Origin of the sequence: Nocardioides sp. NPDC057767 (assembly GCF_042798275.1) — a bacterium.
Classification (GTDB): Bacteria; Actinomycetota; Actinomycetes; order Propionibacteriales; family Nocardioidaceae; genus Nocardioides.
The window spans coordinates 1-40,607 of the sequence record NZ_JBHVKJ010000055.1; the positions used below are offsets into that span (position 1 = coordinate 1).

Genomic DNA, 40,607 nt, shown 5'->3' on the forward strand with positions numbered 1-40,607 from the left:
CAGGGGAGTGACGCCTCGGCCTGCGCGGCTGACGCCTCGGCCTGCGCGGCTGACGCCTCGGCCTGCGCGGCTGACGCCTCGGCTCTCGAGGCTGACGCCTCGGCCGACGGCGCTGATGCCTCGGTCAGAAGCGGCGTGAGGAGTAGCTCGGGGTCAGGGCGTCCTTGATCTCACGGAGCCAGGCGTCGAGACGGTCGCCGGTGAAGTCGCCCTTACGCACGATGACGATCGTCCAGCCGTGATCGATGAGCCAGCCTCGGCGTTCTTCGTCGTAGATTCGCTGGTCGGGGTCGTCGTGGTCCTCGCCGTCGTACTCGATCGCGACCTTGGCTAGTCGATAGGCGAAGTCGAGTCGGTAGGTCGGGATGCCCTCGACGTCGACCCAGACCTGCGCTTCGGGAAGAGGGAGACCGGCGTCGCTGATCGCGAGCAACGTCCAAGACTCACGCTGGGACTCGAGGCGACGGTTCAGAAGCGGAACGAGTTCGCGGAGCTGGACGACACCGCGACGTCCCCGGAAGCGTGGCAACTCCTTGTCGAGAGCGGTCCGGGTGATTCCATGGTGTCGGGCGAACTCGTTGAGCGCCGCCATCGCTTCGCGCCGGTTCAGGTTGCAGCCCAGGTCGAGCGCGGTCCGCAGCGGTGTCGTCACACGTACGCCGCCGATGACCGTGATGTCCTCGGGACGAAGGTCGCGCGAGCGGCCGTCTGTGCCCGGGCGTCGCGTGCGCGTGTGACCCCGGACGGCACACGTTTCCACCGCCGGAAGCTGCGCCATCTCCGCCTGGGAGAACGTATTGATCCCGTGCACCCAGGCGGCGGTGCGGTCACTGATCACCTGATGCTCGGACACCACATGCACCAGCGCCTCGGCGCGCCTCACCGGATCGTCCTCTGCCTGAGCGGTGAGATAGACGCCTCGAAACGGGCGGCGTACGTCGCCATGGCTGATCGCCTGGGCGAGCGCGTAGCGATTGGTCGCGACCGACTCGATGTCGGACGTGGTGAAGGGACGGTCGGGCAGGGCGCTGTCGGCCTTGACGAGTGAGAGATTCATGGCCGCAGCGTGCGCCAGGCGGCGTACGAAGTCATCCGTCTTTTCCGCAGCTGTGGATAACTCTGGGATCAACCTGCCCTGTGGAGGGAAACTGGCCCGTCACCGTGACGCTTCGGCCGACCGGGGCGACGCCTCGGCCGACGGGGCTGACGCCTCGGCAGGGGGTTAGCGCTGGCCCCTGAGCGACCGAGGGATCTCCTTGCCCTGGGCGATGGCCTTCTCGGGGGCCTTGACCTTCTTGACCTTGAGTACGCCGATGAACCCGAGCAACGCGGCCAGCAAGACGTAGAAGCCGAAGACGATGAGGAAGGACCAGTGCAGGCCCAGGCCGGCCCAGTGGATGAAGTAGGCCACCGAGACGGACAGCATGATCACGGCCAGGACGAGCAGGAACGCAGCGGCGGCGAAGAGACCGATGCCGACGCCAGCGTTGGTGACGGAGACCTTGAGCTCCTGCTTGGCGAGCGTGATCTCCTTGTTGACGAGCTCGGAGATGTCGCGAGTGGCGTCGACGACGAGCTTCCCGATCGTCGGGTCCTCGCCGCCCGGGGACTTCACGATGTCGACTGCCATGGGAACCCTTCGCTGAACGTGTGTTGGGGAGCGCTCACGACCTTACCGGTCCCGACCCTGATCGTCCTCGAACACGTCCGGCACGCCGTCCTTGTTGGCGTCCACCGCCTCCAGTTGCTCGATGCGGCAGTAGACCCGGTTGCGGGCCCGCAGCACCACCGTAGCCAAGGCGGCGGCCAGGACGGACCCGAACAGCACGCCCACCTTCATGTGGTCATGGGCGCCGGGATCGGAGTGGAAGGCCAGCTCGCCGATCAGCAACGACACCGTGAACCCGATGCCGGCCAGCATCGCCAACCCGATCACGTCCCACCAGGCGAGGTCATCGTCGAGTGACGCCTTGGTGAACCGGGCGAGAAGCCATGTGGATCCGGCGATGCCGACGGTCTTGCCGACCACCAGGCCCAGGATGATGCCGAGCGTGATCGGGTCGCGCATCGCGCTGGTCACGCCGTCCCAGCCACCGAGCGCGACGCCAGCGGCGAAGAACGCGAAGATGGGCACCGCGACGCCGGCGGAGATCGGCCGGACCAGGTGCTCGAAGTGCTCGGCGAGGCCGCGCTTGGCCTCCGGGTTGCGGGCGATGACCGGCACGGTGAAACCGAGCAGCACCCCGGCGACGGTGGCGTGGACGCCACTGGCGTGGACGAGCGCCCAGGCGATCGCGGCCAGCGGGAGCAGCAGCCACGGGCTACGGATGCGACGCTGCACGAGGAGTGCGAAGAGCCCGATCGGGACGAGCGCCAGCAGCAGGAAGCCGATGTGCAGCTCCGAGGTGAAGAAGACCGCGATGATGATGATCCCGAGCAGGTCGTCGACGACGGCGAGCGTCAGCAGGAACGTACGCAGGCCTGCAGGCAGATGGGTGGAGATGACCGCCAGGATCGCGACCGCGAAGGCGATGTCGGTGGCAACCGGGGTTGCCCAGCCGGCGAGCGATCCGTCGCCGATCACGTTGACGACCACATAGACCAGCGCCGGCGCGATCATCCCGCCGACCGCGGCCGCGATCGGCAGCGCGGCCCGGCGCGGGTCGCGCAGGTCGCCGGAGACGAACTCCCGCTTGAGCTCGAGGCCGGCGACGAAGAAGAAGATCGCCAGCAGACCGTCGGCCGCCCAGGTGCCGATGGTCAGATCGAGATGGAGGGCATGCGGTCCGATGCGGTAGTCGCGGACCGCCTCGTACGCGTCCTGCAACGGGCTGTTCGCGAGGACGACCGCGATGACCGCGGCGATGATGAGGAGGATGCCGCCGGTCGTCTCGGCGCGCAGGATCTCGGCGGTACGTGACGTCTCCAGCCAGGATCCGCGGGTGAACAGTCGGTTGCGGGTGTCGGTCACGGGCGGCCCTCCAAAGGCTCAGGGGTCGACTAAGTCACGCCGACCAGACTTCCCGGCACACCTGACGACGACCCTAGCAAGCGGCCCGGCCACCCACGAAGGATGACCGGGCCGCGATACCGGGAACGCTCACTCGGTCGAGGTCGCCTGCCCCGCTGCGATGAGATCCATGATCGTCTGGTCCGCAAGCGTCGTGGTGTCGCCGACGCCACGACCCTCGGCGAGGTCGCGCAGCAGTCGCCGCATGATCTTCCCCGAGCGGGTCTTCGGCAGCTCGGGCACGATCATGATCTGGCGCGGCTTGGCGATCGGGCCGATCTCCTTGCGGACGTGGTCGGAGAGCTCCTTCTCGCAGTCCTGCGGCGACCCGTCCCGCAGGATGACGTACGCCACCACCGCCTGCCCCGTGTCAGGGTCGGTCGCACCGACGACCGCCGCCTCCGCGACGTAGGCGTGCGAGACCAGCGCCGACTCGATCTCGGTGGTGGAGAGCCGGTGCCCGGACACGTTCATCACGTCGTCGACGCGGCCCAGCACCCAGACGTCGCCGTCCTCGTCCTTCTTCGCGCCGTCACCGGCGAAATAGAACCCCTGGTCCTTGAAGCGCGACCAGTAGGTGTCGACGTAGCGCTGGTCGTCCCCCCAGATCGTACGCAGCATCGACGGCCACGGCTGGGTGAGCACGAGGTAGCCCCCGGCACCGTCCGGCACGGAGACGCCGTTGTCGTCGACCACGTCGGCGCCGACACCCGGCAGCGCCTTCATCGCCGAGCCCGGCTTTCCAGCCGTCACCCCGGGGAGCGGCGAGATCATGATCGCGCCGGTCTCGGTCTGCCACCAGGTGTCCACCACCGGCACCTTCGAGCCGCCGATGACGTCGCGGTACCAGATGTAGGCCTCGGGGTTGATCGGCTCGCCGACGGACCCGAGCAGACGCACCGAGGACAGGTCACGGGCGTCGGGGATGGCGCGCCCCTGCTTCATGAACGTCCGGATCGCGGTCGGCGCCGTGTAGAAGATGGTGACGCCGTACTCCTCGATGATCTGCCACCAGCGGCCCTTCTCCGGGAAGTCCGGGGTGCCCTCGTAGAGCACCTGGGTCGCGCCGTTGGCCAGCGGTCCGTAGACGATGTAGGAGTGGCCGGTGATCCAGCCGATGTCGGCGGTGCACCAGTAGACGTCGGTCTCGGGCTTGAGGTCGAAGACCTCCCAGTGGGTGAACGCCGCCTGGGTGAGGTAGCCACCGGTGGTGTGCAGGATGCCCTTCGGCTTGCCCGTCGTGCCGGAGGTGTACATCACGAAGAGCGGGTGCTCCGCGTCGTGCGCCACCGGGGTGTGCTCGGTCGACGCGCCGTCGACGATGTCGGACCACCACTTGTCGACGGAGTCGTTCCACTCGACGTCCTGGCCGGTGCGGCGGACGACGACGACGTTCTCCACGATGCCGGCGTCGACCTTGCCCAGCGCCTCGTCGACGGCCGGCTTGAGCGCTGACGGCGCACCGCGGCGGTAGCCGCCGTCGGAGGTGACCACGAGCTTCGCGTTGCAGTCGGTGATCCGGGCGGCCAGGGCCTCGGCCGAGAAGCCACCGAAGATGACGGTGTGGATCGCGCCGATCCGAGCGCAGGCCAGCATCGCGAAGACGGCCTCGGGGATCATCGGCATGTAGATCGCGACCCGGTCGCCCTTCGACACCCCGAGCGCCTCGAAGGCGTTCGCAGCCCGCGAGACCTCGTCCTTGAGCTCGGCATAGGTGATGGTGCGCTTGTCGTCGGCCGGCTCGCCGACCCAGTGGATCGCGACCCGGTCGCCGAGGCCGGCCTCGACGTGGCGGTCGACGGCGTTGTACGCCACGTTGATCTCGCCGCCCTCGAACCACTTCGCGAACGGCGGGTTGTCCCAGTTGAGGACGCGATCGAACGGCTTGGCCCAGGTGAGCCGCTCCGCGGCAGCGGCCCAGAACGCGTCCCGGTCCTCCTCGGCGGCGGAGTAGGCGTCGGCCTTGACGTTGGCTGCGGCGGCGAGCTCGGCAGGGGGCTCGAACCGGCGCTTCTCGTGCAGCAGGTTGGACAGGGTCTCGTCGGTCACAGTGACTCCTACGTACGAAAAATGTGTGGCTCAAGCCACAGGGTAGTGCGGGGGAAAGAATGATGGCGGGCCGTCGTACGACTGCAGATGTACGACGGCCCGCCGTGGGAGATCAGTGCGTGATCGCCTTCTCGGAACCGGCGCCGGTGAGGGCGCGGACCTCGAGCTCGACGTACCGCTCGGCGGTCTCCGGCTCCTTCGAGGTCACCGTGCCCAGCCAGCCCAGGAAGAAGCCGAGCGGGATGGAGATGATGCCCGGGTTCTCCAGCGGGAACCAGGAGAAGTCCACGCCGAGCGGGAACAGCGAGGCGGAGATCGTCTCGCCGGTCACCGCGTCCACGGCCGTCTTGCCGGAGACGACCGGTGAGAAGAACACCAGGCCGACGCAGGAGATCAGGCCGCCGTAGATCGACCAGGTCGCGCCGCGGGTGTTGAACCGCGCCCAGAACATGTTGTAGATGATCGCCGGCAGGTTCGCCGAGGCGGCGACCGCGAAGGCCAGCGCCACCAGGAACGCGATGTTCAGGGACTGCGCCGGGATGGCCAGCAGGATCGCGACCAGACCGATGCCCGCCGCGGCCCAGCGCGAGACCTTCAGCTCCTGCTTCTCGGTGGCCTTGCCACGCTTGATCACCGAGTTGTAGATGTCGTGGGCGACGGAGACCGAGGAGGTCAGCGTCAGACCCGCGACCACGGCGAGGATCGTGGCGAAGGCGACCGCTGCGATGAGCGCCAGCAGCACGGCACCTCCGACGGAGCCCTCACCGCCACCAACCTCCTGCGCGAGCAGTGGCGCCGCCAGGTTGCCGGCCTTGTCCAGGGTGGTCGGGTCGACCAGCGCGGCCGCACCGAAGCCCAGGACCAGGGTGAACAGGTAGAAGACGCCGATCAGGCCGATCGCCCACAGCACCGACTTGCGGGCATCCGCCGAGGTCGGGACGGTGTAGAAGCGGATCAGGATGTGCGGCAGGCCGGCGGTGCCGAGCACCAGGGCGAGCCCGAGCGAGACGAAGTCCAGCTCGCTGGTGAAGCTGAGGCCGTACTTCAGGCCCGGCTGCAGGAAGGCGTCGCCCTTGCCCGAGGCGTCGGCGGCGGAGCCGAGCAGCTCGGAGAGGTTGAAGCCGAACTGGGCGAGCACCAGGATGACGATCAGTGCCGAGCCGGTCATCAGCAGGACGGCCTTGACGATCTGGACCCAGGTGGTGCCCTTCATCCCGCCGACGGTGACGTAGAAGATCATCAGCGCGCCGACGAACAGGATCACAATGTTCTTGATCGCCTGGTCCTCGACGCCGAGCAGCAGGGCCACCAGGGCGCCCGCACCGACCATCTGGGCCAGCAGGTAGAAGATCGACACGACGACCGTCGAGGTCGCGGCCGCCAGTCGGACCGGGCGCTGCTTCATCCGGTACGCCAGCTGGTCGGCCATCGTGTAGCGACCGGAGTTGCGCAGCACCTCCGCGACCAGCAGCAGCGCCACCAGCCAGGCGACGAGGAAGCCGATCGAGTAGAGGAACCCGTCGTAGCCCGACAGCGCGATGGCGCCGGAGATACCGAGGAACGAGGCGGCCGACATGTAGTCGCCACCGATCGCGAGACCGTTCTGGAAGCCGGAGAAGCCGCGGCCGCCGGCGTAGTAGTCGGCCGCGGTCTTCGTCTGCCGGCTCGCCCAGAAAGTGATGCCGATGGTGATCGCGACAACGGCCAGGAAGAGGACCGTGGTGAGGATCTGGCTACCGTCCATGTCAGGCCTCCCTCTTCTGGCTCTCGTATTCCTCGTCGAGCTTCCGAGCCAGCGGATCGAGGTGCTTGTTGGAGTAGTTGGCGTAGAGGTAGGCGATGCCGAACGTGGTCGCGAACTGCAGGAGTCCGAAGACCAGAGCGACGTTGATGTTGCCGACCAGCTTGGTGTTCATGAAGCCCTCCGCCCAGTTCGAGCAGACGACGTAGAGGAGGTACCAAGCCAGGAATGCCACCGTGGCCGGGAAGACGAACTTCCGGTACGCCGACCGCAGAGCGCGAAACTCCGCCGTGGCGTGCAGGCTGTCGTAGACCGGGTCGTGCCGGTGGGCTTGGTCGTGTGCTTCAGCGCTCACGGTTAACCCTTTCGTTGACGAGGCCGTCCATCGTGGGGGTGAAGGACGGGCGACGTGTGATCACGGTCACACTAGGGCCCGCTCGCCTCGCTCGTCGCGGGCTGAGGCACCGTCCCTCGGTGGGCGGCGCCGTCGCGCGACGAGCGGTCGAAATCGTGCGTCGAGTGGCGGTGCCGGAGGCCGGTCAGCGCCGCTGCAGGGCCGGTGTCGCGGCGGGCCCGGCGGGCTCGGTCACGGGCTCGGGCGTGTGCAGCCGCACCAGCAGGCGAGTGGTGTGGGCCGGGACGTGCGCGGCGGTGGCGAGGCTGACCGCGATCATCACCACGAACGACAGTGGCACCGCCCACAGGGCGGGCTGGCTCAGGGCGACATCCGCCCAGGTGTCCGTACGCGACCCACTGATCGTGAACACCACGGCCGTCCCGGTCGTGACCAGCCCGGTGACCAGCCCGGCGGCGGCTCCGTAGGCGGTCAGCCGGCGCCACCAGATGCCGAGCAGGAGCAGCGGGCAGAAGGTGGCGGCAGCGAGCGCGAAGGCGAGCGCGACACCGCGGGCGACTCCGACGCTCGGGGTCAGGAGGGCGCCGGCGACGGGGACCAGGACGGCGACCAAGGAGGCGATCCGGAAGGCGGCGACGCCGCCGTAGCGGCTGCCCCGGCGGCGCAGCAGCGGCACGACCACGTCCTGGGAGAGCACACCGGAGACGGCGATGGCCAGGCCCGAGGACGTCGACAGGAAGGCGGCGAAGGCGCCCGCGCAGACCAGCCCGGTCAGGGCGTCACCTGCCCAGCCGGGGACCATCAGGCGAGGCAGCTCGAGCACCAGGGTGTCGGCGGAGGAGGGGGAGGCGGCGTACACCCTTCCCAACAGGCCGAGGATCGGCGGCAGCAGGTAGAAGACGCCGAGCAGGGCCAGCACGACCAGGGTGGTCCGGCGGGCGGCTCGGCCGTCGGGGTTGGTGTAGAAGCGGACGCCGACGTGCGGCAGGCCCATCGTGCCGAGGAACGTCGCCGCGATCAGCGAGTAGGTGGCGTAGAGGCCGGTCGAGCCGTCGGTGCCCATCGGCACCGACCACGTCTGGCTGAGGTCGGTGGCCCGGGGCGCGCCGTCGCTGCCCCAGACCGCGACCAGCACCCCGACCGGCACCAGCAGGGCGGTCAGCTTGAGCCAGTACTGGAAGGCTTGGACAAACGTGATCGAGCGCATCCCGCCGGAGAAGACGCTGACCAGCACCACGGTCCCGACGAGCACCGGTCCCACCCAGCGCGGGGCTCCGGCGACCAGCTCCAGGGTCAGCCCGGCACCCTGCAGCTGCGGCAGCAGGTAGAGCCAGCCGATGGACACGACCAGCAGCGAGCAGAGCCTCCGAACGCCGCGAGAGGCGAGTCGCTCCTCAGCGAAGTCGGGCAGCGTATACGCCCCTGACCTGCGCAGAGGTGCCGCGACCAGGGTCAGCAGCACCAGATAGCCGGCGGTCCAGCCGATCGGATACCAGAGCATCTCGGCACCGGAGGTGAAGACCAGTCCGGCGACGCCGAGGAAGGAGGCGGCGGAGAGATACTCCCCGCCGATGGCGCTCGCGTTGAGGCCGGGCCGCACCGACCGCGAGGCGACGTAGAAGTCGCTCGTGGTGCGGCTGAACCGCAGGCCCCAGGTGCCGATGGTCAGCGTCGCCAGGGTGACCAGGGTGACCGCGACGATCGCCGGGGCGGAGTCGAAGGTCATGGCGTCTCGTCGTCGGAGCCCGAAGAATCGGTGCTGAGCAGATCGGCGTAGCTGGCCTCGTTGCGCTCCGCGCCGTGCAGATACCAGCGGCCGAGGAGGAAGAGGAACGGGTAGACCAGCACCCCGAGCAGCAGCCAGGGCAGCGGGATGCCGAACGGTGAGATGTGGACCAGCCCCGGAGCCAGCCAGAACAGCAGCGGGAGCGAGCCGACGCCGAGGAGGAGCACCGCCAGGGTGCGTACGGCGATCGAGAGCTGGGCCCGCATGAGGGAGCCGAGATAGACCTCGCCGAGGCGGGTGTCCTCGTCGACGTCGACCCGGCGGACGGCCGGGCGTCGGCGCGGCGGTCCGGTGACGCGTACGCGTTGGGGTTCTGTCATCTGGATCAGCCGCGCCGGGCGAGCAGGTCCTTGAGCTGGCGCGTGTGGCGGCGGCTGACCTGCAGCTCGGTGCCGCGGGACGCGCCGCCGACGACGACCGAGCAGCGCCCGGCCTCCGACCGCACCTCCGTCACGTGGGCGAGGTTGACGAGGAGGGACCGGTGGATGCGTACGAACCGGGCGGATGCCCACTCCTGCTCCAGCTGGGTCAGCGGGACCCGCACGAGGTGGGAGGCGTCGGCGGTGTGCAGCCGGGCGTAGTCGCCCTGCGCCTCGACGTGGGTGATCTGGGAGCGCCACACGAAGCGGGTGACGCCGCCGAGCTCGACCGGGATCTGGATGTCGCCGCTCGGCTCCTCCTCCGGCATGCTGCCCATCAGCCGGGTGACGGTCTCGGCCAGGCGCTCCGCGCGCACCGGCTTGAGCACGTAGTCGACCGCGCGCAGGTCGAACGCCTCCAGGGCGTGCTCCTCATGAGCGGTCACGAACACGACCGCCGGCGGCGTCTTGAAGCGCGCCAGCAGCCGGGCCAGCTCGAGCCCGTTCAGGCCCGGCATCTGGATGTCGAGGAACACCGCGTCCACGCCCGCGCCCTGCAGCTGCTGCAGCCCGTCGGTCGCGTTGAGGCACGTGCGGACCTCCGCGACCCGGGAGTCCTGGGTCAGCAGGTAGGAGAGCTCGTCGGCGGCCGGTGGCTCGTCGTCGACGACCAGGATCCTCAAGCGCCCACCCGGCGCCCCCTGCCGTGCGGCGAATGCCTGGGTCGTACGGCCGTTCATGTGTGCACTCCTGGGGCGAACTTCGGGATTCTGAGGATGACCTTCGTGCCGGCGCCCCGGGCGGTCTCGACGACCAGGCCGTAGTCGTCGCCGTAGGCGTTGCGGAGCCGGGCGTCGACGTTGCCGAGCCCGACGGAGTCGGCGCCGCCGGCCAGCGCGTTGCGCACCTTCTCCGGGTCCTCGCCGGCGCCGTCGTCCTCGACCTCGATCACGCACTCGGTGCCGCTGTCGGTGGCCCGAATGGAGATGTGGCCGGTCTGCGCGTCGGCCAGGCCGTGGCGTACGGCGTTCTCGACCAGCGGCTGCAGGCATAGGAACGGCACCGCGATCGGCAGCACCTCGGGTGCGACCGAGAGCCGGACCGAGAGCCGCTCACCGAACCGGGCCTGCTCCAGGAGCAGGTAGCGCTCCACGGAGCGGAGCTCCTCGGACAGCGTCGTGTATTCGCCGTGGGTGCGGAAGGAGTAGCGGGTGAAGTCCGCGAACTCCAGGAGCAGCTCGCGTGCACGCTCCGGATCCGTGCGTACGAAGCTGGCGATCGCCCCCAGCGAGTTGTAGATGAAGTGGGGGCTGATCTGAGCGCGCAGCGCGCGCACCTCCGCCTCCATCAGGCGCCGACGCGACGCGTCGAGCTCGGCGAGCTCGAGCTGCCCGGAGACCCAGGTCGCGACCTCGTCGGTGGCGCGGACCATCATCGCGGAGGTGTCCGGGGCGTAGGCCTGCAGCGTGCCGACCAGATGGTCGTCGACGACCAGCGGGCTGACCACGGCGGAGTGGAGTGGACAGCCGGCCTGGCCGCACTCGAGGTCGACCCGGTCGTAGAACCGGGTCGCACCGCGCTCCAGCGTGCCCTCGGCCAGCTTGGTCACGTGCTCCTGGTGGTGGGTGCCGATGCCCTCCCAGGCGAGCAGGCCGTCGGTGTCGGTGATCGCCAGCGCCGGAGCGGCCAGCAGCGCCTGGAGATGAGGGGCCGCGCGCTCGGCGCTGTCGACGGTCAGGCCGCCCCGCAACGCCGGGCTCGCCAGCGATGCGTTGTGGAGGGTGCGGAAGGTCGCCCGATCGGCCTCTGTGCCCAGGTGGGTGCCCATGGGAGAGCGCAGCCAGCGCCGCATCCGCACTCCTCTCGTCCGATCCCACAATTGTGACCGCGCCCACGTTATCTGTCACCCGGGCCGCTGCAGGGGTGCGAGGTAGGTTTGGCGCATGCGACTGAGTCGAGTGATCCCGGGTCTGCTGGCTGCCGGTGTGGTGGGCGCGGGCGCCACCTTCGTGATCGGCATGCGCAACAAGTCGCCCTGGCTGCAGGACCGCATCCGCGCCTTCTCGAAGCGGTTCGCCTCCGAGGCGCTGAAGACCGCCGGCGGGGAAGGTGCCACCAACGGCGTCGTCCTCCACGTGGGCCGCGCGAGCGGCCGGCAGTACGCCACCCCGATCACGCCCTTCCCGACCCCCGACGGCTTCGTCATCAACCTGCCCTACACCTCGAAGGTCGACTGGGCCCAGAACGTCCTGGCCGCCAACTCGGCCACGATCGTCCACGACGGCGTCGAGCACCGCGTCACCGACCCGCGGGTCGTCCCCTACGCCGAGGTCGCGCCCCTGCTCCCCAAGGCCGCCGGCGTTTTCCGCGCCGTCTTCGACGTCCAGGAGTTCCTCCGCGTCACCAAGGTCGACTGACCCTCACCGGGTCGGCGGTGACTCGAGCACGCGATCGAGTCGGTGCGCGGATCATTCCGCGCTCTCCCGTTCCTCCAGACCCACCGCTTGGCGCAGCTCGTCGCGATCGTCACGCAGCTCGGGATGGTCGCGGGCCAGGCGTTCCATCATGCCGGAGAGTCCTTCGGCGATGGCGTTGAGCTTCTGCTGGACGGCGTCGTCGGCTCGCTTCTGGGTGTTCTGCAGGAGCGCCACCAGCAGGAACGTGACGATCGTGGTGACGGTGTTGATGATCAGCTGCCAGGTGTCGATGTCGGGCAGCACCACGACGGATGGTGCCCAGATCACCACCAGCAGCACACACAGGACGAAGAACCACGCCCGCGACACGAAGGTGCTCGCATGGGTTGCGAATCGGTCGAACACACCGAGATGGTTCCCGACCTGGGACGGCATCGTCTTCCCGCCGTTCGTAAGCCCGGAATGGTGCTCGCGATCGCTCGTCGACATCACTACCTCCTACACCGCTGTTTCCGGTACCCGATTCACGACTCGTCATGCTCCGCTCGCCGCCGCCGGGTGTCGGAGGTGAGCGGTAGGTTGCGGAGCGTGGGATACGAGCTGAGCGGGCGGTTGGTCGTCGGGATCGCGTCGAGCGCGCTCTTCGACCTGACCGAGTCGGACGCCTACTTCCGCGAGCACGGCGAGGAGGCCTACCGCCGATATCAGGACGAGCGCATCGACGAGCAGCTCCGGCCCGGCGTCGCGTTCCCGTTCATCAAGCGGCTGCTGAGCCTCAACGACCTGGCCGAGGACGCCGACGACGGTCTGGTCGAGGTGATCGTGGTCTCGCGCAACGACCCCAGCACCGGGCTGCGGGTGATGCGCTCGATCGAGCACCATGGCCTGCCGATGACCCGCGCCGTCTTCACCCAGGGCCGCTCGCCGCATCCCTACATCGGCGCGCTCGGGATGTCGCTGTTCCTCAGTGGCAACCGCGACGACGTCATCGCGGCCAACCGCGAGGGTTTCCCGGCCGGTCACGTCCTGCCGTCGGCGGCGACGTACGACGAGACCGACCGCTCCGTGGTCGTCGCCTTCGACTTCGATGGCGTCCTCGCCGACGACGGCTCCGAGCGGATCTTCCGGGAGGAGGGGATCGAGAGGTATCGGGACTACGAGGCGAGCCGAAAGACCGAGCCGCTCGAGCCCGGGCCGCTGCAGCCGTTGCTGCGCGACCTCAACCTGATCCAGCAGATCGAGGAGCAGCGCCGCCTGGAGGATCCGAGCTACGAGCCACGGCTGCGGATCGCGCTGGTCACTGCCCGCGGCGCCCCCGCCCACGAACGCGCGATCCGGTCGCTGCAGTCCTGGGACGTGTACGTCAACGAGGCGTTCTTCCTCGGTGGCGTGGAGAAGCGACGCGTGCTGGAGGTTCTGCGTCCGTTGATCTTCTTCGACGATCAGACGACCCACCTGGACGAGGCGGTCGGGTCGATCGCCGGGGTCCACATCCCCTACGGAGTGGCCAACGCCGACGATGTTCCCGCTGGTCAATAGCGCTTTACAGTTCACCCACAAGAAGTGCTCATCTGGTGGTTGGGCCCGTGCATATGTCACCCTGGGCCGAGTTGTACAGATTCTGTTCACTTGAGAAGTGCGAGGAGTTCACTCGATGACTTCGGCTATGTGTGCCAAGTGCACCGAGGACGAGGAGATCCGGGTTCTCTCGCGTTCGGCGGGGGGCCGCCGGCGGCTGATGTGCTGCAGGTGTGGACACGCGTGGGAGAGCGGCCGTTCCGGCCCCGTCCGGAATGCTGGGCTGTCGGGCTTGTTCGGGGCTGCCTGAGGCGCCGCCGGCGTACGTTTCACGGTGCCGTCGCCTGAGGTTCACCTCGGGCGGGCGCGCAGGTGTTGCGGAGTGGCTTGGGTAGAGGGTCGAGACCTGTCACGGGTTCCCCACCAAGCTCCGAGGAGTACCAACCCATGTCCGCAACTCGTCGCTCCCTGCTCACCGGAGGAGCCGCGGCCGGGGTCGGCCTGGCCGTCGCCGGCGCCGTCCCCGCCCTTGCCGAGGCGAAGCCCGCGCGGCCCGGCACCCCGGGACGCAGGCGCGCTCGCGAGCCGTTCCCGCCGCTCGTGGACGACCCCGAGGGGATCCTCGCCCTGGCCGAGGGGTTCTCGTACGCCATCGTCACCTCCGCCGGTGAGACGACCCTGAAGTCGGGGGAGAAGACGCCGTCCAACCACGACGGGATGATGGTCCTCGGTGGCAAGCGGGGGCGCTACACGCTGATCCAGAACCACGAGATCGAGCCGGGCGAGGGCATTCCGGTCCCGCTGGTGCCCGGGACGGTCTACGACGCCGGCGCCCCCTCGGGCGGCTGCACCGTGATCACCACCGACGCGGGCGGCGCCAACCTCGGCGAGTACGTGGCCATCTCCGGCACCTCGACCAACTGCGCCGGCGGCCCGACACCGTGGGGGACCTGGCTGACCTGCGAGGAGACCGTCAACGACGCCGGCGAGGAGTGGGAGGGCGAGGACGGCAGCAAGGGCGTCTACGAGAAGGACCACGGCTACGTCTTCGAGGTCTGGGCCGACGGCTCGGCCGACCCGCGCCCGATCAAGGCGTTCGGTCGCTACGACCACGAGGCCCTCGCGATCGACAGCACCCGCACGAAGGTGTTCCTCTCCGAGGACGCCGACGAGCCCAACGGGCTCTTCTACCGCTGGACCGCTCCGGCCGGGGTGAGGCTCGGTCCGGGCGTGCTCACCGAGCTGGCCGACGACGCCGGCACCCTCGCCGCGATGCAGATCATCCTTCCCGACGGCTCGGTGCTGCCCGACGTGGCCTACCTGACCTCCGCGCAGATGGGTCAGCCCTTCCCGGTGACGTGGAAGACCGTCCCCGAGCGCGATGCCCAGGAGACGCCGTGCCGCGAGCAGTTCGCCGACGGCGAGGTCACCCGCGGTCGCAAGTTCGAGGGCGTGTGGGGCACCGACGAGGGCGTCTACGTGGTCAACTCCTACGCGTGGGAGGAGGGTGACATGCCCGCCGACGCGTCGCCGCACGACGGCATGGTCTGGTTCTACGACTACGCGGCCGAGACGATCCAGCTGGTGACGTACTTCCCGCACCAGACGCAGTCGGAGGACGATGCTCCGGCCCCGAAGTACGGCGACCTCACCTTCGACGGTCCCGACAACGTCACCGTCACGCCCTGGGGCTCGCTGGTGCTCGCCGAGGACGGCAGCGGCGCCTCGCACGTGCTCGGTGCGTTCCCTGGCGGCCCGGCGTACGCCATCGCCCGTAACGACCTGAACGACTCCGAGTTCTGCGGCCCGTGCTTCTCGCCCGACGGCCGGGTCCTCTTCGTCAACATGCAGGATCCCGGCTACACCCTGGCCATCACCGGCCCGTGGGAGCGCTACCTCGGCTGAGGCTCCGCGGCTCAGCAGACCACGACGTACGCGGCGGGCGGCTCGGGCCTCCCGCCGCGTACTTTCCCCGACGGAAGTCGAAGTGAGGTTGTGAGGCCTGTGAGGTCGTGAGCGGAAGTTGACGGTCTCGCATGCGAGGGTTGGCGGCTGCTGAAACGTGGGCTCGTGATCGTGGGCGGTATCTCGCCGACTGCCGTTACCTGAGGAGCCCACCATGAGCCGTCGCTACTGGATCGACGACTGGCGTCCGGAGGACGCCACCTTCTGGGAGGAGACCGGGGCGAAGACCGCCCGCCGCAACCTGATCTGGTCGATCTTCGCCGAGCACCTCGGCTTCTCGGTCTGGCTGATCTGGTCGGTGTCCTCTGCCTTCCTGGTCGCCCAGGGCTTCGACTTCACCCCGAGCCAGCTGTTCTTCCTGATCGCGATCCCCAACCTGGTGGGATCGCTCCTACGGGTGCCCTACACCCTCGCGGTGCCGAAGTTCGGTGGCCGCAACTGGACGATGATGTCGGCCGCGCTGCTGCTCGTGCCGACCCTCGGCTTCGCGTACGCCGTCACCCAGCCGTCCACTCCCTACTGGGCCTTCTGCCTCATCGCCGCCACCGCGGGTCTCGGCGGTGGCAACTTCGCCTCGTCGATGGCGAACATCAACTTCTTCTACCCGTCGGACAAGAAGGGCGCCGCGCTCGGCCTCAACGCCGCCGGCGGCAACCTCGGTGTCGCGCTCATCCAGTTCCTGCTGCCGGTCATCGTCGGCGGTGCGGGCATCTTCGGCCTGGTCAAGGCGTCCGAGGGCGGGATCCACCTCGAGCGGGCCGCGTTCGTGTATGCCGGTCTGGCCGTCATCGCGATCCTCGCCGCCTTCTTCTTCATGGACAACATCAGCTCCGCGAAGTCGTCCGCGCGTGCGCAGCTCTCCGTGGTGAAGTCGAAGCAGACCTGGATCATGTCCTTCCTCTACATCGGGACCTTCGGCTCCTTCATCGGCTACTCGGCCGCGATGCCGCTGCTGATCAAGCTCAACTTCTGGGTACCCGAGCCCGCTCCGCTCGGCACCGGCATCTACTTCGCCTACTTCGCGTTCCTCGGCGCACTGGTCGGCTCCGCGACCCGGCCGTTCGGCGGCTGGCTGGCCGACCGCTTGGGCGGCGCGAAGGTGACGCTCGGTGCCTTCGTCGGGATGGTGGTCTTCACCCTCGCGGTCCTGTGGACCCTGATGCAGCTCACCCCCAACCCGGAGGCCTCGCCCGCGATCGCGCAGGCGAACCAGTCGTGGTTCCCGGTCTTCCTGGGCTTCTTCATGCTGGTCTTCGCCTCCACCGGCATCGGCAACGGATCGACCTACAAGATGATCCCGGCTATCTTCCGCCGTGAGGCCGAGATGGCCACCACGCCGGGCACCGCCGAGCGCGAGGCCGCTCTGGTCGGCGCGACCAAGAAGTCCTCCGCCGCGGTCGGGATCATCGGCGCCGTCGGCGCGGTCGGCGGCTTCCTCATCCCGATCGCCTTCAACAGCCCCTGGGTCGACAACCCCCTCGACGCCACCAAGTCGGCGTTCGTCGCCTTCACGGTCTTCTACGCCATCTGCGCGCTGGTCACCTTCATGGTCTACCTGCGGCCGCAGCGTGCGCGGGTCGGTGAGCTGGCGGACGTGCGGATCTGAGCGGCCCGGCTCGTGTAACACGTCGTTCGTAGGACTCATCGCCCCTTCAGATAGGGCGAGCAGTCCTACGAACAGCGTGTTACACGAGCCGGCCGCCTTCAGCGCAGCCCGATCGCCGCCTCCGCGGCGGCCAGGACCGGAGCGGTCACCTCGCGGCACCGTGCGGCGCCTGCGGCATAGACCTCCGTGACGTACGCCCGGTCCGCGGCGAGCTCGCGGTAGCGCTTCTGGATCGGCTCGAGCTCGGCGACGACAGCGTCGGTGACCGCAGCCTTGAGCGCGCCGTAGCCGGACAGCCCGACGGCCGATCCGCCGCACCCCTCGAGGATGTCGATCAGGTTGGTCACCCCCGGCCGCTCCGGGTCGCGGGAGACGTCCCCGGCCGAGTCGGTGACCGCGCGGGCCACCTTGCGACGTACGGCATCGGCGTCGTCCAGCAGGAAGATCGATCCCGGGTGCGTGTCGCCGGCCGACTTCGACATCTTGCGCGTCGGGTCGGCCAGATCCATGATCCGGGCTCCGGCCGCAGGATGCACCGCCTGGGGGACCGTGAAGACCTTGCCGTACGTCGTGTTGAACCGGATCGCGATGTCGCGGGCCAGCTCGACGTGCTGCCGCTGGTCGTCGCCCACCGGCACTTCGGACGCGCCGTAGAGCAGGATGTCGGCCGCCATGAGCACCGGATAGGTGAACAGCGAGGCGCGCACCGACGCCCCGACGCGGCGGGACTTCTCCTTGAACTGGATCATCCGCCCCAGCTCACCGGTGTGCGCGACGCACTCCAGCAGATAGCCGAGCGACCGGTGGGCGGGGACGTGCGACTGGATGAACAACGTGGCCGGTTCGAGCCCGGAGGCGACCAGGAGGAGGGCCATCTCCTCCGTCCGCGTACGCAGCACCGACGGTTCGTGCGGCAGCGTCAGTGCGTGCAGGTCGGAGAGCCCGTAGAAGGCCGAGGAGTCGGCGGAGGCAGCCATCTCGACAGGCTCGATACATCGCATTGGCCGTAGCGCGCCGAGCAGGTTGCCGAGGGTCAGTCGGCCGGAGGGAGTGATGAGGGAGAGTCGCTTGGTCATGGTGGACCTTTCGGGTGGTGAGGCCCACGGGTCAGCGACGATCGAGATCAGAAAGGCCGCCCGTGGGCGGCCTGATGTGAGTGCTCAACAATCGGGTGGACCGCCTAGGAGGCGGACCACCACTGGATGGAACGAATGCTGAACACGTCTCCAGTGTCGCACACGTCACGGATACCGTGTGGCCCATGACGACTCCGCCGACCACAGGGCCGAACACCTGCCAGGGGCACTCGACGGTCGTCTACGACGAGAGCCTGGCCGACTACGACTTCGGCCCGACGCACCCGATGGCGCCGATCCGGGTGGACCTGACGATGCGTCTGGCCGGCGAGCTCGGGGTGCTCGACCACCTGAAGGTCGTCGAGGCCCCGATGGGCACCCCCGAGCAGCTGCTCACCATCCACGACGAGAGCTACATCGAAGCGGTCATCAGGGCCGGCAGGAGCGGTGAGTCGGACCTCGCCCACGGCCTGGGCACCGAGGACGACCCGGTCTTCCCGCACATCCACGACGCCAGCGCCCACATCGTCGGCGCGAGCATCGAGGCCTGCCGCCAGGTCTACTCCGGCGAGAGCCTGCACAGCGCCAACATCATGGGCGGCCTCCACCACGCGATGCGTGGACGCGCGGCCGGGTTCTGCATCTACAACGACGTCGCCGCCGGCATCCAGTGGCTCCTCGACCAGGGCGTGAAGAAGGTCGCCTACGTCGACGTGGACGTGCACCACGGGGACGGGGTCGAGCGAGCGTTCTGGAACGACCCGCGGGTCCTGACGATCTCCCTTCACGAGACCGGGCAGCTGCTCTTCCCCGGCACAGGCTTCGCCGAGGAGGTCGGCGGACCCGAGGCCGAGGGGAGTGCGGTCAACGTCGCGCTGCCCCCGGGGACGGCCGACCACGGCTGGCTGCGTGCGTTCCACGCCGTCGTACCCGACCTGATCCGGGAGTTCCAGCCGGAGATCCTGGTGACCCAGCAGGGCTGCGACTCCCACACCGACGACCCCCTCGCCGACCTCGCCCTCAGCGTGGACGGCCAGCGGGCTGCGTACGTCGCGCTGCACGAGCTCGCCCACGAGGTGTGTGCGGGCAAGTGGGTGGCCTTCGGCGGCGGTGGTTATGCCGTGGTCGACGTCGTGCCACGCGCGTGGACCCACCTTCTTGCGCTAGTCTCGGGTAATACCTTGGAGCCGACGCTCGACGTGCCAGGTGGCTGGCGCGAGCACGTGCAGACGCGCCTCGGGAGGGTCGCACCGTTGCGCATGACGGACGGGCGTGAGCCGGCCTACCGCGACTGGGGAAGCGGATACGACCCCGGCACGTGGCTGGACCGGCAGGTCCACGCGACTCGCACAGCGGTGTTCCCGCTGCACGGGCTCGACCCGATGCCGTAGCCCGGTCGCCACGTTTCGACACGGTCGAGAAAGCGCACTTCGTCGCGCCCGAATGCAACTCGACACGCCGGTGGTATGTGAGATTCTCAAGGGTGTCCCCTTCCCCATCAGTCACATCAGGCCCTATTCTCACTTTGGGATCGCGTTTTGGGACCAGCGGTGGGGAAGCCGCTGGCGTCGCGATCACTCGAGAGAGAACGGTGGAAGCAGATGGTTACTCCTTCTGGAGACATCTCTGACAGCAAGTTCCTGACCGTGGCCGAGGTTGCGTCGATGATGCGCGTCTCCAAGATGACGGTCTACCGGTTGGTTCACTCGGGCGAGCTGCCTGCGGTACGTGTCGGTCGTTCCTTCCGGGTTCGGGAGGACGACGCGAACGAATACCTCAAGAGCTCGTTCTACAACGCGGGCTAGTTGTCGGACCCCGCGCCCGGGCACGACGGGCGCGGGGGCAACACCCGTCTCGCCGGGTCACCGATTCTCTCTGGGTGCCCTGCCTTCGTTAGTCTTACCCCCTAGGTCTGTTTGCCGCGCGCCGCGGTGAGTGGCCGCGTCGGCACCGGGCCGGCATTCTCTGCAACGATCGTGAAGGGTTCCCCGTGGGTTCTGTCATCAAGAAGCGTCGCAAGCGCATGGCCAAGAAGAAGCACCGCAAGCTGCTCAAGAAGACTCGCGTCCAGCGCCGCAAGCTCGGCAAGTGACGTACGTGGCGTAGGTGGCGGAACGCACCGGATCAGGCCGAAGCGAAGCCCGAGGCGGGCAGCAGGGTCGGGTCCTCCTGGTCACCGGGGTCTCGCGTGACCTCGGGCGCCGTTTTGCGCGCGCTGCCGCCCGCCACCCCAACGTCGAGCGGGTGATCGGCGTCGATGTCGCCCCGCCCCGCGGGGACATCGGCAAGGTCGGATTCGTCCGAGCCGACATCCGCAACCCGGTGATCGCCAAGGTGATCGCCAAGGAGGAGGTCGACACCGTCGTCCACCTCAGCGTCATCGCGACCCCCGGCACCACCGGGGGTCGTTCGACGATGAAGGAGCTCAACGTCATCGGGACGATGCAGCTCCTCGCGGCGTGTCAGAGCGCGCCGTCCCTGCGCCAGGTCGTGGTGAAGTCGACGACCCAGGTCTACGGGGCGAGCAGCCGCGACCCGGCGATGTTCACCGAGTCGATGGAGCCACGCCGCACCCCGTCCTCCGGCTACGCCCGCGACGTGGCGGACATCGAGTCCTACGTCCGCGGCTTCGCCCGCCGCCGCCCGGACATCGCGGTCACCGTGCTGCGCTGTGCCAACGTCCTCGGGCCGAGCGTGGTCAGCCCGATCGCCGCCCACTTCCGGCGCACGGTCGTGCCCAACGTGCTCGGCTTCGACCCGCGCCTGCAGTTCCTCCACGAGCAGGACCTCTACGGCGTCCTCGAGCATGCCGTACGCACCGGGGTCCCCGGGACGTTCAACGTCGCTGGCGACGGTGTGCTGACCCATTCCCAGGTCGTCCGGCGACTGCAGCGGATGACTGTGCCGATCCCCGAGCCGCTCTTCGGCCTGGCGAGGTTCGGCGGTGGCGAGTATCCCGCCGAGCTGCGCGCGCTGCTGACCTACGGCCGAGGGGTCGACACCTCGCGGATGCGCTCCCTGCTGGGCTTCGAACCTCGATACACCACCGAGGAGACGGTCGTAGACTTTGCGAACAGTGTGATGCCGTCGGCGAATCGTGCCGACCGCGCGCTGGCCGCCTTGGAGAGCCGACTGACAGGAGCGTCCGGTGACTGAGTCCGCCGCCCAGGGTTTCGTCGGCGCCACGACACGTGAGCGGCACCCGCTGCGTGCGATCCCGGCGGCCGACTGGGCCGCGGCCCTGGAGAGCGCCGCGAAGGAGGTCTTCGGGGCCGAGTGGGAGCAGCAGCTGGCTCGATTCATCGTGTTCCTCCGCCGCCGGATCTCGGGCGAATACTCGGTCGACGAGTACGGTTTCGACCGCGAGCTCACCCAGCGCTTCCTGTTGGCCGTGCTGCGGCCCATCAAGGAGAAGTGGTTCCGCGTCGAGGTGCGCGGCATCGAGAACATCCCCGCCGACGGCGGCGCCCTGATCGTCTCCAACCACTCCGGCACGATCCCGATGGACGGCCTGATGACCATGGTCTCGATCCACGACGAGATCGGACGTGACCTGCGCCCTCTCGGGGCCGACCTGGTCTTCCGGATGCCGATCGTCGGCAACATCGCCCGCAAGGCGGGCGCGACGCTGGCCTGCAGCGAGGACGCCGAGCGGATGCTGCGCAACGGCGAGCTCGTCGGCGTCTGGCCGGAAGGCTTCAAGGGCATCGGCAAGCCCTACAGCGAGCGCTACAAGCTGCAGCGCTTCGGCCGCGGCGGTTTCGTTTCCTCGGCGCTGCGCACCGGCGTCCCGATCGTCCCGCTCTCCGTCGTCGGTGCCGAGGAGATCTACCCGCTCGTCGGCAACATCCCGGCCCTCGCCAAGGTGATCGGCGTCCCCTACCTGCCGATCACGCCGTTCTTCCCGCTCCTCGGGCCGCTGGGCCTCATCCCGCTCCCGTCGAAGTGGCTCATCGAGTTCGGCGAGCCGATCCGCACCGATGCGTACGACGCCTCGGAGGCCGACGACCCGATGCTGGTCTTCAACGTCACCGACCAGGTGCGCGAGACGATCCAGCAGACTCTCTACCGCCTGCTGGGCGAGCGCGCCTCCGTCTTCGGCTGACCCCCACGCCGAGGCGTCAGCGCCGTCGGCCGAGCGGTCAGTGGCGCCGGTCGAGGCGGCAGCGGCCTGCCCACTCGACCAGCGCCCGTGACGCCTCGGGGATTACGGGGTCAGGAGGCCGGTGGCGCCGGCGAGAACGTCGCCGACCAGGCCGGTGACACCGGTGACCAGACCGGTGACAGGGTCCGTCACGGTTCCGGTGTCGGTGTCGGGCTCCTCGGTCGGGCCGCCGTCGGAGGGCGTCGGAGTGGGCAGGATGCTGCCGTCGTCCTCCGGCGCCTCGGAGGGCTGGTCCTTGTCGTCGCCCTGCTCGTCCTTGGGGTCGGTCACCGAGCCGGGGCCGATCTTGTCGGGATCGATGGAAGGCAGGTCGAGGGCGTTGTCGTCCGGGCTGAGCGGCGGCAGCGCCTCGGCCTCGACGACGGTGTCAGCCGGAAGCAGCCCGTCGATCTCAGAGGTGAGGCTGGAGACCAGGGTCGCCGGGAGCTCGGTGATGCCACCCTCGCAGGTGGGGCAGAGCTGGGCGGCGGCCTGGTCGATCAGCACCAGCGTCTGGGCGGCGTCGGAGATCGCCGGCTCGGCACGCTCGGGGACCTGCGGGCTCAGCTCGGCCAGCTCCTCGACGCCATCGGCCGCGAACGTACGCAGCAGGGCGAGCGAGTCGTTGTCCTGGGACTTCTCGAAGTCGCTGATCAGCAGGTCGGAGCCGTGAGCGGCCTGTCGCGAGAAGGTCTCGAGCGTCGTGGTGACCCGCTCGGAGTCAGTCATCGGCGCGTCGGCGACCAGCGACTTGGCCTCGCGCAGGCGGGTGCCGGCGTCCTCGAGGATCCGGATGCCGCGAGCCTGGGTGCTGACCGTGAAACCGGCGGAGACGTTCTCGACGGCGCGCTTGACGGGGTAGAGCGAGTCGCCTGGAAGCGCGGTCTGCGAGGCGGCGGCGGCGCCTGCGGTGCCACCGACGATGGCCATCGCGGCGAGGGCGACGGCCAGCTTGCGCTGCCGGCGCGGTCTGCGTACGGACCCGACGGTGAGCTTGCGCTCGACGGTCTTCTCGACGCGCGGAGCCGGGACGAGCTCGGTGTCAGCGGCCTCCATGAGGCGCTCGCGGAGCGAGACGGAGAAGTCGCGGCGGGGCACGGCGGAGTCGCTGAGAGTGGAGAGCGACGAAGCGAAGGCTGCCAGATCGCGAAGCTCGTCGGCAGAATGCGAGGAACGCCGATCGGTCGCGGAGTACGCCGCGACCATTCGGTCGAACTCGTCGGCACGCTTTCGCGCCGGAAACGCCGGGCTCATCGGATGGTTCCTACTCGGTATCGGCAGTGAGGGATTCGTCGAAACAGCTGCGCACAAGGGCCAGCCATGTCGGACAACGAGTCGCCCCGGCCGCGGGTTACGGCAACCGGTCGAGCATTCAAGGTGAAGCGGAACACAGTCATCAGCGGATCCCGTCAGGCATCTGCTTGGCGAGATTGCGGATCCCGCGCAGCTGGAGCTGTTTCACGGCTCCGTCGCTGCGTCCGAGGATAGCCGCTGTCTCGGCGATGGACAGCCCTTGGAGAAAACGCATGATGATGCAGTCGCGCTGCTCGTCGGGAAGCTTGGAGAGTGCGCCGAGCAGCATCTCGTTGGTGATCCCGGCCATCACGATCTTCTCGGGGCCGTCGGCCGCCGAGTCGTGCAGACCCATGTCCTCGGTCGTCATCTCCAGGCGCGTACGTCCCGCCTTGAAGTGATCGGTGGCCAGGTTGCGCGCGATGGTCATCAGCCAGGCACCGAAGTCCTTGCCCTGCCAGCGGAAGCCGGTCATCGAGCGCAGCGCCCGGAAGAAGGTCTCCGAGGTGAGGTCCTCGGCGACCTGGGTGGAGCGGGTCCGGTAGAAGAGGAACCGGTAGACCGCGCCGTGGTAGTGGTCGTAGAGAAGGCCGAACGCCTCCTTGTCGCCCTTGCGGGCGAGCTCGACGAGCGCGATCAGCCGGGTGCGGTCGGCCTCGGTCTCCTCCGAGGAGGCGGCGAGCTCGGTGTCGTCGTCGGGCTCGTTGTCGGAGTGCGGCTTCGTCTCATGGGTGCCGCCCGAGCCGCGACGCTCGGGCTCGGCGAACGGGCCGGTGGCGCCGGCCACACCGGCGTAGGCGGGTTCGTAGCCCTCGTTCATCAGGAGCGCGACCGCAGCGCGCAGCGCATCCAAGCGACGTTGGACGTCATTGGCGCGGCGCGACATGTGGGTCCCTCCCGAAGACTCCCCCTGAGCGAGCCCAACCTTACGGGTTAGGGCATCCCGATGTCAGGTCCCGAGCCGAAGTCGTGTCGGCGTGTGTTGGCAATTTCCCGACACGGGGGTGAATACCCGCCCGTGCATACATGTCGCCAACGGCCGATCACTCCCGTCGTCCGCGCAGTGCGATCGCCACCGCGATCGCACCCGTGGCCGCCCCGCCGAGGGCCGCGGTCATCACGCCGGCCCGGGCGGCCTTGCGCCCGGTGCGGTAGTCCCGGATCGGCCAGCCCTTCTCGCGCGCGTGGGCGCGCAGGCGCGCGTCCGGGTTGATCACGCACGGATGACCGACCAGCGAGAGCATCGGCAGATCGTTGTAGGAGTCGGAGTAGGCCGCACAGCGAGACAGATCGAGATCCTCGCGTGCGGCGATCGCCTTGACGGCCTCCGCCTTGGCCGGCCCGTGCAGCATCTCGCCGACCAGCTCGCCGGTGTAGACACCGTCCTCCGTGGCCGCCACCGTGCCGAGGGCGCCGGTGAGCCCGAGCCGTCGGGCGATGACCCGGGCGGCCTCGACGGGTGCGGCGGTCACCAGCCACACCCGCTGCCCCTGGTCGATGTGGGTCTGCGCGAGAGCCCGGGTGCCGGGCCAGATCCGGTGGGCCATGCCCTCGTCGAAGATCTCCTCCATCAGGCTCTCGACCTCCTCGGCGCGATGGCCGCGGATGAACGAGAGCGCGGAGGAGCGCGCCGACTCCATGTGGGCCGGGTCCTCGACGCCGGCCACGCGGAAGTAGGCCTGCTTGTACGCAGCCGAGGCGATGTCTCGCGTACGGAAGAACTTGCGCCGGTACAGGCCGCGGGCCAGATGGAAGATCGTCGCGCCCTGCATGATCGTGTTGTCCACGTCGAAGAAGGCCGCCGCCGTCGGGTCTCCGCCCGCGGGGTAGAGCCAGGCTTCGATCTCCGCGGCCGCGGCCGATGCCTCACCGGCGAGGGCCGAACGGCGTTTGAGGTCTTTTCGCCGCAGCTCGGCACGGCGGCGGTCGCTGGCGCTGCTCATTTCGCCAACAGTAGTGGTCGGTGGGCCCCCGTGGGACCCAGGTGTCAAGATGGTCGGATGGAACCGCGTGTGACCTTCTACTCCCGTCAGGGCTGCCATCTGTGCGACGAGGCGAGGCTGGTCGTACGGACGGTGGTCGGGGACGACTACACCGAGGTCGACATCGACGCCGACGACGAGCTGCGCGAGCGCTTCACGAACGAGGTGCCGGTCACGTACGTCGACGGGAAGCCGCACGACTTCTGGCGCGTGTCCGAGGAGCGGCTGAGGGCAGCGCTGGCGCGCTCCCCAGAATAACTGTCGATCGGCCTATTACCCTGAACAACCCCCCTCTGACAACTCCGCAAACACGTGTGCTAGCCGACGCTCTGCGAGTTTGTTCTCGTGGTCACAAAGTCCGTATGGTGGCTGAGCCGCAGGGCGATCCCGGGCTAAAAAGCCCCCGTCTGTGGCGCCGGCATTGAAAGAGCAGAGCGTGACGGCACGGAGCACGAATACGGGCGAGGGCAGCGGTGCCCAGGACGCCCACCGGGACATCCCCGAGGCGACAGTCGCCCGGCTCCCGGTCTACCTCCGAGCACTGACCTCGCTCGCCGAGCGAAACATCGCCTCCTGCTCCTCCGAGGAGCTCGCCACGGCCGCCGGCGTCAACTCGGCCAAGCTGCGCAAGGACCTGTCCTACCTGGGCTCCTACGGCACCCGTGGGGTCGGCTACGACGTCGACTACCTGAGCTATCAGATCGCCCGTGAGATCGGCGTCACCCATGACTGGCCGGTCATCATCGTCGGTATCGGAAACCTCGGGCAGGCACTCGCCAACTTCTCCGGCTTCAGCAGCCGCGGCTTCCGCACCGTCGCGCTCCTGGACGCGGCCGAGCAGATGCAGGGCCGCACCGTCGCCGGGCTCGAGGTCCGGCCGTTCGCCGACCTGGCCGAGATCGTCGCGGCCGAGCAGGTCTCGATCGGCGTCATCTCAGTGCCTGCGACCGCGGCCCAGGACGTGGCCGACGCGATGGTCACGGCCGGCATCAGCAGCATCCTCAACTTCGCGCCCGCGGTGCTCAACGTGCCGCCGGGTGTCGACGTACGCAAGGTCGATCTCTCGATCGAGCTGCAGATCCTCGCGTATCACGAGTCGCGCAAGGCTGCAGAGGCTATGGAGACGGTGGACAATGGTTCCGAGGAAGGGATCACCGCATGAGCGTATTGGTCGTCGGAATCTCCCATAACTCTGCGCCGGTCTCGCTGCTCGAGGCGGCGGCGGTGGACGCGGACGGTCTGCAGAAGCTCCTCACTGACGTGGCTGGTTGTGAACACGTCAGCGAGGCAGCGGTCATCGCGACCTGCAACCGCCTCGAGATCTACACCGAGGTCGAGCGCTTCCACGGCTCCGTCGAGGAGCTCTCCCGCCGCATCATCGAGGGCGCCGGCCAGACGCTCGAGACGATGTTGCCGCACCTCTACGTCCACTACGACGACGGCGCCGTCTCCCACCTGTTCAAGGTGGCTGCGGGGCTCGACTCGATGGCCGTGGGCGAGGGACAGATCCTCGGGCAGGCCCGTGCGGCCCTGCAGCTCGGTCAGGAGATGGGCACGGTCGGACCGGCGCTCAACAGCCTGTTCCAGCAGGCGCTCCGGGTCGGCAAGCGCTCGCGTGCGGAGACCGACATCGACCGGGCCGCGCCCTCACTGGTGACGGCGTCGCTGGGCCGAGCGGCTCGAGCCGTGGGTGACGTACGCGGCAAGCGGGTCGCCGTCGTCGGAGCCGGTGCGATGGCCGGGCTGGCCACCGCCACCGTCTCCCGGATGGGGGCCGCCGACGTCGTCGTGATCAACCGCACCACGGCCAACGCCGAGCGCCTCGCCAAGGAGTACGCCGCACGCGCGACGTCCCTGGACGATCTGGCCGAGGAGATCGCGGCCGCCGACATCGTCATCACCTGCGCGGGCGCCAGCGGGCTGCTCGTCCCGGCCGACATGGTCGGCGACCGCAGCAGCCACCCGGTCGCGCTGATCGACCTCGCGCTGCCCCACGACATCGACCCCGACGCGGCCTCGCTCCCGGGCGTGACCCTGATCGACCTGGCCGCCCTCGCCGACGAGCTGCACTCCTCGCCCGCCGGCAAGGAGGTGCTCGCGGTCCGCGACATCGTGACCCAGGAGGTCGCGGCCTTCCTGAGCGCCCGTCGCCAGTCCGCGGTCACGCCGACCGTCGTCGCGCTGCGGAGCATGGCCACCGGCGTCGTCGACGCCGAGATGGCTCGACTCGACGGTCGTCTCCCCGAGCTCGACTCGGCGACCCGCGCCGAGGTCCTCAGGACCGTACGCCGCGTGGCCGACAAGCTCCTCCACGAGCCGACCGTCCGGGTCAAGGAGCTCGCCAACGAGGCTGGGGCGGTGTCCTACGCCGCGGCTCTCGCCGAGCTCTTCGCACTCGACCAGGACGCGGTCTCGGCCGTCACCCGGGCCGACGTCCCAGGAGATCACTCATGAGAACTCTTCGCCTCGGCACCCGCCGATCCCAGCTCGCCGTCACCCAGTCGACACTCGTCGCGGAGATGCTCCGCGCCGAGGGCCACATCGTCGAGCTGGTCGAGATCGTCTCCGACGGCGATCGCACGCAGGCGTCGAACACCCCGCTGACCAGCGCGAACTCGACCGGCGTCTTCGTCAGTGCGCTGCGTGACGCGCTCCACGCCAAGGAGATCGACCTCGCGGTCCACTCGCTCAAGGACCTGCCGACCTACCCCGAGGAGGGCATCGAGCTGGTCGCGATCCTGCCGCGGGAGGACCCGCGCGACGTGATCGTCGCCCGCGACGGCCTGACCCTCGGTGAGCTCCCGCCGGGCTCGCGGGTCGGCACCGGCTCGCCGCGACGCGTGGCCCAGATCAAGGCCCTCGGCCTCGGCCTGGAGCTCGCCGGCATCCGCGGCAACGTGGACACCCGCATCGGCAAGGTCCGCTCCGGGGAGTTCGACGCCGTCGTCCTGGCTCGTGCCGGCCTCGCCCGCATCGACCGGCTCGACGAGGTCACCGAGGTCCTCGACCCGATCCAGGTGCTGCCCGCCCCCGGTCAGGGGGCCCTGGCGGTCGAGTGCCGCGAGGGTGACGCCGATGCCGACGTACGCAAGATTCTGACCTCTCTCGACGACGCGCCCACCCGAGCAGCTGTCGAGGCGGAACGCGCGGTGCTCGCCACCCTCGAAGGTGGCTGTGCCGCGCCCATCGGGACCCTCGCCGACGTGGTTGAGGGTGAGGAAGGACCAGAGCTGTGGGTGCGGGCAGTGGCGCTCTCACTCGACGGCTCGCTCTCGGTTCGTCTCTCCGCATCGGGGCCGCTCGACGACGCCGCAGGCGTCGGCCGCCGGCTCGCGGAGGAGATGCTCGCCGAGGGTGCAGCAGACCTGACCGACGATCACGCGGACCCAGGCCAGGCTGTCATGGACACGGGCGGTTCCCCCCAGACCGCTCCCGAGCAGGACAAGGTGCACAACGCATGACCCGAGCAAAGACCACCGAGCAGACGGTCGAGCACAGCTCGACCACCCCACTGGGCTGGGTGTCCTTCGTCGGCAGCGGTCCCGGTGACCCTGAGCTGCTGACGGTACGGGCGATCGACCTGTTGAAGCAGGCCGATGTCGTCGTGACCGAGGCCCCCGAGCACGCATCACTGGTGCGCGGCGTACTCGGCATCCCCGAGCCGGTCGAGCCGGCCGAGGGTGAAACTCTGCCCAAGGAGGGCCCGGAAAGGGTCGGACCCGAGTTCATCGACGGCGGGTTCGGCGTGGACGGCCAGCCGCTGGCCAACGCCGCCCGTGCCAAGGCAGTCGTCAAGCAGGCGAAGCTGGGCAAGCGCGTCGTGCGCCTGATGACCGGTGACCCCTTCCTCTACGCCTCCGGCCCCGAGGAGGCGCAGTCCTGCGCCAAGGCGGGCATCGGGTTCGAGATCGTCCCCGGCGTCTCGTCGGTGTCGGCTGTCCCCGCCTACGCCGGCATCCCGCTGACGACCAAGGACCACCAAGAAATCGCGGTCGTCACCTGCAACGAGAAGATCGACTGGAGCCAGTACGCGGACAACCGCACGCTCGTCCTCCTCTCCGGTGTCGGCATGATCGGCGACATCGCCAAGGAGCTCGTCGCCGCGGGCCGCCCCGCCAAGACCCCCGTCGCGATCACCCGCGTCGGCACCACGACCGAGCAGGCGACGGTAGAGTCGACACTGGAGAACATCGCCGTCGACGCTCGTGCCGCACGGATGGCGCCGCCGGCGATCGTGGTGATCGGCAAGGTGGTCAACTTGCGTGAGACGCTCTCGTGGTTCGAGACGAAGCCGCTCTTCGGCTGGCGCGTCCTGGTGCCGCGCACCAAGGAGCAGGCGCCGGCGCTGTCGCTGAAGCTGAAGGGCTTCGGCGCCGTGCCCGAGGAGGTCCCGACGATCTCCGTCGAGCCGCCGCGCAACCCCCAGCAGATGGACAAGGCCGTACGCGGCCTGGTCGAGGGCCGTTACAACTGGATCGCCTTCACCTCGATCAACGCGGTGCGCGCCGTGCGCGAGAAGTTCGACGAGTACGGCCTGGACTGCCGCGCCTTCTCCGGTCTGAAGATCGCCGCCGTCGGCGAGAAGACCGCGCAGGCGCTGGAGGCCTGGGGCCTGCGTCCGGACCTGGTGCCGCACACCGACAACCAGTCGGCTGCCGGGCTCCTGGAGGTCTGGCCGGAGTACGACGAGGACCTCGACCCGATCAACCGGGTCTTCCTCCCGCGTGCCGACATCGCCACCGAGAACCTCATCGCCGGCCTGGTCGACCTCGGCTGGGAGTGCGACGACGTGACCGCCTACCGCACCGTCCGGGCGGCCCCGCCGCCCGCGCCGACCCGCGACGCGATCAAGACGGGCAAGTTCGACGCGGTGGTCTTCACCTCCTCGTCCACGGTCCGCAACCTGGTCGGCATCGCGGGCAAGCCGCACACCTCCACGGTGATCGCGGCGATCGGTCCGGCCACCGCCAAGACCGCCGAGGAGCACGGCCTGCGGGTCGACGTGATGTCGCCGGAGCCGTCGATCGAGGCGCTCACCGAGGCGCTCGCCGCCTTCGGGGCCGCACGTCGTGCGTCGCTGGTCGAGCAGGGTCTGCCGGTCACCAAGCCGTCCGACCGGCGTCCCGCCTCGCGCCGCCGTTCGCGTACGAGCTGAGGTTGCGTATGTTCGTCAAGGTATGCAGGCCAACCGTCACATCCCGTGCGGAACTCCGCCAGGGGAGTGACTGTTCGGCTGCATACCTTGACGAACATCCACCCCACAACCAGGAGCACCGATGAGCATCGAGAAGCCCGTGATCCGTCCCCGCAGGCTGCGCCGCACGCCGATCATGCGCCGGATGGTCGCGGAGACGGCCGTACGTCCCGCCAACCTGGTCCTGCCCGCATTCGTGCGCGAGGGCATCAGCGAGCCCGTTCCGGTCTCGACCATGCCGGGCGTGGTCCAGCACACTCGCGAGTCGCTGCGCAAGGCGGCGGCCGAGGCGGCGGCGGCCGGTATCGGCGGGATCATGCTCTTCGGTGTCCCGGAGACCAAGGACGCGGTCGGCTCGGGCGCGCTGGACCCCGACGGCATCCTCAACGTGGCCATCGCTGATGTCGTCTCCGAGGTCGGCGACGCGCTCACGGTGATGAGCGACCTGTGCCTCGACGAGTTCACCGACCACGGTCACTGCGGTGTGCTGGCCGAGGACGGCTCCGTCGACAACGATGCCACCCTCGAGATCTACGCCCAGATGGCGATCGCCCACGCCGAGGCAGGCGTCCACATGGTCGGCCCGTCCGGGATGATGGACGGCCAGGTCGCGGTGACCCGCGACGCTCTCGACGGCGCGGGTCACACCGACGTCTCGATCCTCGCCTACTCCGCGAAGTACGCCTCCGCTTTCTACGGCCCCTTCCGCGAGGCGGTCGACTCCGCGCTCAAGGGCGACCGACGCACTTATCAGCAGGATCCGGCCAATGCGCTGGAAGGTGTCCGCGAGGCGCTCCTTGACGTGGCCGAAGGCGCCGATATCGTGATGGTCAAGCCCGGGCTCCCGTATCTCGACGTTCTCCAGCGAGTGCGTGAGTCTGTCGATGTTCCGGTGGCTGCCTACAACATCTCAGGTGAGTTCGCGATGTTGGAAGCCGCCGCCGCGAACGGCTGGATCGACCGCGAACCGGCGATCCTGGAGACACTCACCGCCTTCAAGAGGGCGGGCGCGGACGTCATTCTGACCTACTGGGCCACCGAAGCGGCTGGCTGGCTGCGAGGCTGACGTTCTCGCCTGACAGCCCGCGCAGCTCTGTGACGTGGAACATATCTGGAGAGTAGACTCGAGACCGTGACCAATCGAGAGTTGGGCAGCCCCAAGCGCACCGGTCGGCCGCGCAACAGTGGACGTGATTCGGCGAATCCGCGCGAAGAGATCCTCAAAGAGGCATCCAGGCTCTTCACCGCTCAAGGGGTCGCCGCGACCACGATCAGTCAGATCGCCGAGTGCGTCGGACTGCGCCAGTCCTCGATGTACTACTACTACAAGTCCAAGGAGGAGATCCTCTCCGCCTTGATGGAGAAGAACCGCGAGTCGCTGACGCTCGCGGAGAAGCTTCTCGAGGACGACGGCCCGGTCGGCCCGCGGCTCTACGCCTTCCTCTACACCGACGTCCGCCAGCTGTGCACCGCCCCGCTCGACTTCTACGAGCTGGAGGTGGCTGCGCTGGCTCAGCCGCAGGTCTTCGCGGGCTTCGAGGAGGACGGCGACAAGCTCCGCGCCGCGGCCGCCCAGCTTCTCGAGCTGGGCGTCGACAGCGGTGAGCTGCGCCGGACCGACTCCGCAGCTACCGCACTGATGCTGCTCTCGCTCAACGAAGGCGCCCAGCACCGGCTGTGGCACGGCCGCCGCGAAGAGGAAAGGGCCCCCGGCGGCTCGGACGCCTTGGCCCAGTCGGTCGCCGACTACCACCTCAGCTCCCTGCTCGCCGACGCGTCCTCCCTGCCCGCGGTCCGCGAGGCCGGCCTGGACTTCGTCACCGAGTACGAGGACGACGAGCCCGCCGCCTGATCAGTCGTCGAGAAAACGAATGGCCCCGCCGTGACGGCGGGGCCATTCGGCTGTCGGATCAGTTGCCGGTGAGCGCACCGAACAGGCTGCCGAGAATGCCCTTGAGGATCAGCGTGAGGACGTTGCTCACGGTTGCGTTGACCTGCTCCAGCGTCTTGCCGGCCATCGCGTTCACGCACTGGGTCAACGCCTGGCCCGACTGGTTCGCGCTCAGGAGCGGGTACTTCGCCAGCTCCCGCTGGCATGCGCCGAGAATCTGGCTGGGCGTCGCGACGACCGTCTCGACGGTGTCCGTCAGCGGCTCGGTCACCGCCTCCGCCGACCCGCCGGTGCTGCCGCCATCGCCGCCGGTGCCACCACCGGTGCCACCACCCGTGCTCCCACCAGGAGTCTCGCCGCCGGACGGAGCCTCGCTGGACGGGCCGGACGGAGACTGCGAGGAGCCGCCGCGCGGGCCGGCCTGCTGGCCGCCTGCCCGGAGCTCTCGGCCCTTCTGCTTCGACGACTTGGGAGCCTCCATCCGCGGGATGGCGTAGTCGACCGGGACCGTGCTGTTCGGGATCGAGGTGAACTCACCGGAACGGTAGGCCTCGGCGATACCGAGCACCGTCGTGACGTACGTCTGGCTGTGGTTGTAGCGGAAGACCGCGGCTCGCGCACCCTGGTCGGTGGAGAGGTCGTCGTTGCCGGAGCAGAGGTAGACGGCGCTGGCGAGGGCGGCGTCGTTGATGTCCTGGGGGTTGCGCTTGCCGTCACCGTCCGCGTCGACCCCGACCATCGCCCAGGTGGAGGGGATGAACTGCATCGGGCCGACCGCGCGGTCGTAGCTGGTGTCACCGTCGTACTGCCCACCGTCGGTGTCGGTGATCTGGGAGACGTTGCCCTTGCCGTTGAGCGGCACTCCGTAGATGCCCGGGGTGGAGACGCCCTCGGCGGTGAGCCGGTTGTTGTTGGCGCGGCCGTGGTTGGACTCGACCCGGCCGATCGCGGCGATCAGCGGCCAGTCGATCCGGCAGGAGGCGTCCGCGGCGTTGATGACCGTGGCGGCTCGCTGATAGGCGGCGAGCGCGGCGGACGGGATGCCGGCGGCGCTGGCCGTGCCAGGGAGGGACTTGTCACCCTGGTTGGTCGAGGCGGACACGCTCGCCGGCGCCTCGATCGCCTCGGCCGGCACCGAGGTGCCGTCCGGCAGGCTGAAGGCGTCGTCGTATCTGGTCCCTGATGCGGTGGCACTCGACTGCGTCAGCCCGGTGACGTTGACCGTCCAGGCCGCGCTCAGCAGCGCGAGCGGGACGAGCGCGGTCGCCTTCTGAAGGCGGTTGTAGCGCGTAGTGGACATCGAATCTCCCTCTCAATCCCCAGGGCACAAAGTCCTGGGTCTTGCTCCCCAAATCCCAACGTTCCCAACGAACCGTCTCACGTCAAAGTTACGCAAGTCACGTTTTACTGGAACATTGCGTTCCAGTAACCGAGACGCCGATGAGCTGCACCGATGAGACGCAGGCTATGGCGGGTCATGACGCCGAACATGGGTTTTCGTACGCATCGGTAACTCGATTCCGTGGAAGCGCGCGTGTCGAACGTGGCCGGGAATGGGGATTGTGGAGGGGTTGATGAAGAATGACCCGGTGCCTCACGACATCTCACCCCTGTCCGCAGCGGCATCCGAAGCGCTCTTCGCCCGCGCGAAGGCCGTGACCCCGGGCGGCGTGAACTCACCCGTGCGCGCCTTCAACGCGGTGGGTGGCACGCCGCGCTTCATCCGGGAGGCGAAGGGGGCGTGGCTGACCGACGTCGACGGGAACGAGTACGTCGACCTGATCTGCTCCTGGGGCCCCATGCTGCTGGGCCACGCCCATCCCGAGGTCCAGGCGGCGGTCCTGGAGGCCGTCACGCGGGGGACGTCCTACGGGACCCCGACGACCCCTGAGGTCGAGCTCGCGGAGGAGATCGTGAGCAGGACGCCGGTCGAGAAGGTGCGGTTCGTCAGCAGCGGCACCGAGGCGACGATGTCGGCCATCCGGCTGGCACGAGGGTTCACCGGACGCGACGTGATCCTGAAGTTCGCCGGCAACTACCACGGCCACGTGGACTCGCTCCTCGCCAGCGCGGGCTCCGGGCTGGTCACCCACGCCATCCCCGGCACCCCAGGCGTGCCCGAGAGCAGCACCGAGCTCACCGTCGTGCTGCCCTACAACGACCGCGCCGCGGTGACGGCGGCGTTCGAGGAGTACGCCGGCCGGGTGGCCTGCCTGATCACCGAGGCCTCGCCGGGCAACATGGGCGTGGTTCCGCCGGAACCGGGGTTCAACGAGTTCCTCGCGACCACCTGCCAGGCCAACGGCGCTCTGTTCATCTCCGACGAGGTGATGACCGGGTTCCGGGCCAGCAAGCAGGGCCAGTGGGGCCTGGACGGCAAGAACGAGGGCTGGACCCCCGATCTGGTCACCTTCGGCAAGGTGATGGGCGGCGGCTTCCCGGCGGCGGCCTTCGGCGGTCGTGCCGACGTGATGGGCTCGCTGAGCCCCGACGGGCCGGTCTACCAGGCCGGGACGCTCTCGGGTAACCCGGTCGCGACCACGGCCGGCCTCACGACGCTGCGGCTGGCGACCGACGAGGTCTACGACCACATCGGGAAGGCCGCGGAGACCGTCAAGGCGGCGATCGAGGAGAGCTTCACCAAGGCCGGTCTCCCGCACGTCATCCAGTCCACCGGCACGATGTTCTCGGTCTTCTTCACCGACAAGCCGGTGCGCAACTTCGACGAGGCCAAGACCACCGACGAGGCGGCGTACAAGGCCTTCTTCCATGCCATGCTCGACCAGGGCGTCTACCTGCCGCCGAGCGCCTATGAGGCGTGGTTCCTTTCCTCCGCCCACGACGAGCGGGCGATCTCCCAGATCATCGAGGCGCTTCCGTACGCTGCTGATGTCGCTGCACGGGTGGTCTCGACAAGCTCGACCACCGGAGAGGAATGAGTATGGAGACCACGGTTCACCTGCTGCGTCATGGTGAGGTTCACAACCCGGAGGGCATCCTCTACGGGCGCCGGCCCGGGTTCAACCTCTCCGAGCTCGGCCTGGAGATGGCCGAGCGTGTCGCCGATCGGATCGGTGGGCAGGACATCACTCACGTGATCTCCAGCCCGCTCGAGCGCGCCCGGCAGACCGCCGGGCCGCTGGCGAAGGCGCTCGGTCTCGACATCTCGCTCGACGAGCGGGTGCTCGAGTCGGAGAACCTCTTCGTCGGCAAGAGCTTCAAGGACGGCAAGGGCCCGCTCAAGGACCCCAAGGTCTGGCCGAAGCTGATCAACCCGTTCAAGCCGTCGTGGGGCGAGCCCTACCTGGAGATCGTGGCCCGGATGATGGCCGCGATCCACGACGCCCGCGACCTGGCCCGGGGGCACGAGGCGGTCATCGTCTCCCACCAGCTGCCGATCTGGACCACCCGGCTGCACATCGAGGGCCGCAGCTTCCTGCACGACCCGCGCCGTCGTCAATGTGCGCTGTGCTCGCTGACCTCGCTGCACTTCGTCGACGACGAGTTCGTCGCGCTCTCCTACAGCGAGCCGGCCGGTGACATGCTGCCGGCGAAGGACAAGTACGCACCGTTCTCGGCCGGCGACGCGGAAGATTAACGGGTCTCTCAGGTTTGTCAGGAAGAGTCCTGCGCGTGCGTATGAAGTTAGGTGGCCTCGTCCTCACCGTGGTGATGGTGGGGCTGCTGGCCGCGTGCGGGCAGAACGGGACGAACGAAGCCGGCTACATCTCCGGCGACGGCCGCACCCAGGAGATCCCGGTCGCCGACCGCGGCGAGCCGGTCGAGCTGACCGGCGAGACCCTCGAGGGCAAGCCGTTCGACCTCGCCGACACGCGTGGCAAGGTCACGGTGCTCAACGTGTGGTGGACCGGCTGTGCGCCGTGCCGCAAGGAGATGCCGATGCTCCAGGCAGCCTATGAGGAACTGGGCGACGAGGTCGCCTTCGTGGGGCTCAACACCCGCGACGCCTCGGCGGCCCAGGGGCTGGCGTTCGAGCGGCACTACGGCGTCGAGTACCCGTCGGTCTACTCGCCCGACGGCGCCGCCGTCCTCGCGCTGAAGGGGTCGCTGGCGCCCCGCGCCATCCCGGCCACCGCGATCCTCGACACCGAGGGGCGCGTGGCCGCGCTGATCCGCGGTGAGATCCCGTCGGCACGTACGCTCGACGAGCTCATCTCCTCCGCAGGAGCTCGATCGTGACGGACTGGTTCGCGAGCACCGCCGGGAGCGGGTCGCTGCTGCTGGCGGTCCCGATCGCGCTGCTGGCCGGGTTCCTCTCGTTCATCTCGCCGTGCACGCTGCCGATGCTCCCGGGCTACCTCTCCTACGCCACGGGTCTGTCGGGCGCCGACCTCGCCTCCGGTGACGTACGCCGCGGCCGGATGCTGGCGGGGTCCCTGCTCTTCATGGCCGGATTCTCTTTGGTCTTCGTGCTGTTGGGGCTTGCCGCGGGCGGGATCGCCTTCAAGCTGGTCGCGTTCCAGGAGACCGGCACCAAGATCCTCGGTGCGCTCTCGATCATCATGGGGATCGCGTTCATGGGCTTCATCCCGCTGCTCCAGCGCGACGTGAAGTTCCACAAGGTGCCGGCCGTCGGGCTGGCCGCGGCGCCGCTGCTCGGCTTCCTCTTCGGGCTCGCGTGGACCCCGTGCACCGGGCCAACGCTCGGGGTCATCCTCACCCTCGCCTACGACCAAGGCACCGTCGCGCGCGGCGGTCTGCTGCTCGCGGTCTATGCCCTCGGGCTCGGCATCCCGTTCGTGCTCGTCGCGGTGATGTGGCGCCGGGCCACTGTCACGCTGGACTGGTTCCGCCGCCACACCCGCGCGATCACGATCATCGGCGGCGTCGTGATGATCCTGATCGGGATCGCCATGCTCACCGGCTGGTGGGACAACGGCATGCAATGGCTCCAGGTCCAGGTCGTGCAACGCTGGGAGGGCATCGCGCTGTGAGGACCCCGATGACCGACAAAGACCCTGCTGACCAGCAGGAACAAGATCACCTACGCCGCCCGGGGGAGCTCAACGCCCGCGAGCTCGCCCGTTGGGGCTGGCGCCAGCTGACCTCGATGCGTACGGCGCTGATCCTGCTCCTGCTGCTCGCGCTCGCGGCCGTCCCGGGGTCGCTGATCCCACAGGATGGCGTCGACTCGCTCAAGGCCGACCAGTGGCGCGAGGCGCACACGACGCTGACGCCGATCTACGAGAAGCTCGGCCTCTTCAACGTCTACTCGACGCCGTGGTTCGCGGCCATCTACCTGCTGCTGATGGTCTCGCTCGTCGGCTGCATCATCCCGCGCTGCCTGGTCTACGCGAAGGCGATGCGCGCTCAGCCGCCGGCGACGCCGGCCAAGCTGACCCGGCTGCCCGACTCCGCGATGTACGTCACCGACGAGGAGCCGGAGGAGGTGCTCGCCGCGGCCAAGAAGGCGCTTCGGGGATATCGGTTGCGCAAGGAGGTCTCGACGAGCTCGACCATCGAGGGCTCGGGCGACTCGGTCTCGGCCGAGAAGGGCTATCTGCGCGAGGCCGGCAACCTGGTCTTCCACATGTCGCTGATCATCGTGCTGGTCGCGTTCGCGACCGGAAGCCTGTTCGGCTACAAGGGCGGCGTGATCGTGCTGGTGGGGGAGGAGTACGGCTTCGCCAACGAGCTCTCGCAGTACGACGACTTCAAGCCCGGCTCCCTCTTCGCCCCCGAGGACCTCGACGACTTCAGCTTCAAGATCGACGACTTCCACGCCGAGTGGCTGAGCACGGGCCCGGGTGCCGGGACCGCGCGCGGGTTCAACTCGAAGATCCGCTACACGGCGGGCACGAGCGAGGAGAAGAACTACGACCTGAAGGTCAACCACCCGCTGACCATCGGCGGCACCGACGTCTTCCTGCTCGCCCACGGCTACGCGCCGGTGATCACGGTGCGCGACGGCGAGGGCAACGTCGCCTACTCCGGCCCGACGATCTTCCTCCCGCAGAGCCAGAACCTGCTCTCCTTCGGGGTCGTGAAGGCGCCGTACGCCTCGCCCGAGGAGCTCGGCTTCCAGGGGCTGTTCTACCCGTTCGAGGGCACGGTCGACGGCGAGCCGGTCAACCTGATGGGCGACATCGGCGACGGCTCGCACGCGATGCTCTCGCTGCAGGGTTTCCGGGGCGACCTCAACCTCGACGCCGGACCGCAGTCGGTCTACGCGCTCGACACCTCCAAGGCCAACATGATGTCGCCCGACGAGACCGGCAAGGCGTTCAACCTGCGGCTGGGGGAGACGGTCGAGCTGCCCGACGGGCTGGGATCGGTCTCGTTCGACGACGTGCAGCAGTGGAACCGGGTGCAGATCTCGAAGTCGCCGGGCAAGGAGTGGGCGCTCCTCGGTGTCTCCCTCGCCCTGGTGGGTCTGCTCGGGTCGCTCTTCATCCGTCCGCGGCGAGTGTGGGTTCGCGCCCGCCGAGCCGATGGGGGCACACTGGTCGAGATCGCCGCCCTCGACCGCTCCGGCGGCGGGGACACCGCTGCCGTTGTCACCGACCTCGTCGAGGCACTTCGAGGCGCGCGAACACAGGAGGAGAAGGATGTCTGACCACACTTGGGGCGTTCTCAGCAACCAGGCCATCACGGCCGCCGGGGTCGTCTACTTCCTGGCGCTGCTCTGCGCGCTGGTCGAGTGGTCGGCCTGGCAGTCGCGCGCCCGGGCCGCGGTCGCGGCGAAGGAGCTCGTCGGTGCCGGTGCTCCGGCGGACGAGGCCGATGCCGAGCCGAACGCTGCCGATGCCGTACGTGAGCAGCGGGCCGCCCTCTTCGGACGCCTCAGCCTGCTGCTGACCGCGATCGCGGTGGTGTGTCACTTCGGTGCGCTGGTCGCCCGCGGGATGGCCGCCGACCCGAACCGGGTGCCGTGGGGCAACATGTACGAGTTCACGATCTCGGGCTCGTTCGTGGTGGCCGCTGCGTACGTCGTCCTGTACCGGCGGCTGAAGCTGGCCTGGATGGCGCCGTGGGTGCTCGGGTTCACCGTCGTGGTGCTGATGCTGGCCGTGGTCGGGCTCTACGAGCCGGTCGCGCCGCTGACCGAGGCGCTCAACTCCTACTGGCTCGTCATCCACGTCATCGCCGCCATCATCGCCACCGGCGGGTTCACCCTGGGCGGCATCGCTGCGGTGGCCTACCTCCTCAAGTCGCGCTTCCCCGACTCCGCCCTGCTGGCGCGGGTGCCCGAGCTGGACGCGCTCGACCGGGTCTCCTACCGGATCCACGCGTTCGCGTTCCCGGTGTGGACCTTCGGGGTGCTGATCTCCGGGCCGATCTGGGCGCACGAGGCCTGGGGCTCCTACTGGAACTGGGACCCCAAGGAGGTCTGGGCGTTCATCACCTGGGTCGTCTACGCGGGCTACCTGCACGCGCGTGCGACCGCCGGCTGGAAGGGCAAAAAGGCCGCGATCGTCGCGCTGATCGGCCTGGCCACGCTGTGGTTCAACTTCATCGGCATCAACTACTTCTCGTCCACCTCGCAGCATTCCTACGCAGCCCCGGCGGCCCTGACTGTTGTCGAGCTCACTGAGGGAGCATCACGATGAAAGAGTTCTGGATCTACACCGGCCTGCGGCTGCTGTCGCTGGCCGCCACCTTCGGCATCGTTGCCGGCATCTGGTCGCTCGTCGCCGGCGAGGTCGACATCTTCCTCTCGGTGATCGTGGCGTTCGTGATCAGCGGCGTACTCTCCTTCTTCGTGCTCGACCCGCAGCGGCGGGCCTTCGCCGAGAAGGTCGAGGCCCGGGCCGCGAAGGCGGTCGAGGCCGCCCGCGCCAAGGAGGACGCCGAGATCGACTCCGAGACGACCGGAGCGAGGTCAAGCGGCGAGCTTGCTCGTCCGCTTGCGCCGAGCGAGGGAGTAACCGGGCGAAGCCCGGAGACCGACACTCCCTCGAACGGCGAAAGCGATAGCCACAAGGTTTCCTGACCTGGTAGATAACGGTCATGTCGATCGTTCACAAGGCCACACTCACCCCGACGAAGAAAGAGATCTTCGGCGCCTGGCTCGCCACCCAGTCGTGGTGCGAGGGTGACCTGACCGGGACGATCGGCTCCTACCGGTTCGACGACCCGGCCGGAAGGGTCGGGATCGAGTGCGTGCTCCTCGAGGTCGGCGAGTCCGTCGTCCATCTCCCGGTCACCTACCGGGAGGCGCCGCTCGACGGCGCCGAGGACTTCCTGATGGCGACCACCG

General features: G+C 68.9%; 39 protein-coding genes and 1 pseudogene. 24 read left to right on the forward strand and 16 right to left on the reverse strand.

Annotated features, from left to right (window positions below):
- Positions 1 to 124: 124 nt before the first annotated feature.
- The 10 genes from ACFVDI_RS23120 to ACFVDI_RS23165 form a co-directional block, all read right to left on the reverse strand.
- Positions 125 to 1,057 carry a DUF559 domain-containing protein gene (locus ACFVDI_RS23120; protein WP_378910895.1) on the reverse strand — a complete coding sequence of 311 codons (933 nt, stop codon included), beginning with the start codon at positions 1,055 to 1,057 and terminating at the stop codon, positions 125 to 127.
- A gap of 165 nt (positions 1,058 to 1,222) precedes the next feature.
- On the reverse strand, positions 1,223 to 1,630 hold the full coding sequence (locus tag ACFVDI_RS23125) for a phage holin family protein (RefSeq protein ID WP_378910897.1): 408 nt from the start codon (positions 1,628 to 1,630) through the stop codon (positions 1,223 to 1,225).
- Positions 1,631 to 1,672: 42 nt separating this feature from the next.
- A complete protein-coding gene (gene nhaA / locus ACFVDI_RS23130; RefSeq protein ID WP_378910900.1) occupies positions 1,673 to 2,971 on the reverse strand; it encodes a Na+/H+ antiporter NhaA in 1,299 nt (432 codons plus the stop codon).
- A 129-nt stretch (positions 2,972 to 3,100) separates the two neighbouring features.
- Positions 3,101 to 5,059: an acetate--CoA ligase gene (gene acs / locus ACFVDI_RS23135; protein ID WP_378910902.1), complete on the reverse strand. Its 1,959-nt coding sequence runs from the start codon at positions 5,057 to 5,059 to the stop codon at positions 3,101 to 3,103.
- Positions 5,060 to 5,171: 112 nt separating this feature from the next.
- Positions 5,172 to 6,803, reverse strand: coding sequence for a cation acetate symporter (locus tag ACFVDI_RS23140; RefSeq protein ID WP_378910905.1), 1,632 nt, complete (start codon positions 6,801 to 6,803; stop codon positions 5,172 to 5,174).
- 1 nt (position 6,804) lies between these two features.
- Complete coding sequence (locus ACFVDI_RS23145; protein ID WP_008356293.1) at positions 6,805 to 7,155, reverse strand: DUF485 domain-containing protein; 351 nt, start codon at positions 7,153 to 7,155, stop codon at positions 6,805 to 6,807.
- 184 nt (positions 7,156 to 7,339) lie between these two features.
- A complete protein-coding gene (locus ACFVDI_RS23150) occupies positions 7,340 to 8,881 on the reverse strand; it encodes a cation acetate symporter (RefSeq protein ID WP_378910908.1) in 1,542 nt (513 codons plus the stop codon).
- A complete protein-coding gene (locus ACFVDI_RS23155; RefSeq protein ID WP_378910910.1) occupies positions 8,878 to 9,261 on the reverse strand; it encodes a hypothetical protein in 384 nt (127 codons plus the stop codon). Before ACFVDI_RS23155 ends, ACFVDI_RS23150 begins: the two co-directional genes overlap by 4 nt.
- A 5-nt stretch (positions 9,262 to 9,266) precedes the next feature.
- Positions 9,267 to 10,040 carry a LytR/AlgR family response regulator transcription factor gene (locus ACFVDI_RS23160; protein ID WP_378910913.1) on the reverse strand — a complete coding sequence of 258 codons (774 nt, stop codon included), beginning with the start codon at positions 10,038 to 10,040 and terminating at the stop codon, positions 9,267 to 9,269.
- Positions 10,037 to 11,152 (reverse strand): sensor histidine kinase, encoded by a 1,116-nt coding sequence (locus ACFVDI_RS23165; RefSeq protein ID WP_378910916.1) that lies wholly within the window; start codon positions 11,150 to 11,152, stop codon positions 10,037 to 10,039. Before ACFVDI_RS23165 ends, ACFVDI_RS23160 begins: the two co-directional genes overlap by 4 nt.
- Before the next feature lie 91 nt (positions 11,153 to 11,243).
- On the opposite strand from ACFVDI_RS23165, the gene ACFVDI_RS23170 reads away from it, so the two are divergent.
- Positions 11,244 to 11,717 carry a hypothetical protein gene (locus tag ACFVDI_RS23170; RefSeq protein ID WP_378910919.1) on the forward strand — a complete coding sequence of 158 codons (474 nt, stop codon included), beginning with the start codon at positions 11,244 to 11,246 and terminating at the stop codon, positions 11,715 to 11,717.
- Between the two features lie 51 nt (positions 11,718 to 11,768).
- Here the strand turns inward: ACFVDI_RS23170 and ACFVDI_RS23175 are convergent, their stop codons facing one another.
- On the reverse strand, positions 11,769 to 12,206 hold the full coding sequence (locus tag ACFVDI_RS23175; protein WP_378910922.1) for a low affinity iron permease family protein: 438 nt from the start codon (positions 12,204 to 12,206) through the stop codon (positions 11,769 to 11,771).
- 99 nt (positions 12,207 to 12,305) lie between these two features.
- On the opposite strand from ACFVDI_RS23175, the gene ACFVDI_RS23180 reads away from it, so the two are divergent.
- The 3 genes from ACFVDI_RS23180 to ACFVDI_RS23190 all read left to right on the forward strand — a co-directional run bounded on the left by ACFVDI_RS23180 (position 12,306) and on the right by ACFVDI_RS23190 (position 16,806).
- Positions 12,306 to 13,256: a 5'-nucleotidase gene (locus ACFVDI_RS23180; RefSeq protein WP_378910924.1), complete on the forward strand. Its 951-nt coding sequence runs from the start codon at positions 12,306 to 12,308 to the stop codon at positions 13,254 to 13,256.
- A gap of 426 nt (positions 13,257 to 13,682) precedes the next feature.
- Positions 13,683 to 15,140, forward strand: coding sequence for an alkaline phosphatase PhoX (locus tag ACFVDI_RS23185; protein ID WP_378910927.1), 1,458 nt, complete (start codon positions 13,683 to 13,685; stop codon positions 15,138 to 15,140).
- 214 nt (positions 15,141 to 15,354) lie between these two features.
- Entirely contained in the window at positions 15,355 to 16,806 is a 1,452-nt protein-coding gene (locus ACFVDI_RS23190) for an MFS transporter (RefSeq protein WP_378910930.1), read from the forward strand.
- A 98-nt stretch (positions 16,807 to 16,904) separates the two neighbouring features.
- Here the strand turns inward: ACFVDI_RS23190 and trpS are convergent, their stop codons facing one another.
- On the reverse strand, positions 16,905 to 17,882 hold the full coding sequence (trpS, locus tag ACFVDI_RS23195) for a tryptophan--tRNA ligase (RefSeq protein WP_378910932.1): 978 nt from the start codon (positions 17,880 to 17,882) through the stop codon (positions 16,905 to 16,907).
- A 185-nt stretch (positions 17,883 to 18,067) separates the two neighbouring features.
- Here trpS and ACFVDI_RS23200 point away from each other — a divergent pair, with 185 nt between their 5' ends.
- From ACFVDI_RS23200 to ACFVDI_RS23220, 5 genes are all read left to right on the forward strand, one after another.
- A complete protein-coding gene (locus tag ACFVDI_RS23200) occupies positions 18,068 to 19,273 on the forward strand; it encodes an acetoin utilization protein AcuC (RefSeq protein WP_378910934.1) in 1,206 nt (401 codons plus the stop codon).
- A 210-nt stretch (positions 19,274 to 19,483) separates the two neighbouring features.
- A complete protein-coding gene (locus tag ACFVDI_RS23205; RefSeq protein WP_008356311.1) occupies positions 19,484 to 19,687 on the forward strand; it encodes a helix-turn-helix domain-containing protein in 204 nt (67 codons plus the stop codon).
- A gap of 185 nt (positions 19,688 to 19,872) precedes the next feature.
- On the forward strand, positions 19,873 to 19,974 hold the full coding sequence (locus ACFVDI_RS23210; protein ID WP_008356322.1) for a 30S ribosomal protein bS22: 102 nt from the start codon (positions 19,873 to 19,875) through the stop codon (positions 19,972 to 19,974).
- 14 nt (positions 19,975 to 19,988) lie between these two features.
- The gene (locus ACFVDI_RS23215) at positions 19,989 to 21,038 is read left to right on the forward strand and encodes an NAD-dependent epimerase/dehydratase family protein (RefSeq protein WP_378910939.1); all 1,050 of its coding nucleotides are present in this window, start codon (positions 19,989 to 19,991) and stop codon (positions 21,036 to 21,038) included.
- A complete protein-coding gene (locus ACFVDI_RS23220) occupies positions 21,031 to 21,987 on the forward strand; it encodes a lysophospholipid acyltransferase family protein (protein WP_378910942.1) in 957 nt (318 codons plus the stop codon). Before ACFVDI_RS23215 ends, ACFVDI_RS23220 begins: the two co-directional genes overlap by 8 nt.
- A gap of 102 nt (positions 21,988 to 22,089) precedes the next feature.
- On the opposite strand, the gene ACFVDI_RS23225 is transcribed toward ACFVDI_RS23220, so the two are convergent.
- From ACFVDI_RS23225 to ACFVDI_RS23235, 3 genes are all read right to left on the reverse strand, one after another.
- Positions 22,090 to 23,280 (reverse strand): DUF5667 domain-containing protein, encoded by a 1,191-nt coding sequence (locus ACFVDI_RS23225; protein WP_378910944.1) that lies wholly within the window; start codon positions 23,278 to 23,280, stop codon positions 22,090 to 22,092.
- 142 nt (positions 23,281 to 23,422) lie between these two features.
- On the reverse strand, positions 23,423 to 24,205 hold the full coding sequence (locus ACFVDI_RS23230; protein ID WP_378910946.1) for a sigma-70 family RNA polymerase sigma factor: 783 nt from the start codon (positions 24,203 to 24,205) through the stop codon (positions 23,423 to 23,425).
- A 157-nt stretch (positions 24,206 to 24,362) separates the two neighbouring features.
- Positions 24,363 to 25,262, reverse strand: coding sequence for an HAD family hydrolase (locus ACFVDI_RS23235; protein ID WP_378910948.1), 900 nt, complete (start codon positions 25,260 to 25,262; stop codon positions 24,363 to 24,365).
- 57 nt (positions 25,263 to 25,319) lie between these two features.
- On the opposite strand from ACFVDI_RS23235, the gene ACFVDI_RS23240 reads away from it, so the two are divergent.
- From ACFVDI_RS23240 to ACFVDI_RS23270, 7 genes are all read left to right on the forward strand, one after another.
- Complete coding sequence (locus ACFVDI_RS23240) at positions 25,320 to 25,559, forward strand: glutaredoxin family protein (RefSeq protein WP_378910951.1); 240 nt, start codon at positions 25,320 to 25,322, stop codon at positions 25,557 to 25,559.
- A 178-nt stretch (positions 25,560 to 25,737) separates the two neighbouring features.
- The gene (locus tag ACFVDI_RS23245) at positions 25,738 to 26,463 is read left to right on the forward strand and encodes a redox-sensing transcriptional repressor Rex (protein ID WP_378910954.1); all 726 of its coding nucleotides are present in this window, start codon (positions 25,738 to 25,740) and stop codon (positions 26,461 to 26,463) included.
- Positions 26,460 to 27,755, forward strand: coding sequence for a glutamyl-tRNA reductase (locus tag ACFVDI_RS23250; protein WP_378910956.1), 1,296 nt, complete (start codon positions 26,460 to 26,462; stop codon positions 27,753 to 27,755). The genes ACFVDI_RS23245 and ACFVDI_RS23250 overlap by 4 nt, the downstream gene beginning before the upstream one ends.
- A complete protein-coding gene (gene hemC, locus ACFVDI_RS23255) occupies positions 27,752 to 28,762 on the forward strand; it encodes a hydroxymethylbilane synthase (RefSeq protein WP_378910960.1) in 1,011 nt (336 codons plus the stop codon). Before ACFVDI_RS23250 ends, hemC begins: the two co-directional genes overlap by 4 nt.
- Positions 28,759 to 30,456: a uroporphyrinogen-III synthase gene (locus tag ACFVDI_RS23260; protein WP_378910963.1), complete on the forward strand. Its 1,698-nt coding sequence runs from the start codon at positions 28,759 to 28,761 to the stop codon at positions 30,454 to 30,456. Before hemC ends, ACFVDI_RS23260 begins: the two co-directional genes overlap by 4 nt.
- A gap of 121 nt (positions 30,457 to 30,577) precedes the next feature.
- Entirely contained in the window at positions 30,578 to 31,561 is a 984-nt protein-coding gene (hemB, locus tag ACFVDI_RS23265; RefSeq protein WP_378910966.1) for a porphobilinogen synthase, read from the forward strand.
- Positions 31,562 to 31,627: 66 nt separating this feature from the next.
- Positions 31,628 to 32,347, forward strand: a complete 720-nt coding sequence (locus ACFVDI_RS23270; protein ID WP_378910968.1) for a TetR/AcrR family transcriptional regulator — start codon at positions 31,628 to 31,630, stop codon at positions 32,345 to 32,347.
- Positions 32,348 to 32,405: 58 nt separating this feature from the next.
- Here the strand turns inward: ACFVDI_RS23270 and ACFVDI_RS23275 are convergent, their stop codons facing one another.
- Positions 32,406 to 33,686 carry a lytic transglycosylase domain-containing protein gene (locus ACFVDI_RS23275; protein ID WP_378910971.1) on the reverse strand — a complete coding sequence of 427 codons (1,281 nt, stop codon included), beginning with the start codon at positions 33,684 to 33,686 and terminating at the stop codon, positions 32,406 to 32,408.
- Positions 33,687 to 33,960: 274 nt separating this feature from the next.
- On the opposite strand from ACFVDI_RS23275, the gene hemL reads away from it, so the two are divergent.
- The 8 genes and pseudogenes from hemL to ACFVDI_RS23315 all read left to right on the forward strand — a co-directional run.
- Complete coding sequence (hemL, locus tag ACFVDI_RS23280; protein WP_378910974.1) at positions 33,961 to 35,325, forward strand: glutamate-1-semialdehyde 2,1-aminomutase; 1,365 nt, start codon at positions 33,961 to 33,963, stop codon at positions 35,323 to 35,325.
- Positions 35,326 to 35,327: 2 nt separating this feature from the next.
- Complete coding sequence (locus tag ACFVDI_RS23285) at positions 35,328 to 35,984, forward strand: histidine phosphatase family protein (RefSeq protein ID WP_378910976.1); 657 nt, start codon at positions 35,328 to 35,330, stop codon at positions 35,982 to 35,984.
- 41 nt (positions 35,985 to 36,025) lie between these two features.
- The gene (locus ACFVDI_RS23290) at positions 36,026 to 36,586 is read left to right on the forward strand and encodes a TlpA family protein disulfide reductase (RefSeq protein ID WP_378910989.1); all 561 of its coding nucleotides are present in this window, start codon (positions 36,026 to 36,028) and stop codon (positions 36,584 to 36,586) included.
- Complete coding sequence (locus tag ACFVDI_RS23295; RefSeq protein ID WP_378910979.1) at positions 36,583 to 37,341, forward strand: cytochrome c biogenesis CcdA family protein; 759 nt, start codon at positions 36,583 to 36,585, stop codon at positions 37,339 to 37,341. Before ACFVDI_RS23290 ends, ACFVDI_RS23295 begins: the two co-directional genes overlap by 4 nt.
- Before the next feature lie 8 nt (positions 37,342 to 37,349).
- A complete protein-coding gene (locus ACFVDI_RS23300; protein WP_378910982.1) occupies positions 37,350 to 38,963 on the forward strand; it encodes a cytochrome c biogenesis protein ResB in 1,614 nt (537 codons plus the stop codon).
- A complete protein-coding gene (gene ccsB, locus ACFVDI_RS23305) occupies positions 38,956 to 39,957 on the forward strand; it encodes a c-type cytochrome biogenesis protein CcsB (protein WP_378910984.1) in 1,002 nt (333 codons plus the stop codon). The genes ACFVDI_RS23300 and ccsB overlap by 8 nt, the downstream gene beginning before the upstream one ends.
- Positions 39,954 to 40,340 carry a DUF4229 domain-containing protein gene (locus ACFVDI_RS23310; protein WP_378910987.1) on the forward strand — a complete coding sequence of 129 codons (387 nt, stop codon included), beginning with the start codon at positions 39,954 to 39,956 and terminating at the stop codon, positions 40,338 to 40,340. Before ccsB ends, ACFVDI_RS23310 begins: the two co-directional genes overlap by 4 nt.
- Positions 40,341 to 40,357: 17 nt before the next feature.
- Positions 40,358 to 40,607 (forward strand): annotated as a pseudogene (locus ACFVDI_RS23315) (1,4-alpha-glucan branching protein); the annotation flags it as partial.

What these genes read in the sequence shown, in the direction of transcription:
- ACFVDI_RS23260 (WP_378910963.1), top strand. Translation starts at nt 28,759, where the DNA reads ATGACCCGAGCAAAGACCACCGAGCAGACGGTCGAGCACAGCTCGACC.
- trpS (WP_378910932.1), bottom strand. Translation starts at nt 17,882, where the DNA reads ATGACCAAGCGACTCTCCCTCATCACTCCCTCCGGCCGACTGACCCTC.
- ACFVDI_RS23230 (WP_378910946.1), bottom strand. Translation starts at nt 24,205, where the DNA reads ATGTCGCGCCGCGCCAATGACGTCCAACGTCGCTTGGATGCGCTGCGC.
- ACFVDI_RS23120 (WP_378910895.1), bottom strand. Translation starts at nt 1,057, where the DNA reads ATGAATCTCTCACTCGTCAAGGCCGACAGCGCCCTGCCCGACCGTCCC.
- ACFVDI_RS23150 (WP_378910908.1), bottom strand. Translation starts at nt 8,881, where the DNA reads ATGACCTTCGACTCCGCCCCGGCGATCGTCGCGGTCACCCTGGTCACC.
- ACFVDI_RS23225 (WP_378910944.1), bottom strand. Translation starts at nt 23,280, where the DNA reads ATGAGCCCGGCGTTTCCGGCGCGAAAGCGTGCCGACGAGTTCGACCGA.
- hemL (WP_378910974.1), top strand. Translation starts at nt 33,961, where the DNA reads ATGAAGAATGACCCGGTGCCTCACGACATCTCACCCCTGTCCGCAGCG.
- ACFVDI_RS23160 (WP_378910913.1), bottom strand. Translation starts at nt 10,040, where the DNA reads ATGAACGGCCGTACGACCCAGGCATTCGCCGCACGGCAGGGGGCGCCG.
- ACFVDI_RS23190 (WP_378910930.1), top strand. Translation starts at nt 15,355, where the DNA reads ATGAGCCGTCGCTACTGGATCGACGACTGGCGTCCGGAGGACGCCACC.
- ACFVDI_RS23310 (WP_378910987.1), top strand. Translation starts at nt 39,954, where the DNA reads ATGAAAGAGTTCTGGATCTACACCGGCCTGCGGCTGCTGTCGCTGGCC.
- ACFVDI_RS23275 (WP_378910971.1), bottom strand. Translation starts at nt 33,686, where the DNA reads ATGTCCACTACGCGCTACAACCGCCTTCAGAAGGCGACCGCGCTCGTC.
- ACFVDI_RS23170 (WP_378910919.1), top strand. Translation starts at nt 11,244, where the DNA reads ATGCGACTGAGTCGAGTGATCCCGGGTCTGCTGGCTGCCGGTGTGGTG.
- ACFVDI_RS23140 (WP_378910905.1), bottom strand. Translation starts at nt 6,803, where the DNA reads ATGGACGGTAGCCAGATCCTCACCACGGTCCTCTTCCTGGCCGTTGTC.
- ACFVDI_RS23200 (WP_378910934.1), top strand. Translation starts at nt 18,068, where the DNA reads ATGACGACTCCGCCGACCACAGGGCCGAACACCTGCCAGGGGCACTCG.
- hemB (WP_378910966.1), top strand. Translation starts at nt 30,578, where the DNA reads ATGAGCATCGAGAAGCCCGTGATCCGTCCCCGCAGGCTGCGCCGCACG.
- ACFVDI_RS23235 (WP_378910948.1), bottom strand. Translation starts at nt 25,262, where the DNA reads ATGAGCAGCGCCAGCGACCGCCGCCGTGCCGAGCTGCGGCGAAAAGAC.
- ACFVDI_RS23155 (WP_378910910.1), bottom strand. Translation starts at nt 9,261, where the DNA reads ATGACAGAACCCCAACGCGTACGCGTCACCGGACCGCCGCGCCGACGC.
- ACFVDI_RS23125 (WP_378910897.1), bottom strand. Translation starts at nt 1,630, where the DNA reads ATGGCAGTCGACATCGTGAAGTCCCCGGGCGGCGAGGACCCGACGATC.
- ACFVDI_RS23165 (WP_378910916.1), bottom strand. Translation starts at nt 11,152, where the DNA reads ATGCGGCGCTGGCTGCGCTCTCCCATGGGCACCCACCTGGGCACAGAG.
- ACFVDI_RS23185 (WP_378910927.1), top strand. Translation starts at nt 13,683, where the DNA reads ATGTCCGCAACTCGTCGCTCCCTGCTCACCGGAGGAGCCGCGGCCGGG.
- ACFVDI_RS23175 (WP_378910922.1), bottom strand. Translation starts at nt 12,206, where the DNA reads ATGTCGACGAGCGATCGCGAGCACCATTCCGGGCTTACGAACGGCGGG.
- ACFVDI_RS23285 (WP_378910976.1), top strand. Translation starts at nt 35,328, where the DNA reads ATGGAGACCACGGTTCACCTGCTGCGTCATGGTGAGGTTCACAACCCG.
- ACFVDI_RS23250 (WP_378910956.1), top strand. Translation starts at nt 26,460, where the DNA reads ATGAGCGTATTGGTCGTCGGAATCTCCCATAACTCTGCGCCGGTCTCG.
- ACFVDI_RS23300 (WP_378910982.1), top strand. Translation starts at nt 37,350, where the DNA reads ATGACCGACAAAGACCCTGCTGACCAGCAGGAACAAGATCACCTACGC.
- hemC (WP_378910960.1), top strand. Translation starts at nt 27,752, where the DNA reads ATGAGAACTCTTCGCCTCGGCACCCGCCGATCCCAGCTCGCCGTCACC.
- ccsB (WP_378910984.1), top strand. Translation starts at nt 38,956, where the DNA reads ATGTCTGACCACACTTGGGGCGTTCTCAGCAACCAGGCCATCACGGCC.
- ACFVDI_RS23240 (WP_378910951.1), top strand. Translation starts at nt 25,320, where the DNA reads ATGGAACCGCGTGTGACCTTCTACTCCCGTCAGGGCTGCCATCTGTGC.
- ACFVDI_RS23290 (WP_378910989.1), top strand. Translation starts at nt 36,026, where the DNA reads ATGAAGTTAGGTGGCCTCGTCCTCACCGTGGTGATGGTGGGGCTGCTG.
- ACFVDI_RS23205 (WP_008356311.1), top strand. Translation starts at nt 19,484, where the DNA reads ATGGTTACTCCTTCTGGAGACATCTCTGACAGCAAGTTCCTGACCGTG.